Source organism: Bradyrhizobium sp. AUGA SZCCT0182 (assembly GCF_018130185.1).
In the GTDB taxonomy this organism is placed as follows: domain Bacteria; phylum Pseudomonadota; class Alphaproteobacteria; order Rhizobiales; family Xanthobacteraceae; genus Bradyrhizobium.
This window is the reverse complement of sequence record NZ_JAFCLY010000019.1, coordinates 1-57272: the sequence shown is the minus strand read 5'-3', so window position 1 is coordinate 57272 and position 57272 is coordinate 1. Positions and strand designations below refer to the sequence as shown.

53 protein-coding genes and 1 pseudogene (1 of these 54 running past the window's edge) are annotated in these 57272 nt (G+C 63.2%); 14 read left to right on the top strand and 40 right to left on the bottom strand.

The features are described from left to right. Positions 1-204, bottom strand: partial view of a 2-polyprenylphenol 6-hydroxylase gene (gene ubiB / locus JQ611_RS20640; RefSeq protein ID WP_212386435.1) — the 5' end (the start) only. Its footprint begins 1371 nt before the window's first position; the window shows 204 of its 1575 coding nt (coding positions 1-204); it begins with the start codon at positions 202-204; the stop codon falls past the left edge of the window. After that, on the bottom strand, positions 201-962 hold the full coding sequence (ubiE, locus tag JQ611_RS20635; protein ID WP_212466429.1) for a bifunctional demethylmenaquinone methyltransferase/2-methoxy-6-polyprenyl-1,4-benzoquinol methylase UbiE: 762 nt from the start codon (positions 960-962) through the stop codon (positions 201-203). The genes ubiB and ubiE overlap by 4 nt, the downstream gene beginning before the upstream one ends. Positions 963-1041: 79 nt before the next feature. Between ubiE and mutM the strand changes: the two genes are divergently transcribed. After that, positions 1042-1950, top strand: a complete 909-nt coding sequence (gene mutM, locus JQ611_RS20630; RefSeq protein ID WP_212386309.1) for a bifunctional DNA-formamidopyrimidine glycosylase/DNA-(apurinic or apyrimidinic site) lyase — start codon at positions 1042-1044, stop codon at positions 1948-1950. Here mutM and JQ611_RS42510 read toward each other — a convergent pair whose 3' ends face one another. Continuing rightward, positions 1951-2079, bottom strand: coding sequence for a hypothetical protein (locus tag JQ611_RS42510; RefSeq protein WP_283816770.1), 129 nt, complete (start codon positions 2077-2079; stop codon positions 1951-1953). Here JQ611_RS42510 and JQ611_RS20625 point away from each other — a divergent pair. The 3 genes and pseudogenes from JQ611_RS20625 to JQ611_RS20615 all read left to right on the top strand — a co-directional run bounded on the left by JQ611_RS20625 (position 2018) and on the right by JQ611_RS20615 (position 6656). Further along, positions 2018-2566, top strand: coding sequence for a GNAT family N-acetyltransferase (locus tag JQ611_RS20625; RefSeq protein ID WP_249133326.1), 549 nt, complete (start codon positions 2018-2020; stop codon positions 2564-2566). The two genes, JQ611_RS42510 and JQ611_RS20625, sit on opposite strands and share 62 nt — an antisense overlap. A 108-nt stretch (positions 2567-2674) precedes the next feature. Then, positions 2675-4350 (top strand): annotated as a pseudogene (gene ggt / locus JQ611_RS20620) (gamma-glutamyltransferase). Between the two features lie 203 nt (positions 4351-4553). Then, positions 4554-6656, top strand: coding sequence for a methyl-accepting chemotaxis protein (locus JQ611_RS20615; protein ID WP_212264054.1), 2103 nt, complete (start codon positions 4554-4556; stop codon positions 6654-6656). A 20-nt stretch (positions 6657-6676) separates the two neighbouring features. On the opposite strand, the gene JQ611_RS20610 is transcribed toward JQ611_RS20615, so the two are convergent. Then, complete coding sequence (locus JQ611_RS20610; RefSeq protein WP_212466427.1) at positions 6677-8050, bottom strand: serine protease; 1374 nt, start codon at positions 8048-8050, stop codon at positions 6677-6679. A 136-nt stretch (positions 8051-8186) separates the two neighbouring features. Here JQ611_RS20610 and JQ611_RS20605 point away from each other — a divergent pair, with 136 nt between their 5' ends. Further along, positions 8187-8987, top strand: coding sequence for a molybdopterin-synthase adenylyltransferase MoeB (locus JQ611_RS20605; RefSeq protein WP_212466426.1), 801 nt, complete (start codon positions 8187-8189; stop codon positions 8985-8987). 20 nt (positions 8988-9007) lie between these two features. On the opposite strand, the gene JQ611_RS20600 is transcribed toward JQ611_RS20605, so the two are convergent. The 3 genes from JQ611_RS20600 to JQ611_RS20590 form a co-directional block, all read right to left on the bottom strand. Beyond that, positions 9008-9442, bottom strand: coding sequence for a hypothetical protein (locus JQ611_RS20600; protein WP_192736253.1), 435 nt, complete (start codon positions 9440-9442; stop codon positions 9008-9010). A 117-nt stretch (positions 9443-9559) separates the two neighbouring features. Beyond that, complete coding sequence (locus tag JQ611_RS20595; RefSeq protein WP_212264051.1) at positions 9560-9772, bottom strand: hypothetical protein; 213 nt, start codon at positions 9770-9772, stop codon at positions 9560-9562. 147 nt (positions 9773-9919) lie between these two features. After that, positions 9920-10921, bottom strand: coding sequence for an aldo/keto reductase (locus tag JQ611_RS20590; RefSeq protein ID WP_212466425.1), 1002 nt, complete (start codon positions 10919-10921; stop codon positions 9920-9922). A 121-nt stretch (positions 10922-11042) separates the two neighbouring features. On the opposite strand from JQ611_RS20590, the gene JQ611_RS20585 reads away from it, so the two are divergent. After that, on the top strand, positions 11043-11972 hold the full coding sequence (locus JQ611_RS20585; protein ID WP_212466424.1) for a LysR family transcriptional regulator: 930 nt from the start codon (positions 11043-11045) through the stop codon (positions 11970-11972). Here the strand turns inward: JQ611_RS20585 and JQ611_RS20580 are convergent. Together JQ611_RS20580 and JQ611_RS20575 are read right to left on the bottom strand one after the other, a co-directional pair. After that, positions 11961-12638: a uridine kinase gene (locus JQ611_RS20580; RefSeq protein ID WP_312012074.1), complete on the bottom strand. Its 678-nt coding sequence runs from the start codon at positions 12636-12638 to the stop codon at positions 11961-11963. The two genes, JQ611_RS20585 and JQ611_RS20580, sit on opposite strands and share 12 nt — an antisense overlap. Positions 12639-12657: 19 nt before the next feature. Further along, entirely contained in the window at positions 12658-13659 is a 1002-nt protein-coding gene (locus JQ611_RS20575; protein WP_212264048.1) for a D-glycerate dehydrogenase, read from the bottom strand. A 415-nt stretch (positions 13660-14074) separates the two neighbouring features. Here JQ611_RS20575 and JQ611_RS20570 point away from each other — a divergent pair, with 415 nt between their 5' ends. Then, on the top strand, positions 14075-14602 hold the full coding sequence (locus JQ611_RS20570; protein WP_192736259.1) for an SH3 domain-containing protein: 528 nt from the start codon (positions 14075-14077) through the stop codon (positions 14600-14602). Positions 14603-14762: 160 nt separating this feature from the next. Here JQ611_RS20570 and irrA read toward each other — a convergent pair whose 3' ends face one another. After that, on the bottom strand, positions 14763-15218 hold the full coding sequence (gene irrA, locus JQ611_RS20565) for an iron response transcriptional regulator IrrA (protein WP_283813409.1): 456 nt from the start codon (positions 15216-15218) through the stop codon (positions 14763-14765). A gap of 395 nt (positions 15219-15613) precedes the next feature. On the opposite strand from irrA, the gene fabA reads away from it, so the two are divergent. After that, positions 15614-16141 carry a 3-hydroxyacyl-[acyl-carrier-protein] dehydratase FabA gene (gene fabA / locus JQ611_RS20560; RefSeq protein WP_192736260.1) on the top strand — a complete coding sequence of 176 codons (528 nt, stop codon included), beginning with the start codon at positions 15614-15616 and terminating at the stop codon, positions 16139-16141. A gap of 78 nt (positions 16142-16219) precedes the next feature. Continuing rightward, a complete protein-coding gene (gene fabB, locus JQ611_RS20555) occupies positions 16220-17443 on the top strand; it encodes a beta-ketoacyl-ACP synthase I (protein WP_212264046.1) in 1224 nt (407 codons plus the stop codon). 116 nt (positions 17444-17559) lie between these two features. On the opposite strand, the gene JQ611_RS20550 is transcribed toward fabB, so the two are convergent. The 3 genes from JQ611_RS20550 to JQ611_RS20540 all read right to left on the bottom strand — a co-directional run bounded on the left by JQ611_RS20550 (position 17560) and on the right by JQ611_RS20540 (position 20398). Further along, a complete protein-coding gene (locus JQ611_RS20550) occupies positions 17560-18156 on the bottom strand; it encodes a glutathione S-transferase family protein (RefSeq protein ID WP_212264045.1) in 597 nt (198 codons plus the stop codon). 311 nt (positions 18157-18467) lie between these two features. Continuing rightward, the gene (locus JQ611_RS20545; RefSeq protein ID WP_212466423.1) at positions 18468-19292 is read right to left on the bottom strand and encodes a hypothetical protein; all 825 of its coding nucleotides are present in this window, start codon (positions 19290-19292) and stop codon (positions 18468-18470) included. A gap of 170 nt (positions 19293-19462) precedes the next feature. Further along, positions 19463-20398: a LysR substrate-binding domain-containing protein gene (locus tag JQ611_RS20540; RefSeq protein WP_212466422.1), complete on the bottom strand. Its 936-nt coding sequence runs from the start codon at positions 20396-20398 to the stop codon at positions 19463-19465. A 103-nt stretch (positions 20399-20501) separates the two neighbouring features. Here JQ611_RS20540 and katG point away from each other — a divergent pair, with 103 nt between their 5' ends. After that, a complete protein-coding gene (gene katG / locus JQ611_RS20535; RefSeq protein WP_212466421.1) occupies positions 20502-22640 on the top strand; it encodes a catalase/peroxidase HPI in 2139 nt (712 codons plus the stop codon). An 85-nt stretch (positions 22641-22725) separates the two neighbouring features. Here the strand turns inward: katG and JQ611_RS20530 are convergent, their stop codons facing one another. The 9 genes from JQ611_RS20530 to rimP form a co-directional block, all read right to left on the bottom strand. Beyond that, positions 22726-23472, bottom strand: a complete 747-nt coding sequence (locus tag JQ611_RS20530; protein WP_212386320.1) for a superoxide dismutase — start codon at positions 23470-23472, stop codon at positions 22726-22728. Between the two features lie 199 nt (positions 23473-23671). Then, positions 23672-25831: a polyribonucleotide nucleotidyltransferase gene (gene pnp, locus JQ611_RS20525; protein ID WP_212466420.1), complete on the bottom strand. Its 2160-nt coding sequence runs from the start codon at positions 25829-25831 to the stop codon at positions 23672-23674. Between the two features lie 315 nt (positions 25832-26146). After that, the gene (gene rpsO / locus JQ611_RS20520; RefSeq protein ID WP_212264039.1) at positions 26147-26416 is read right to left on the bottom strand and encodes a 30S ribosomal protein S15; all 270 of its coding nucleotides are present in this window, start codon (positions 26414-26416) and stop codon (positions 26147-26149) included. A gap of 2 nt (positions 26417-26418) precedes the next feature. After that, entirely contained in the window at positions 26419-27561 is a 1143-nt protein-coding gene (gene truB / locus JQ611_RS20515) for a tRNA pseudouridine(55) synthase TruB (protein ID WP_212386437.1), read from the bottom strand. Continuing rightward, positions 27561-27974, bottom strand: a complete 414-nt coding sequence (gene rbfA, locus JQ611_RS20510) for a 30S ribosome-binding factor RbfA (RefSeq protein WP_212386321.1) — start codon at positions 27972-27974, stop codon at positions 27561-27563. Before rbfA ends, truB begins: the two co-directional genes overlap by 1 nt. Before the next feature lie 184 nt (positions 27975-28158). After that, the gene (gene infB, locus JQ611_RS20505; protein WP_212466419.1) at positions 28159-30810 is read right to left on the bottom strand and encodes a translation initiation factor IF-2; all 2652 of its coding nucleotides are present in this window, start codon (positions 30808-30810) and stop codon (positions 28159-28161) included. A 63-nt stretch (positions 30811-30873) separates the two neighbouring features. After that, positions 30874-31566, bottom strand: coding sequence for an RNA-binding protein (locus tag JQ611_RS20500; protein WP_212466418.1), 693 nt, complete (start codon positions 31564-31566; stop codon positions 30874-30876). A gap of 15 nt (positions 31567-31581) precedes the next feature. After that, the gene (gene nusA / locus JQ611_RS20495) at positions 31582-33195 is read right to left on the bottom strand and encodes a transcription termination factor NusA (protein WP_212466417.1); all 1614 of its coding nucleotides are present in this window, start codon (positions 33193-33195) and stop codon (positions 31582-31584) included. A gap of 3 nt (positions 33196-33198) precedes the next feature. Beyond that, positions 33199-33975 carry a ribosome maturation factor RimP gene (gene rimP / locus JQ611_RS20490; RefSeq protein ID WP_212264034.1) on the bottom strand — a complete coding sequence of 259 codons (777 nt, stop codon included), beginning with the start codon at positions 33973-33975 and terminating at the stop codon, positions 33199-33201. Positions 33976-34311: 336 nt separating this feature from the next. Between rimP and JQ611_RS20485 the strand changes: the two genes are divergently transcribed. Further along, entirely contained in the window at positions 34312-35394 is a 1083-nt protein-coding gene (locus JQ611_RS20485; RefSeq protein WP_212466416.1) for a DUF2336 domain-containing protein, read from the top strand. Positions 35395-35405: 11 nt separating this feature from the next. Here the strand turns inward: JQ611_RS20485 and JQ611_RS20480 are convergent, their stop codons facing one another. The 18 genes from JQ611_RS20480 to JQ611_RS20395 form a co-directional block, all read right to left on the bottom strand. Then, on the bottom strand, positions 35406-36149 hold the full coding sequence (locus JQ611_RS20480) for a tRNA (guanine(46)-N(7))-methyltransferase TrmB (protein ID WP_212386325.1): 744 nt from the start codon (positions 36147-36149) through the stop codon (positions 35406-35408). Next, positions 36146-37279 carry a M20 family metallopeptidase gene (locus tag JQ611_RS20475; RefSeq protein ID WP_212264031.1) on the bottom strand — a complete coding sequence of 378 codons (1134 nt, stop codon included), beginning with the start codon at positions 37277-37279 and terminating at the stop codon, positions 36146-36148. The genes JQ611_RS20480 and JQ611_RS20475 overlap by 4 nt, the downstream gene beginning before the upstream one ends. A gap of 228 nt (positions 37280-37507) precedes the next feature. After that, on the bottom strand, positions 37508-37924 hold the full coding sequence (locus JQ611_RS20470) for a helix-turn-helix domain-containing protein (protein WP_212386327.1): 417 nt from the start codon (positions 37922-37924) through the stop codon (positions 37508-37510). Between the two features lie 248 nt (positions 37925-38172). Further along, complete coding sequence (lnt, locus tag JQ611_RS20465) at positions 38173-39783, bottom strand: apolipoprotein N-acyltransferase (protein WP_212466415.1); 1611 nt, start codon at positions 39781-39783, stop codon at positions 38173-38175. Continuing rightward, positions 39780-40898, bottom strand: coding sequence for a hemolysin family protein (locus tag JQ611_RS20460; RefSeq protein ID WP_249133319.1), 1119 nt, complete (start codon positions 40896-40898; stop codon positions 39780-39782). The genes lnt and JQ611_RS20460 overlap by 4 nt, the downstream gene beginning before the upstream one ends. A 1-nt stretch (position 40899) precedes the next feature. Further along, entirely contained in the window at positions 40900-41424 is a 525-nt protein-coding gene (ybeY, locus tag JQ611_RS20455; RefSeq protein ID WP_249133323.1) for an rRNA maturation RNase YbeY, read from the bottom strand. 83 nt (positions 41425-41507) lie between these two features. Continuing rightward, complete coding sequence (locus JQ611_RS20450; RefSeq protein WP_212264026.1) at positions 41508-42563, bottom strand: PhoH family protein; 1056 nt, start codon at positions 42561-42563, stop codon at positions 41508-41510. A 4-nt stretch (positions 42564-42567) separates the two neighbouring features. Continuing rightward, a complete protein-coding gene (miaB, locus tag JQ611_RS20445; protein ID WP_212466413.1) occupies positions 42568-43986 on the bottom strand; it encodes a tRNA (N6-isopentenyl adenosine(37)-C2)-methylthiotransferase MiaB in 1419 nt (472 codons plus the stop codon). A 149-nt stretch (positions 43987-44135) separates the two neighbouring features. Beyond that, the gene (locus JQ611_RS20440; protein WP_312012069.1) at positions 44136-44819 is read right to left on the bottom strand and encodes an HAD family hydrolase; all 684 of its coding nucleotides are present in this window, start codon (positions 44817-44819) and stop codon (positions 44136-44138) included. 65 nt (positions 44820-44884) lie between these two features. Beyond that, the gene (locus tag JQ611_RS20435; RefSeq protein ID WP_212466412.1) at positions 44885-45559 is read right to left on the bottom strand and encodes an HAD family phosphatase; all 675 of its coding nucleotides are present in this window, start codon (positions 45557-45559) and stop codon (positions 44885-44887) included. Between the two features lie 4 nt (positions 45560-45563). Next, positions 45564-46013, bottom strand: a complete 450-nt coding sequence (locus tag JQ611_RS20430; protein WP_212466411.1) for a Fur family transcriptional regulator — start codon at positions 46011-46013, stop codon at positions 45564-45566. A 49-nt stretch (positions 46014-46062) separates the two neighbouring features. Continuing rightward, positions 46063-46554, bottom strand: a complete 492-nt coding sequence (rimI, locus tag JQ611_RS20425) for a ribosomal protein S18-alanine N-acetyltransferase (protein WP_212466410.1) — start codon at positions 46552-46554, stop codon at positions 46063-46065. Positions 46555-46565: 11 nt separating this feature from the next. After that, the gene (gene tsaB / locus JQ611_RS20420; protein WP_212466409.1) at positions 46566-47261 is read right to left on the bottom strand and encodes a tRNA (adenosine(37)-N6)-threonylcarbamoyltransferase complex dimerization subunit type 1 TsaB; all 696 of its coding nucleotides are present in this window, start codon (positions 47259-47261) and stop codon (positions 46566-46568) included. Positions 47262-47535: 274 nt separating this feature from the next. Then, positions 47536-48105: a NifU family protein gene (locus tag JQ611_RS20415; protein WP_212264020.1), complete on the bottom strand. Its 570-nt coding sequence runs from the start codon at positions 48103-48105 to the stop codon at positions 47536-47538. Between the two features lie 125 nt (positions 48106-48230). Next, positions 48231-48725, bottom strand: coding sequence for a universal stress protein (locus tag JQ611_RS20410; protein ID WP_212264019.1), 495 nt, complete (start codon positions 48723-48725; stop codon positions 48231-48233). 93 nt (positions 48726-48818) lie between these two features. Continuing rightward, positions 48819-49871, bottom strand: a complete 1053-nt coding sequence (gene trpS, locus JQ611_RS20405) for a tryptophan--tRNA ligase (protein ID WP_212264018.1) — start codon at positions 49869-49871, stop codon at positions 48819-48821. A 53-nt stretch (positions 49872-49924) separates the two neighbouring features. Then, on the bottom strand, positions 49925-51484 hold the full coding sequence (murJ, locus tag JQ611_RS20400) for a murein biosynthesis integral membrane protein MurJ (RefSeq protein ID WP_212264017.1): 1560 nt from the start codon (positions 51482-51484) through the stop codon (positions 49925-49927). A gap of 78 nt (positions 51485-51562) precedes the next feature. Beyond that, the gene (locus JQ611_RS20395; RefSeq protein WP_212466408.1) at positions 51563-53371 is read right to left on the bottom strand and encodes a cation:proton antiporter; all 1809 of its coding nucleotides are present in this window, start codon (positions 53369-53371) and stop codon (positions 51563-51565) included. A gap of 356 nt (positions 53372-53727) precedes the next feature. On the opposite strand from JQ611_RS20395, the gene JQ611_RS20390 reads away from it, so the two are divergent. From JQ611_RS20390 to JQ611_RS20380, 3 genes are all read left to right on the top strand, one after another. Then, complete coding sequence (locus JQ611_RS20390) at positions 53728-54516, top strand: alpha/beta fold hydrolase (RefSeq protein WP_212264015.1); 789 nt, start codon at positions 53728-53730, stop codon at positions 54514-54516. Positions 54517-54557: 41 nt separating this feature from the next. After that, positions 54558-55628 carry a HAMP domain-containing sensor histidine kinase gene (locus tag JQ611_RS20385; RefSeq protein ID WP_212264214.1) on the top strand — a complete coding sequence of 357 codons (1071 nt, stop codon included), beginning with the start codon at positions 54558-54560 and terminating at the stop codon, positions 55626-55628. 175 nt (positions 55629-55803) lie between these two features. Next, entirely contained in the window at positions 55804-56805 is a 1002-nt protein-coding gene (locus JQ611_RS20380) for an adenosine kinase (RefSeq protein ID WP_212466407.1), read from the top strand. Positions 56806-57272 lie beyond the last annotated feature (467 nt).

The following is a 57272-nucleotide window of genomic DNA, read 5'->3' as shown; positions in this document are numbered from 1 at the left end:
ATAGGCGGGGCCGAGCCGGGTCAGCGCCCGCGACAGCCGCGGGCCGGATTTGGCGCCGGGCCGCTCGATGATCCGCGCCAGCTTGAGCGCGAGTTGCCCGGGCGGCGGCACCAGGCTCGGATCGACAACGCCGAACACGCCCTCGCGTGCGAACACAAAGCCGGCGCGGACAAGCCGCGCGATGTGGGTCGCCGCAGAAATCACAAACGCCAGCCCGAATGCAGCGCCACGATACCGCCGGAGAGGCTTTCCCATTTCACCCGCGAGAAGCCGGCGGCGCTGATCATCTCGGCAAAGGCGTTGGGCCTCGGAAATTTCCGGATTGATTCAACGAGGTATTGGTAGGAGTCGGCGTCGCCGGTCACGGCGCGGCCGAGCGGCGGGATCACCTTGAACGAGAAAAAGTCATAGAGCCGGTCGAGCCCGGGCACATCGACGGCGGAGAATTCCAGGCACAGGAATCTGCTGCCGGGTCTCAGCACGCGGTAGGCTTCCTTCAGCGCGGCATCGATCCGCGGCACGTTGCGGATGCCGAACGCGATCGTATAGGCGTCAAACGCGCGATCCGGAAATTCCAGCGCCTCGGCGTTGCCCTCGACGAACGAAACCTGCTGGTCGAGATGCCGCGCAATCGCGCGGTTGCGGCCGACGTCGAGCATGTCGGTATTGATGTCGCAGACCGTGGCGCGGAAGCCGGTGCCTGCCGCCTTGGCGGCGCGAAACGCGATATCGCCGGTGCCGCCGGCAACATCCAGCAGCGCGAACGGCGCATCGCCCTTCGGCGGATTGAGCTTATTGATCATGATGTCTTTCCAGACCCGGTGCAGGCCCGCCGACATCAGATCGTTCATCAAATCATAGCGCGACGCCACGCTGTGAAACACGTCGTTCACCAGCGTCTGCTTGTCCCCAAAGGGGACGTCCCTGAAGCCAAAATGCGTCGTTTGGTCCGGCCGATCCATCAACTTATCTCCATGGCCTGACCATAGCGCGCCCGCCGCAATGGCGCTATCACGTCACCTTCATAAGGTGAATAGCTGCATGCCTGAATTACCCGAAGTTGAGACCGTCCGCCGCGGCCTGCAACCCGCCATGGAGGGGTCAAAAATCGTCAAGGCGGAAGCCCGGCGGAAAGATCTGCGGTTTCCCTTTCAAAAAGACTTTATCGCGCGGCTGGAGGGCCAGACCGTGACCGGCCTTGGCCGCCGCGCCAAATATCTGATGGCGGACCTGACCTCGGGCGACGTGCTGCTGATGCATCTAGGCATGTCGGGCTCGTTTCGCGTGCTGGAAAACGGCGCCAACAGCACAAGCAAGAATACACCTGGCCAAAATACACCTGGCCAATTCCATCTCCCGCGCAGCGAAGACCGCGCCCATGATCACGTCGTGTTCCACATGTCGTCGGGCGCCTCTGTCGTGTTCAACGATCCGCGCCGCTTCGGTTACATGAAGATTATCGCCCGCAACGCGCTGGAGGAGGAGCCGCTGCTGAAAGGGCTCGGTCCCGAACCGCTCGGCAATGAATTTGATGCAAGGATGCTGGCGCAATCCTGCCACAACAAGAAAACCAGCCTGAAGGCCGCCTTGCTCGACCAGCGCGTGGTGGCGGGACTTGGCAACATCTATGTCTGCGAAGCGCTTTATCGCGCCCATCTGTCGCCGCGCCGGCTGGCTGCGACCCTGGCGACGAAGAAAGCCGAGCCGACCGACCACGCCAAGCGCCTGGTCGGCTCGATCCACGATGTCTTGAACCAGGCGATCAAGGCCGGCGGCTCCTCGATCAGCGACCATCGCCAGACCTCGGGCGAACTCGGCTATTTCCAGCACTCGTTCCAGGTCTATGACCGCGAGGGCGAGAAATGCCAGACCGCGCGCTGCGGCGGCGTCGTGCGGCGCTTCGTCCAGAACGGCCGCTCGACCTTCTGGTGCCCGAAATGCCAGAAGTAGTCACGCACGTCCGCGCCGCAGCATCGACATCATGAACACGCCGACGATCCAGACCTCGCGCCTGATCCTGCGACCGCTCGCGCTATCCGACGCGCCGGCGATCCAGCGCCATTTCAACAACTGGAACATTATCCGGAATCTCGCATCCGTCGTGCCCTGGCCCTATCCGGACGACGGCGCGGAAAGCTTCATCAGGATTCAGTTGGAAAAAATCACCGCGGGCGAAGAACTCTATCACTGGGTCTTGGTATTGCGAGCGGGCGACGGCGAGGCCATCGGCAACATCCATTTTCGACCCTCGGCGGACAGCCCGAAAGGCAACCGGGGATTCTGGCTCGCCGAGCCCTATTGGAGTCGCGGACTGATGACCGAGGCCATCTCGGCCGTAAACGATTTTGCCTTCAACACGCTCGCTATCGAGCAGTTCTACGTTTGCAACGTGGCTTCCAATGAAGCGTCCCGCCGCGTCAAGCAAAAGACCGGAGCCGAGTTCGTTGGCTACATCGAACTCGCGCATCACAACGGCCAGTCGAAATCGGAAAAGTGGCGCGTGACGCGCGAAAACTGGCTGCGCCTGGCTCCATCTCGTTCCGAAACGGACGTAAACAGGCAGTAAGCGCAACAATGCAACCGCCCAATTATAACATTGTGGCTAATCCGCATGATTACTGGCGCGGTTTGGCTGAAATGCCAGCCGCAGAACAACAAAGAAACGGGAAACAACATGACCAGCAACTGGCGGGATCGCGCGGCCACTACTTTTCAATGTCAGAAGCAGCCGGCGACTTCCAGCCGCGGCATGGTGGTGAGCAATCATCCGCTGGCCTCGAGCGCGGGCGCCGAGATGTTGGCGGCCGGCGGCAACGCCATCGATGCGGCGATCGCGACGCTGTTCACGCTGACGGTGGTCGAGCCGATGATGGTCGGCATCATCGGCGGCGGCATGGCACATATTCGCCTCGCCGACGGCAGCCATCGCTTCATCGACGGCCAAAGCACCGTTCCGCTGTCCGTCCCGACACCTACAAATCAAAACCGGGTTCGGCGCATGACGTGTTCGACACGGTTGGCAACGAAAATCTAAACGGTCCGAAAGCGGTGGCGACACCGGGCTCGCTGAAAGCCTGGTGCGAAACGCTGCAAAGGTTCGGCACCATGAGCCTTGCCGACGTGATGCAGCCCGCGATCAAGCACGCCTCGCGCGGCTATGCCGCGACGCCCTATCTGCACGAATGCATCAGCGACAGCGCGGCTGACATGCTGAAGGACAAGGCGATCTCGGCGGTCTTTCTGCCCAAGGGGGTGCCGCTGAAGGCCGGTGAGCGCGTGGTGCAGTCGGAATATGCGGAGACGCTGACTCACATTTCGCAGCACGGCGCAGCGGCGCTGTACCAGGGACCGCTCGGCGATATCCTGGTCGACTACATGAAAGCGCATGGCGGCTTCATCAGCCGTGAAGACCTCACCACCTACAGGACCGTCGAGCGCCAGCCGATCCGCGCTGATTATCGCGGTTGGGAAATTCAGGGGCCGCCACCGCCCGCGGCCTCCGGCGTGCACATCGCGCAGATGCTCAACATTCTGGAAGGCTACGATATCGCACGCCTCGGCTTCGGTTCGGCGGAGACGATTCACTATCTCGCCGAAGTGCTGAAGATTGCCTTTGCCGATCGCGCGGCCGCCAGCGGTGATCCTGACTTCATCAACGTGCCGGTGGAGCGGCTGACGTCGAAGGCCTATGCTGACGAACGTCGCCGCGCGATCGATCCCGGCCGCGCGCAGCAATGGGGCGCCGGCGTCGCGCAACTCGAAGGCGCGCACACCACGCATATGACGGCGGCGGATGCGTTTGGGAACGTGGTCGCGACCACGCAGACCATCAACAATCTGTTCGGCGCCAAGATCATGATCCCCGGTCTCGGCACCGTGCCGAACAACTACATGAACCTCTATGATCCCCGGCCCGGCCATGCGCTGTCACTGGCGCCGGGCAAGCGCGTCACCACCTCGATGTCGCCAATGATGGCGCTGCGCGACGGCAAGCTGGTCTATGCGCTCGGCCTGCCCGGTGGAAAGCGGATCTTTCCGAGCGCGATGCAGGCGCTGATCAATCTGATCGACCATGGCATGAGTCTGCAGGAAGCCGTCGAGGCGCCGCGGGTCTGGACCGAGGGCAATGCGCTGGAAGTGGAATCGGCGGTGTTGGAAAGCGTTCGCGCCAAACTCACGGCCATGGGCCACAGAGTGCAGGCGGTGCCGACGGTCGCCGGCGGCATGAATGCCATTCAATTCCACGACGACGGCCAGATGTCGGGCGCAGCCTGCTGGCGCGCCGACGGCACACCGATCGGCATCGCAGGCGGGCTTGCGCGCGCCGGCGTGAGGTTCGGGCTGGCCTAGCAAATAGGTGGACGCAATTTCTCGGATTCGAAGATTGTCGCACTTTCGTTGTGGTTGAAAATAGCGCAAATATTTTCGTGCGATTCCGTCGATGCGGCAGGAATTGCGTACTAGTACGGGCCGCCTGTTTCTCCATTCTTCATGGTTAATGCCCACCCTGATGCGCTGCCGGTAGCTATCGGTCTGCACAAAGGGGCTTCGCCATGGCAATTCTGAAACTGAGTATTCGTGGGCGTTTGATCCTGGGCTTCAGCGTGCTTTGCGCATTGCTTGCATGCGTGGTCGTCATCACCATCGTCAAAGTTCGCAACGTCAACGATTCCACCGAGCGGACCGTCAATCTTCGCGTGCCGACCGCGATGGCCGCGAATGACGTGGTGGCCGGGGTGTACGCCTCGCTCGCATCGCTGCGCGGCTGGCTGATCACCGGCAACGATGCGTTCAAGGCCGAGCGCGTGATGCTCTGGAAAGACATTCAACGCCATGGCTCCGCGATGGACAACCTCTCGAGCCATTGGACCAACGAGCAGAACAAAACGGACTGGAAGCAAGCCAAGCCACTGCTCGACGAACTGCGCAGCGCGCAGGACAAGGCCGAAGCAATTGCCCACACCATCGACGAGCAGCCCGCAGCAAAGATTCTCGCCACCGAAGCCGCGCCGTTGGCGAAACTCATGCTGCAAAAAGCGACGTCGATCATCGACGAGGAGGGCGGCATTGCCTCGACGGATTCGCGCAAGAGCCTGTTGATCGGTTTTGCAGACATGCGCGGCAGTATGGCGATGGCCATCGGCGCGATCCGCGCCTATCTGCTGACCGCGGACATGGCCTTCAAGAAGGAGTTTGAGGATCTCTGGGCGCTCAACCAGACAAAGTTCGAGGCGCTCTCGAAGCGACGCGCGGAAATGACAGGCGAGCAGCAGAAGGCGTTTGACGCGCTGGTCGATGCCCGCGCCAAGTTCGCGCCGATGCCGCAGAAGATGTTCGAGATCCGGGCCTCGGACCGCTGGAACATGGCGCAGTGGTTCCTGACCAACGAGGCGGCTCCCCGCGCCAACAAACTGCTCGATATCTTCGCGGGAACAAAGGACGCCACCGGATCACGTTCCGGCGGGATGGTTGCGCGCCAGCAAGACAGTCTGAAACGCGACGGTGCGGCGGTTCTCGCTGAAACCAGTTTCCTGATGACGCTGCTCTGGGTGCTGCTCGGTGTCGGCATCGGCGTTGCGGCGACTGTCGTGTATCTGACCAACCGTTCGATCGTGCCGCCGATTCTGAAGATGGTCGGCGCCATGGGCCAGCTTGCCGGCGGCGATCATTCGGTCGCGATCCCGGCGACCGACAAGAAGGACGAAATCGGCCTGATGGCGCGGGCGGTCCTGATCTTCAAGGAGAACATGATCAAGGCCAAGGAGCTCGCCGAAAAGGAGGCCGAAGCCATCAGCGCGCGCGTGGCGCGGGCGGCGCGGGTCAATGAACTGACCCAGACGTTCGATGCCGACATATCGACCGTGCTGAGGTCGGTGGCGTCGGCCTCGACCGAACTGCAGGCGACCGCGTCGTCAATGACGGCGACGGCGGAAGAGACCAGCAACCAGGCGACCGCGGTGGCGGCTGCGACCGAGGAGGCTTCGACGAACGTGCAAACCGTCGCGGCTGCGTCGGAGGAGCTGGCCAGTTCCGTTACCGAGATCAGCCGTCAGGTGGCGCAGTCGGCCTCGATCGCGCAGAAGGCCGTGGGTGAGGCCGATCGCACCAATGCGACGGTGCAGGGGCTGTTCAAGGACGCGGCCGGCATCGGCGACGTCGTCAAGCTGATCAGCGAGATCGCCAGCCAGACCAATCTGCTGGCGCTCAATGCGACGATCGAGGCAGCGCGTGCCGGTGAGGCCGGCCGTGGTTTTGCCGTGGTGGCATCCGAGGTCAAGAGTCTGGCTGAACAAACTGCCAAAGCGACCGACCAGATCGGCGCTCAGGTTTCGTCGATCCAGGCTTCGTCGAGCGAAGCCGTCGCCGCCATCAAGGGGATCTCGGCGACCATCAACGAAATGAGCGAGATCGCCTCCGCGATTGCGGGTGCCGTGGAAGAACAGGGTTCGGCGACCCAGGAGATCGCCCGCAACGTGCAGCAGGCTGCGCTCGGCACCGGCGAAATCTCGTCGAACGTGAGTGGCGTTCAGCAGGCCGCCGGCGACACCGGTGCCGCCGCGCATCAGGTACTGCAGGCCTCCAGCGAGTTGTCGCGGCAGTCCGAGACAATGCGAAGCCACGTCGAAACCTTCCTCAGCAACATCAAGGCTGCCTGAGGCGGACTGACGTCGTCAGTTTACTTCCGCACGCAGATCACACGCACCACGGATGCTTTTGCGTCCGGTGATCCGCTGGCGCCAGTGACGCCATTGGCCTTGAGAAAATCGCGCACGGCATCCGATGTCACCAGCACCGCCTGTGCGGCGCCGTTCGCTGGACCTGCAACGACCACCGGCTTCAGCAGCGCGATGCCGGCGAATTTGCCGTCGCCGTCGAGCGCGGCCGCGCCGGAAAAACCGAGCGCGGGCGGCGGCGACAACGCGACGTCGTTGCTGCCGCCAAGCTGTGCGACCGAAGCCTTGACGCTGCTGGCGGCGTTCCCACCGCCCTGGTTCTGCGGATCGGCAATGCCGGTCAGGTCGAGCGCCGTCTTCGAGGCCGGGCTTGCGAGGTTGAGCGGCTTCAGTCCGCGCGCGCCATAGATGCGCAGCAAAGCGAGATCGTGCTCCTTGTCCTCGGCCACACGGTCGGCATTGCCGAAGCCGGCGATCGCGACGGCGACGCAGCCGTCGGTGATCTGGCGGTCGGCGATGATCGCGCCGTCGTCGCTGACCACGACGCCGGTGCCATATTCCACGGTCTTGCGCGGCGGGGGGCCCGCGACCTGCGGGCCGGTTGGAAAAGCGTTGAATGCGCTCGACATTGCGATCACCACCGGCTCCACGGTATTTTCCGTGGCCTGATCATAGAGGATGGTGAGGATGCGGACTTCATCGCCCTTGAAGGTGCCGCGCAAATAGAACTTCTTCAGGCCTTGCAGGCCGGACAGCACGAAGAAGTCCGGCTTCACCACCGTGTAATCGATCTTGCGCTGGGCTTCCTTCTTTTCCAGCTCGGCGAGTTTTGCCGTGGTCGGATTGGCTTCCTTGCGCCGCGCCAGTTGGATCTGGATGGTTCCGGTCGGCGACGTCCATTTGGTGCCGTTGGCGTCGCTGGCCTGCTGCGGCACCAGCTTTGTGGGAATGCCGAGCCGTACGCCGGTGCCGGGATCGGTGGCGATCTTCCAGCCGACATTTTCCTGCCGCTTCCTGGCGGTGTCGGCGAGGATGCCGCGCTCCTGCGGATTGAGCACGCCAGTCTCCTTGGCCCCGCGGCTCTTCTGGAATTCCTTGATCGCCTTGACCATGCGCTCGCTGACGTCGCCGGTGATCGCGCCATTGTACTGGCCAACCCAGGCGAGGTCGGATTGCAGCGCCAGCCGTTCGGCCTGCGACATCGCGTTGGCGGTTTCCTCGGGCTTTTGCAGCGCGGGCCGGATCGGCACCGTCGCGACCGGCTTCGGCTTGGCGCCGGCCGTGGAGGGCGGCGTCAACTGGGCCTGAGCTGACGATCCCAGGCTCGCGAAAATGGCGGCCGAGACCATCATTGTTGCTGAAAACACCGATCTCATGACAAATCCCAGGGAATATTCGGAATCGGGAGGGAATATTGGAGCGATCATTGACCTCGGGTCAATTAAGCACATCTGCTTGGTCAGCAACAACAGCGCCCCGGTTCACGGAACGGCGCATGGGAATAGATCGACGATGCTGACCGCCGACGAACTCGAACGCTATGCCCGCCACATCGTGCTGCGCGAGGTCGGCGGCCCCGGCCAGACCGCCCTGAAGGAGGCGTCCGTGCTGGTGATCGGCGCCGGCGGTCTCGGCGCCCCGGTGCTGATGTATCTCGCCGCCGCCGGCATCGGCACGCTCGGCGTGGTCGACGACGATATTGTCTCGCTGTCCAATTTGCAGCGCCAGATCATCCACACCACGCCCGATATCGGCAAGCGCAAGGTCGATAGCGCCGCGCAGCAGATCGACGCGCTCAACCCGCACGTCAACTTCGAGGCGCATGCGGTGCGTCTCGATGCCGGCAACGCGATGTCGCTGATCGGCGGTTATGATCTGGTGCTCGATGGGTCAGATAATTTCGAAACCCGCTATCTGGTTTCCGACGCCTGCTTCCTCGCGGCCAAGCCGCTGATCACGGCGGCGCTCGGTCAGTTCGACGGATCGCTGACCACGATCCGCGCCCATGAGCGGGACGCCGGCGGCGAGTTCAATCCGACCTATCGCTGTCTGTTTCCAGAGGCGCCGCCGCCGGGCACGGTGCCGGCCTGCGCCGAGGCCGGCGTGGTGGGTGCTCTCGCGGGCATGCTGGGATCGATGATGGCGCTGGAAGCGATTCGCGAAATCGTCGGCTTCGGCGACAGCCTGGTCGGACGGCTGGTGATGGTGGACGCCCGCGCGATGCGGTTCGAAACCCTGCGCTACCGGCGCGATCCCGCGAACCCGCTCAATGGTGATACGCCCACGATCACTGATCTAAGTGCGCACCGGTGAGGACTGGCGGGCATCCGCCGTCAGTCGATGTCGGCAATCTGCTTCTCGTAGTCAGACGCGTTTGATTTATCCGTCATGACCTGCGGGCAACGGAAGCAGGCCTCTTTGCCTTCCTGACGGAACCAGCGGCAGGTGGGGCGAATCTCGCAGGCGGGAAGCGCGTTGACGACAGCCGGAACGCCTTCAACGATCCTTTTGGCCAGACTGCAGGTGTTACCCTTGAAATGCTTGCAGCCGCCGCTGGCGCCCGCGCAGGGTGCCGCGATGCGGAACAGTTCCGTGGGCTTGGCATCTCCCGCAAGGGCAAGGACCTGTTCGGAGATTGGCACGGTCTCGGTGAGATATCCGACCCGGTGCTGCTCCGGCGTACCGGTGATTACGCCAAAGATTCGGGCGCCCTCGTCGGTCGCCTGCGAACTCGGGCAGTCGATCTGCTTCTTTAAATCCTTGGACATGAATCCCTCTATCTCGCTGCGCGTGCCGGGTGAGCTGCGTCTATCCTGAAATGAAAAGGCGTCCGGGATGGCGTCCGACGCACGACGCGCCGAACGCCATCTCGTCTCTTGATCGATTCAGAATAGAACCGTCTTTGTGGGCACCGGCATCGTCGGCGTCGGAAATCTGCCGAAGATGGTGATATCCTTGATGATATCGCCCAGCGATCCGCGGTTGATCGCAGCCCTGAAACCGGCTGCGACGATTTCAAGCTGTTCCGGGGTGAGCTGAACCGGCGCTTCGAGCTCGGACTTCGCAGGCTCGACTGCGTTGATGTCGGACTTCTTCATCTGTCTTCTCCTTGTCGCGAGACGAAGGGGCCATCCGCTTCGGCTGCTACAGGAGGCTAGGGACAGATTGGATGAGTTACCGTGATTTTGCTCACGGAACCCTCGCGCCCCGGCGAATGGGGGCGCGAGGAACTCGTGCGGTTGCATTCAGGCCCGCTTCTTCTCGCTGTCCAGATGCGCCATTTGCTCCGTCGCATAACGCGTGCCGGCGGCTGCATCCGGCGGGAATGCCTTCGCGAGCTTGTCCAGATGCGCCGCCGAGAGCTTCACATCGAGCGCGCCAAGCGCTTCGGTCAGCCGGTCGCGGCGGCGGGCGCCGACCAGCGGCACGATGTCATTGCCCTGCGCCGCCACCCAGGCAATCGCGACCTGCGCCACCGATACGCCGAGATCGGCGGCGACCTCGCGCAGCGGCTCGACCAGCGCCAGATTGGCGTCGAGATTGGCGCCCTGGAAACGCGGGGTCATCTGCCGGAAGTCCTGTCCGCCGGACTTGTCTTTCGACCAGTGTCCGCTGATCAGGCCGCGCGACAGCACGCCATAAGCGGTGACGCCGATACCGAGTTCGCGGCAGGTCGGCAGGATATCGTCCTCGATGCCGCGCGAGATCAGCGAATATTCGATCTGCAGATCGGCGATCGGATGCACGGCATGGGCGCGACGGATGGTGTCGGAGCCGACTTCGGACAGGCCGATATGCCTGACATAGCCGGCCTTGATCATGTCGGCGATGGCGCCGACCGTGTCTTCGATCGGCACCGCCGGATCGAGCCGGGCCGGCCGGTAGATGTCGATGTGATCGACGCCGAGCCGCTGCAGCGAATAGGCGATGAAATTCTTCACCGCCGCCGGGCGGCAGTCCATGCCGATGAAACCGCGCGCGGGATCGCGCAACACACCGAACTTGACGCTGATCTGCACATCGTCGCGGCCGCGGCCGGCGAGCGCCTCGCGGATCAGCAATTCGTTGTGGCCCATGCCGTAGAAGTCACCGGTGTCGAGCAGGGTGATCCCGGCGTCGAGCGCGGCATGAATGGTGGCGATGCTCTCGCCGCGGTCGGCCGGACCATAAAAGTCCGACATGCCCATGCAGCCGAGACCGATGGCGGCGACGTCGGGGCCGGTCTTGCCGAGTTTGCGGTGTTCCATGGTGGTGCTCCTCGTATTGGCGGCGGGGATTCCCGCGCCGGGTTGACGAGGCTGGTATGGCCGATCGCGATTAGAGCGATAAGCTGGACAATGCTAAATAGCTTGTTCAGTATACCGAACAATGCAGGATTTTGACCTCCGCGATCTCGATGCCTTCGTCGCCGTGGCGCGCACCCGGAATTTCCGGCGCGCCGCGATCGAGCAGCGCGTCTCCGTTTCGAGTCTCAGCCAGCGGCTGCGCGACATGGAGGAGCGGCTTGGCGTCCGCCTGATGAACCGCACCACCCGCAGCGTTGCATTGACCGAAGCCGGCGAACTGCTGCTGGCCCGGGTCGGGCCGGCGATGTCGGATGTCGGCGACGCGCTCGATCAGGTGCGCGGCCTGCGCGGCGTGCCGTCCGGCCGCTTGCGGATCAATGCGCCACCGCCCGCGATCGACCTCGTGCTCGCGCCGATGGTTGCGCCGTTTCTTGCAAAGTATCCGCAGATCGAACTGGAAATCGTCGGCGAGAGTGCATTCGTCGATATCGTCGCCGGCGGTTTCGACGCCGGCGTGCGCTACGGCGAGCATCTGGCACAGGACATGATTGCGGTTTCGCTCGGGGCGCCGCAGCGCTACGCGGTGGTGGCATCGAAGGAATATGTGGCGCGACACGGCAAGCCGATGCAGCCGAAGGATCTGCTCGATCACGCCTGCATCCGCACCCGGTTCGGCAGCGGCGCCATGCTGGATTGGGAATTCGAGAAGGCGGGACGTGTCGTGGTGGTTTCGCCGCCGGCAAAACTGGTCGCAACCTATCTCGGCCTTGCGCTGCGCGCCGTCCATGATGGGATCGGCTTCTGGTTGACGTTTGAAGGTTATGTACGCTTTGGCATCAAATCGGGTGCGCTGGTCAGCGTGCTCGACGACTGGTGCGCGCCGTTTCCCGGACCGTTTCTGTACTATCCGAGCCGCCGCCAGCCGCCGCCGGCGCTGGGCGCGTTCGTCGCGTTTGTCGGGGAATGGCGCAAGCAGGAGAGACGGAAGGGCCGGGGCGGCTCAACTGGGTGAAGCACGCCACTTCAGTATTCTTGGCTCCCGCAGATCATTGTAGCCGATGACAATATCGGCATGCTCTTCCGGGGCGCACTCACGCAGATATCGCTGCTGGCCCCCGACATAACGCTGGTTCGGCGGCGCAGCAGGATCTGGCGTGCCAAAATCCGGGCCGCGCCGCGCGCCGCGCGGCACGGAGACATTGAAGTCGACCTTCAGAAAGATCGAGAGGTCCCAACAGGCCCGAAGCTCGGGGCGGTGCAGGAAGATGCCGTCAACGATCAGCGCGGCGGTTGGCGGCGCCTGCTGCGTGACCGGTCCGAACGGCCGGTCGTTGTCGAGATCAAAACGTCTTGCGACGTATCGACCGGAGCTACCGGGACTCAAGGGATCGAGCAACAGTGTCCGAAATGAATCGTAGTCGTACGAGTCGAGGAAAAAGCCATCAGGTGAATACCGGCCACGCGCGTATCGTACCGAGCGTGGATGATGGAAATCATCGACGGAAGCTCGGATCGTCGGGCGGCCTTGTGCTGCCACGAGCGGCGCCAGCGCATCCGCCAGCGTGGTCTTTCCCGCGCCATCGACGCCATCGATCGCGACGCGGATGATCCGCGTGGGATGTAGTGCGACGACGGTGGCGGCGAGACGGTTCAGCAGCGATGCGTGGGCTTCGCTCACATCATCCTCGGTGGCCGCCTCACAGCATGCTGGGCAGCACGCGGTCCGGCGGCTTGTGGTTGTCGAGGAAGGTCCTGATGTTGATGATCACCTTCTCGCCCATCTCGACACGGCCTTCGATCGTGGCCGAGCCCATGTGCGGCAGCAGCGTGACCTTGCCGGCCTTGGCCAGCCGAACCAGTTTTGGATTGACGGCGGGCTCATGCTCGTAGACGTCGAGCCCGGCGCCGCCGATCTCGCCACCTTCGATCAGCTTGATCAGCGTGTCCTCGTCGATCACCTCGCCGCGCGCGGTGTTGACGATATAGGCCTCTTTCCGGATCAGTTTTAAGCGCCGCGCCGACAGCAGGTGGAACGTCGCTGGGGTGTGCGGACAGTTCACCGAGATGATGTCCATCCGCGCCAGCATCTGGTCGAGGCTTTCCCAATAGGTCGCGCCCAATTCGTCGGCGATCACGGGCGCGACGGGACGGCGGTTGTGATAGTGGATCTGCAGGCCGAAGGCGCGGGCCCGGCGCGCCACCGCCTGGCCGATGCGGCCCATGCCGATAATGCCGAGGCGTTTGCCGCCGATGCGATGACCGAGCATCCAGGTCGGCGACCAGCCCGGCCAGTGCTTGCCATCGGTGAGAATCGAGGCGCCCTCGATCAGCCGCCGCGGCACCGCGAGAATCAGCGCCATGGTCATGTCGGCGGTGTCTTCGGTCAAGACTTTCGGCGTGTTGGTCACGGTGATGCCGCGCGCATGCGCCGCCGTGACGTCGATATTGTCGACGCCATTGCCGAAATTGGCGATCATCCGCAGCTTGCAGTCGGGCTGCTTGAGAATTTCCTCGTTGACCAGGTCGGTCACGGTCGGCACCAGCACGTCGGCGGTACGGACCGCCTCGGCGATCTGTTCCGGCGTCATCGGCGTGTCGTCGAGATTTAACCGCGCATCGAACAGTTCGCGCATCCGGGTCTCGATCGAGTCCGGGAGTTTGCGGGTGACGACGACGAGAGGCTTTTTCTTAACCGACATGTCCTGCTCTCATGAGGCAATGGCTCGTCCAACCTTTGACGAGTCAGAAGCTTCGCCGTTGAGGCCTCATTAACCTGGTTGTTCGACACTGCATTCGCTGCGCGGTTCGAACGGCTACCTGGTCGTTTCCTTAGGTTTCCTTAGCGCTTCCTCGGGTTCCCCGATCCTTACCTCGGGGTTGCCAAGGGAAGGGTCAAGGTAATCAGGGAAATTCGGGCGTTCTGGTTCTCAAGCGTTCCGTCCTCTCTAGCAGAAGGCCGGGCCAAGACAAGAACCCCTCGGGAACGACAATCCGAGTTGCGACCAGGGCGGGCACAGGGGGACTCAAGTTTAAGGGTCTTGGGTTTCAGGCGTTGAGTGGATTGTTTCAACTCGAAGAATTCGAGTTGAGAGGTTCTCGGCAGGAGACGAGTTGATGGCGTTGGGGCGTTTCTGTTCGATGGCGGTGCTGGCAGGGTGCATGCTGGGTGCGTCGGTCAGCACAGGTTTTTCAGCCAAGGAAGCAGGCTCCACCACCAGCGGCCTCCCGGTGCCGCGTTATGTCAGCCTCAAATCCGATCATGTGAATGTCAGGGCCGGTCCGACAAAGGACAATGACGTCGCCTGGGTTTACACCCGCTCCGGCCTGCCGGTCGAAATCACCGCTGAATTCGAGAACTGGCGCCGGGTGCGCGATTCCGAAGGCGCCGAGGGCTGGGTCTATCATTCCCTGCTGTCGGGCCGCCGCACCGCCGTCGTCACCATGAAGACCAAGGACGAACTCGCGCCGCTCTACGATCGCGCCGATCCGTCCAGCGCGGTCGCCGCGCGCCTGCAGGCCGGCGTCGTTGCCCAGGTCAAGAAATGCGCGGCCGGCTGGTGCCGCGTGATCGGCAACGGATTTGACGGCTGGATCGAACAGCAGCGGCTGTGGGGCGTCTACGCCGACGAGAAGGTGGATTGAGGCAGGTTCGCGGTGAGCAACAACTCTTGCGTCGTCCCGGCGAAGGCCGGGACCCATACCGCGTGATTCCTCGATCAGGCGGTGGTAGACGCCGTCATCCAACAACAAGCATTTGTGGTTATGGGTCCCGGCCTTCGCCGGGACGACGAGCTGAAAAAGCTCAGCGCTTCTTGCGCAGCCGCACGACCATGTCGACGCGGGCGATTTCGTAACCTTCCGGCACGTCGGGCATCCGCGACAGCACCAGATGCGGATCTGGAATGTCGACCAGCTCGTGGTTGTTCTCGAGATAGAAGTGGTGATGCGCCGTCACGTTGGTGTCGAAATAGGTCTTGGTGCCGTCAACGCTGACCTGGCGCAGCAGGCCGGCATCGGTGAGCTGGTTGAGCGTGTTGTAGACGGTGGCGAGCGAGACCGGCACCTTGGCCAGCGTCGCTTCCTCGTACAGCATTTCAGCGGTCAGATGCCGCGCGCCCTTGCCGAACAGCAGCCAGCCGAGCGCCATGCGCTGGCGGGTCGGCCGCAGGCCGGCAGCTTGCAGCATTTCGTTGACGTCATGCCAGGGACAGCCGGTCAACGCCGGTTGATGTCCGGCGGCATGGGCGGCCGGATCCATCGCGGCTAAGTCAGCGGCGTCGTCGTTCACAGTCGAGACCTGGTCGTTCATTTCCACTTCGGTACCACGCTGACAAACTTGGGCAATATTCTTGCCCAATATAAAAGGAAATCCTTTAGATGCAAGTTTTTCGCAACTAGAACGATCCCAAGGTAAAGGCGGAACCCGCGATGGGACAGGGTGCTTTTAGGCCCTATCCAGTGCTTTGCCGCCCGCCAAGGCCTATGTTACAGAGCGCGCGGACCACATATGCATATTCGGCAGGGACATTTGCCGGTGGCACCCAAGTAGCGCCAATTTGCGGGAAACAGGCATTCTTCCGCGGGAAACCGGTCCGGTTCGCTCGAAAGCGCGACCAGGATACTTTTGCGGGACATCTTAGAGAGGCTGAAACGATGCTGGATCGCCGCGGCGGTTACGAATACGAGGATTTGCTGGCGTGCGGCCGTGGCGAGCTATTCGGCCCGGGAAATGCGCAATTACCGCTGCCGCCGATGCTGATGTTCGATCGCATCACCGAAATTTCCGAAACCGGTGGGGAATACGGCAAGGGCATCGTTCGCGCCGAACTCGACGTGAACCCGGATCTCTGGTTCTTCGGCTGCCATTTCAAAGGCGATCCGGTGATGCCGGGCTGTCTCGGCCTCGACGCGCTGTGGCAGATGGTCGGCTTTTATCTCGGCTGGACCGGCGGCGAGGGCCGCGGCCGGGCGTTGGGCCTCGGCGAACTGAAGTTCTCCGGTCAAGTGATGCCGAATGTCCGCAAGATTGTGTACAACGTCGATATCAAGCGCGTGATGCGTCTAAAGCTCTGGCTGGGTATCGCCGACGGCTGGCTTTCGGCCGACGGCGAGATTATCTATCGCGCGAAGGATCTGAGGGTGGGGCTGTTAAAGCAGGGTGCCGCATTGCCGGGAGCGTAAGTTACCCGCTCTCCAATAGGCGGAATTCGGTTTGACGGCGGCCATCACACAAAACGCAAACGACAGGACGAGGCGATCATGAGGCGGGTTGTCATCACGGGGATGGGCATCGTCTCATCCATCGGAAATAACACCCAGGAAGTGCTTGCGAGCCTTCATGAGGCGAAATCGGGGATCACGCGCGCGGAAAAATACGCCGAACTCGGCTTCCGCTCGCAGGTGCAGGGCGCTCCGTCCCTCAATCCCGCCGATGTCATCGACCGGCGCGCGATGCGCTTTCTCGGCGAGGGCGCGGCGTGGAATCACATCGCGATGGAGCAGGCGATCCAGGATTCCGGTCTCAGCCCGACCGAAGTTTCCGACGTCCGTACCGGCATCATCATGGGCTCCGGCGGACCGTCCGCGCGCACCATCGTCGAAGCGGCCGATATCACCAGGACCAAGGGTCCCAAACGCGTGGGGCCGTTCGCGGTGCCAAAGGCGATGTCGTCGACCGCCTCAGCCACGCTGGCGACCTGGTTCAAGATCAAAGGCGTGAACTATTCGATCTCGTCGGCCTGCGCGACCTCCAACCATTGCATCGGCAACGCCTATGAGACGATCCAGATCGGCAAGCAGGATGTGATCTTCGCCGGCGGCTGCGAGGAACTCGACTGGTCGCTGTCGGTGCTGTTCGACGCCATGGGCGCGATGTCCTCGAAATACAACGCCACGCCCGCCACCGCGTCGCGTCCCTATGACGTCAGCCGCGACGGCTTCGTCATTGCGGGCGGCGCCGGCGTGGTGGTGCTGGAAGAGCTCGAACACGCCAAGGCGCGCGGCGCGCGCATCTACGCCGAAGTGGTCGGCTATGGCGCGACGTCTGACGGCTACGACATGGTGGCCCCCTCGGGCGAAGGCGCCGAGCGCTGCATGCGGATGGCGATGGAGACCGTGAAGACGCCGATCGACTACATCAATCCGCACGCCACCTCGACGCCCGCCGGCGATCCGCCGGAAATCGAGGCGATCCGCAAGGTGTTCGGCACCGGCGAAAAATGCCCGCCGATCTCGGCGACCAAGGCGCTGACCGGACATTCGCTCGGTGCCACCGGCGTTCAGGAAGCGATCTATTCGCTGCTGATGATGAACAACGGTTTTGTGTGCGAGAGCGCTAACATCACCGAGCTCGACCCGGTGTTCGCCGACATGCCGATCGTGCGCAAGCGCATCGACAATGCCAAGCTCGGCACCGTGCTGTCGAATTCGTTCGGTTTCGGCGGCACCAACGCCACGCTGGTGTTCAAGCGCATGGATGCGTGATTTGTCATGCCCCGCGAAAGCGGGGCATCCAGTACGCCGCGGCTTCTCGATTCAATTACTGATATCTCGGGAATACTGGGTCACCCGCTTTCGCCGGTGATGACAGTCGTGAACGCCTATCCCGCCGCGATCTTCTCTGCGCGCTGGAACGCCGGCCGCGCCGCGCATCGGTCAATATAGGCGTCGAACGACGGCCGCGACGGCACCATCTTGAACAGCCGCACGGCGAAATTCAGCCCGGAGCCAATGATGATGTCGGCTGCGGAAAAATTCTCGCCGAGAATCCACGGACCTTTCTCCAGCGCGTTGTCGAGCACGTCGATCACGCGTTGCGAATCGCCCCAGCCGGCCGCGACCGGATTCATTTCGATCTTGGTCGCGAGCTGCACAATCGCAGGCTCGATACAACCGGGGCTGAAGAACAGCCAGTAGAGATACTTTGCGCGCAGCGGATCTCCGAGCGGCGGCGCCAGCTTCGCTTCCGGATAGCGCTCGGCGACATAGGCCGCGATCGCGGCGGCTTCGGCAAGCGTGGCCTCGCCATCCCGGAGCGCCGGCACCTTGCCCATCGGATTGATCGCCAGATATTCGAGCTTGCGCTGTGCGCCGGTCGAGATGTCCGTCAGCACGCGTTCATAGGGTTGTCCGGTCTCTTCGAACAGCCACAGCGAGGAAAACGAACGCGAGCGGGGCGACCAATAAAGCTGCATCATGGCGGAACCTTTCATCGGCGGGGGCAGACAATGCCATCTTCATTGCGCGTCTGACGCGAATTGGCAACGCACTACGCCTAGGACGAACGGTTCAACGTCGAGCGATATGTTGGTCAACTTTATTTCGTGCGGTCGACTGGCCGGCGATTTCGGGCGAATCGCGGAGAGCCACGCTCAATTGTCTTTGAGGTAGTTGGGCAGCAGGAGGCATGGCTAGCAAAAAAATTAAGCGCGGCTGTGAGGCCTTCGCTCATCACGCCCGCGATTTCGCGGCGAGGGTTTCGGCTTGCGCTTTTCGCGCATCCTTTGCGTTATTGTCCAAGCGCGGCCGACAGCGCCTTGTCGAGATGCGTAGCAAGCAATGCCCGGGTACCGTCGCGCAATGTCGCGCTCGTCGCCGCCGCTGCTGCGGGCTCTGGAAACGCAGAGTTTTCGAGTTTGGTAAGCGGATCCTCGACTCCAAACCCCCTGGCAAGTGCCAAGCCAAGATTGAGGTTAAAAGGCTTTTTGCTTACCGCGTAGGTCTGTCCGTCAAACACCGTGACCTGGATGCTGGAGTACAAGCGGGTATGGCCGACGAGGCTGCCGATGCCGCGGTGATAAACGCCGATGCCGCGCAGGGTTTGGTTGGTTCCGTCCAACTTGCTGTCAAGTTTTGTAACCGCCACATAGCGCGCGCAACCAGCGTTCGCGGTGATCTGCCGCACAATGGTGGTCAGATCGCTCTCGGGATTGCGAAACAGCGCCGGGGCAGGACGGTCGTAAGGCGCGAACGCCTGCTTCGAGTAGGCTATTCGCCGGACACCGGCGCCGGAACCCGTCACGGCGCGAACGCGCGCGACCACGAGATCGTCGAGACCCCAGCTCTCGATCGGTACATCCGCATAATCGTTGTTGAATACGGTGAGGCCGATTTTCTGAACCGCGAACTGGTCGCCGACCGCTGGAATAACGCCGATCTGACAAGGACCGCTTTCCGTCGGCGCGGCTTGCCTCGCGCTGGTCTTGGTCTTTGCCGCCGCCTTCTTGGCGGGCTTCGGCGCGGATGGCGCGGCTATAGGCGCGGGCTGGGCTTGCGCCCATGCGGGTGTGACGGAGCACGACAGGATAAGTGCAACGGCCAGGACGCGGATCATGAAAACTCGGGAACGGGATTGGTGCGCAGGGATGCGTCTAACTAGAGCGCACCGCGGGCATCCGCAAGTTGTTTTGCGCCTCTTCGTCTATCGTGCGGAGCTCTCCCCTCTTCCATCGATAATACTTCATCACATATCCCGTCATCGGCGGGACCTTGTCGCGTTGCTGATCACCCCCGCGATTTTCGCAACGAGGGTTTCACCTTGCGCTGTTCGCGCAAGGCATCGGCGGCAAGGCAGACCACTTCCGAGATTTGCTGCAGCTGTGCGGCCAGCGGGCTGGTCTTGCGCCAGACCATGCCGATGGTCCGCGACGGTTGCGGGTTGCTGAACCGCGCGACCGAGACCTGTGCCGAACGGGTTTCCACCGTGACCGCCATTTCCGGAATCAGGGTGACGCCGATGCCGGCGCCGACCATCTGAACGAGCGTGGACAGCGAGCTTGCGTCCAGCACCTCGCGCGGCGGCGACTGCATGTTGCAGAACGACAGCGCCTGGTCGCGGAAACAATGCCCCTCTTCGAGCAGCAGCAACCGCATCTCGCGCAGCGTCTCGTGGCTTGGCACCGGTGTGCCCTCGTCCGCGCCCGGCCGCACCAGCAGGAAGGTCTCGGAAAAGCACGCGACCTCGGTCAGCGATGGCTCCGATACCGGCAATGCCACGATCGCCGTATCGAGCCGGCCTTCGGTCACTTCCTTGATCAGCTTCGGCGTCAGCGTCTCGCGCACGTGGATGTCGAGTTCCGGATGCATGCGCGCGAGGTTCTCGATCACTTTCGGCAGCAGATAGGGCGCGATCGTCGGGATCATGCCGATGCGCAGCCGGCCGGCAAGCCGGTCCTGTGCCGCGCGCGCGAAATCGCCGAGTTCATCGACCGAGCGCAGGATGTCGCGGACGCGCTGCACGATCTCTTCGCCGAATTCCGTCAGCGTGATCTGTCGCGCGCTTCGTTCCAGCAGCGCGCCGCCGAGCGCTTGCTCCATTTCCTTGATTTGCATCGACAGGGCCGGCTGCGAGATCGAGCAGGCTTCCGCCGCGCGCCCGAAATGGCCGTGACGGGCCAGCGCATCAAAATAGCGAAGCTGTCTGAGCGTCATCTGTATCATCAGAATATCTTATCGGTTCGATCATTAAAATCAACTTCCCCTGATGGAAAGCGGCTCTTAGAGTGCTTCCAATCTGACTGGAAGCGGCCCTTAGGAGGCAATCATGGACGACAAAACAAAATGCCCGTTCTCGGGCGGAAAAGGCGGACACTCGAACCGCGATTGGTGGCCGGACGCGCTGGACGTTTCGCTGCTCCACCGCAATTCCACTCTGTCCGATCCGATGGGCGAGGCGTTCGATTACGCCAAGGAGTTCAAGACCCTCGACCTCAATGCCGTGGTCAAGGACCTGACCGCGTTGATGACGGAATCGCAGGAGTGGTGGCCGGCCGATTTCGGTCACTATGGCGGTCTCATGATCCGCATGGCGTGGCACAGCGCCGGCACCTACCGCATCACGGACGGCCGCGGCGGCGCCGGGGCTGGTCAGCAGCGCTTCGCGCCGCTGAACAGCTGGCCTGACAACGCCAATCTCGACAAGGCGCGCCGGCTGCTATGGCCGATCAAGCAGAAATACGGCCGCAAGATCTCGTGGGCCGACCTGATGATTCTCGCTGGCAACGTCGCGCTGGAATCGATGGGCTTCAAGACGTTCGGCTTCGCCGGCGGCCGCACCGACGTCTGGGAGCCCGAGGAGCTATTCTGGGGCCCCGAAGGCACCTGGCTGGGCGACGAACGCTACAGTGGCGAACGCGAACTCTCCGAGCCGCTCGGCGCCGTGCAGATGGGTCTCATCTACGTCAATCCGGAAGGCCCGAACGGCAACCCGGATCCGCTCGCAGCGGCGAAAGACATCCGCGAAACGTTCTTCCGCATGGCGATGAATGACGAAGAGACCGTTGCGCTGATTGCCGGCGGCCACACCTTCGGCAAGGCCCATGGTGCCGGCGATCCGTCGCTGGTGGGGTCAGACCCGGAAAGCGGCGCTCTCGAGGATCAGGGCCTCGGCTGGAAGAGCAAGCACGGTACCGGCATCGGCGCCGATACCATTACCGGCGGTCCGGAAGTCACCTGGACGCAGCAGCCGACGCAGTGGAGCAATCTGTTCTTCAAGAACCTGTTCGAGAACGAATGGGAGCTGACCAAGAGCCCGGCCGGTGCCAAGCAGTGGAAGGCGAAGGGCGCGGAAGCGACGATCCCGGACGCCTTCGACAAGTCGAAGAAGCATGTGCCGATGATGCTGACGACCGACCTGTCGCTGCGCTTCGATCCGGCTTACGAGAAGATTTCGCGGCGCTTCTACGAAAACCCGGACCAGTTCGCGGACGCGTTTGCGCGTGCCTGGTTCAAGCTCACGCACCGTGACATGGGTCCGGTCGCGCGTTATCTCGGCCCGCTGGTGCCGAAGGAAACGCTGATCTGGCAGGACCCGATTCCGGCGGCGGATCATCCGCTGATCGGCGACGCGGATATCGCCGCGCTGAAGACCAAGATTCTCAGCTCGGGTCTGTCGGTGTCGCAGCTCGTTTCGACCGCATGGGCGTCGGCGTCGACGTTCCGCGGCTCCGACAAGCGCGGCGGCGCCAATGGCGCGCGTATTCGTCTCAGCCCCCAGAAGGAGTGGGAGGTCAACCAGCCCGCCGAGCTGAACACGGTGCTGCAGAAGCTGGAGGCGATCCAGAAGGAGTTCGGCAAGAAGGTTTCGCTTGCCGACCTGATCGTTCTCGGCGGCTCCGCGGCGGTCGAAAAAGCCGCAAAGGACGCCGGCGTCGACGTCAAGGTGCCGTTCACGCCGGGGCGCATGGATGCGTCGCAGGATCAAACCGACGTCGCTTCCTTTGCTCCGCTCGAACCGCGTGCCGATGGCTTCCGCAATTATGTCAACGGCAAGAAGCATCAGTTCCTGGGGCCGGTGGAAGCGCTGATTGACCGCGCGCAATTGCTGCGGTTGACGGGACCCGAACTGACGGCGCTGGTCGGCGGCCTGCGCGTCCTCGGCGCGAATGCCGGCGGATCAAAGCACGGCGTCTTCACCAGCAAGGTGGGGACATTGACGAACGATTTCTTCGTCAATCTGCTGAGCATGAGCACGGAGTGGCAGCCGTCGGGCGATGCCTACGAGGGCCGAGATCGGAAGACAAAGGCGGTCAAGTGGACCGCCACCGGCGTCGACCTGATCTTCGGTTCGCATGCGCAGCTTCGCGCCTTCGCTGAGGTCTATGCCTGCGCGGACTCCAAGGAGAAGTTCGCCAAGGACTTCGCCGCCGCCTGGACCAAGGTGATGAACCTCGATCGGTTCTGATCAGCTGAGCGCTGGACGAACGCTACACTGACAAAAAAGGGCGGCTCAAGAGCCGCCCTTTCGCTTTTCAAGATGGAGCGCGCGATCAAACGCCGAGCGTACCGGCCTTCGCCGCCGCAAAACGCTCGGCGACCTTGGTCCAGTTCACCGTGTTCCACCACGCCTTGAGATAATCGGCGCGGCGGTTCTGGTAGTTGAGATAATAGGCGTGCTCCCAGACGTCGTTGCCAAGCAGCGCGCGCTTGCCGTCCATGATCGGATTGTCCTGGTTCGGACGAGTCTCGATCGCGAGCTTGCCGTCCTTGGCAACGGTCACGAACACCCAGCCGGAGCCGAACTGACGTCCGCCCGCGGCATTAAAGTCGTTCTGGAACTTCTCCAGGCCGCCGAGGTCCTTGTCGATCGCGGCCAGCACCTCGCCTTCCGGCTTGCCGCCGCCCGGGGCCATGATTTCCCAGAACATGGTGTGGTTGGCATGGCCGCCGAGATTGTTGCGCACACCGAATTTGATGTCGTCGTTCAGGGCGTTCAAATTGCCGAGGATGTCCGTCACCTTGCTGGTGCCGAGCTGCGCATTGGTCTTGGCGAGGGTGTTCAGATTGTTGACGTAGGCAGCATGATGCCGACCATGGTGGATTTCCATGGTCTTGGCATCGATATGCGGCTCAAGCGCGTTGAAGGCGTAAGGGAGCGGCGGCAGCGTGAACGGGCCTGCCGCGGCCGGGGCAGGCGCCGGTGCGGCGGCCTGGGCAAAGACGACACGCGGTGCCGCCGCGACGGCTACGAGGCCGGCGGCGGCGCTGAAAAAATGACGGCGCGAAAGTGCGGACATAAGTCTCTCCCTGCGTGACGAGCCTGCTGCTCGGTTCGGACGATCGTAACGGGTCCAGCTTCCAGCTGCGAAGTCAGCCCCATTCCGGTTTCATTTTAAATGGGTTAGGCGCTGCGGCGTAAGAGCGCACGATCACATCTGCGGCAAATAAAAAGGGCGGCTTTGCAGCCGCCCCTTCTGATTTTCGATGTCGAGGCGCTTACTCGCCGGCCGCTTCGCGGGGCGCCGAGGCCTCCGCCGCCTTCTGCTTGGCTTCGAGGTCCTCGCCGGTCGCCTGATCGACCACCTTCATCGACAGCCGCGTCTTGCCGCGATCGTCGAAGCCGAGCAGCTTGACCTTGACCTTGTCGCCTTCCTTGACGACGTCGGAGGTCTTCTGCACCCGGGCCCCGGCGAGCTGGCTGATGTGGACGAGGCCGTCCTTGGCGCCGAAGAAGTTCACGAACGCGCCGAACTCCATCACCTTGACCACGGTGCCTTCGTAGATCTGGCCGATCTCCGGATCGGAGGCGATCGATTTGATCCACTTGATCGCGGCCTTCATCGCCTCGCCGTCGTTGGAGGCGACCTTCACGGTGCCGTCGTCCTCGATGTTGACCTTGGCGCCGGTCTTCTCGACGATCTCGCGGATCACCTTGCCGCCGGTGCCGATCACTTCACGGATCTTGTCGGTCGGGATCTTGAAGGTCTCGATGCGCGGCGCGTACTCGCCGAGCTCGGCGCGGGCGTTGGTCAGCGCCTTCGACATTTCGCCGAGGATGTGGATACGCCCATCCTTGGCCTGGCCGAGTGCCACCTTCATGATCTCTTCGGTGATGCCCTCGATCTTGATGTCCATCTGCAGCGAGGTGATGCCCTGGTCGGTGCCGGCCACCTTGAAGTCCATGTCGCCGAGATGATCCTCGTCACCGAGAATGTCGGACAGGACCGCAAAGCGCGAACCTTCCAGGATCAGGCCCATCGCGATGCCCGCGGTCGGCCGCTTCAGGGGAACGCCCGCATCCATCAGCGCCAGCGAAGCGCCGCAGACCGACGCCATCGACGATGATCCGTTGGATTCGGTGATCTCGGACACCACGCGCACCGTGTAGGGAAATTCGTGGTGCGGCGGCAGGACCGGATGGATCGCGCGCCAGGCGAGCTTGCCGTGGCCGATTTCGCGGCGCTTGGTGCCGCCGAGGCGTCCGGTTTCACCGACCGAGTAGGGAGGGAAGTTGTAGTGCAGCAGGAACTGCTCCTTGTAGGTCCCTGACAGCGAGTCGATGTACTGCTCGTCCTCGCCGGTGCCGAGCGTGGTCACGACCATCGCCTGGGTTTCACCGCGGGTGAACAGCGCCGAACCGTGGGCGCGGGGCAGCACGCCGACTTCGGCGATGATGCTGCGCACGGTCTTGGAATCGCGGCCGTCGATGCGCTTGCCGGTGTCGAGGATGTTCCAGCGGACGATCTTGGATTCGAGTTCCTTGAACACGCCGGCGATGCGCAGCTTGTCGTATTGCGGCTCCTGCCCTTCCGGGAAGTAGTGAGCCATCACCTTTTCCTTGGCCTTGCCGACCGCCGCGTAGCGGTCCTGCTTGATCGGGATAGCGTAGGCCGAGCGCAGCTCCTGCTCGATCAGGCCGAGCATTTCCTTCTCGAGCGCGTTCTCGTCGACGACCTTGACTTCGCGCGGCTCTTTCGCGGCCTTCTCGGCCAGCTCGATGATCGCCTTGATCACCGGCTGGAAGTGCCGGTGTCCGAACATCACAGCACCGAGCATGATGTCTTCGTTGAGTTCCTTGGCTTCCGATTCCACCATCAGCACGGCGTCGGCGGTGCCGGCGACGACCAGATCAAGCTGGGTCTCGAGCATTTCGTCGAGCGTCGGGTTGAGCACATATTCGTCGTTGGCGAAGCCGACGCGGGCCGCCCCGATCGGGCCCTTGAACGGCGCGCCCGAGATCGTCAGCGCCGCGGAGGCCGCGACCAGCGCCAGAATGTCGGGATCGTTCTCCATGTCATGCGACAGCACGGTGACGATGACCTGGGTTTCATTGCGCCAGCCGTCGACGAACAGCGGACGGATCGGACGGTCGATCAGGCGGGAGACCAGCGTCTCCTTTTCGGTCGGCCGGCCCTCGCGCTTGAAATAACCGCCGGGAATGCGGCCCGCGGCATAGGTCTTTTCCTGGTAGTCGACGGTCAGCGGCAGGAAGTCGACGCCTTCGCGCGGGTTCTTGGCGGCGACGACCGTGGCGAGCACGATGGTCTCGCCATAGGTCGCGAGCACGGCGCCGTCGGCCTGACGGGCGATCTTTCCGGTTTCAAGCTTGAGGGGACGTCCACCCCAGTCGATCTCGACTGAATGAGCATTAAACATTTCGATTTCTTTCATGGTTTAGCGAAAGCAGGGACGCCTGAAACACAAAGACCATGCGCAAGATTGCGAGACACTGATCGCAACACGAGATCAGCGTCCGGCGATCCTGCCATGGTCTTTATATTTCGGATGGCGTCCATCCTCTCGGTAGTCCGGGCACCTTGCCCTGCCCAGCGGCCGGATTGCTGCTGGACGTCTATCGAGCATGAGTTTCTTCATGCCCTTGCGCATGATCGTCTCCGAAAATCCGGAGTCCGGGTTTCTTCCGGAAGACCATACGAAAACGCGCGCAACAGGCGCGCGCGTACTCTGGGATCAACGACGAATGTTGTGCTTTTCGAGCAGCGCCTTGTAGCGCGCCTCGTCCTTCCGCTTGATGTAATCGAGCAGGGAACGGCGCGTGGCGACCATCTTCAAAAGACCCCGGCGCGAATGATTGTCCTTCACGTGGGATTTGAAGTGCCCGGTGAGGTTGTTGATGCGTTCCGAAAGGATCGCAACCTGAACCTCGGGCGAGCCGGTGTCGCCGGTCTTGTTGGCATTCGTCTTGATGACTTCCGCTTTGCGTTCGGCGGTAATCGACATCGTCAAACTTTCTCGTTGTTACGACCGGAACTGGCAGTCAGTCCGGTCAGGTTGAACACACGCTTGGGGATGAGTTCGCCATTGCCAATTTCGGCGAGGGCCAGAAGCCGGCCTGCCACCGTGACATAGACTGTGCCGCTACAATTGGGCGCATCCCGTCCGCGCAACAAAACGGCCTGGCCCCGGTGGAGCCTTGCCGCATCAGCCCGTGTGACGGCCAGTGCCGGGATGTCGTCCAGCGCGGTCTCAACGGGCAAAAGCGCGTCGGCGAGGCTGCCCTCGCCCGACGCGGCTCTATTACACAAAGCCTCCAACTGTTCCAGCGGAATCATGTCCGTTTCGCGGAATGGACCGACCAGGGTCCGCCGCAAGGCGCTGATATGGCCGAAACAGCCCAGAATCCGGCCGATATCGCGGGCCAGCGCCCGGACATAGGTTCCCTTGCCGCACTCGGCCTCGAACACGGATTGGCCGCTATCTGTATGTTCTACAAGGGTTAATTCGTGAATCTCGACCGGTCGCGGCTTCAATTCGACGGTTTCGCCGTCTCTGGCCAGATCATAGGCCCGTTCGCCCTGGACCTTGATCGCGGAATATTGCGGCGGGATCTGCTCGATCAGGCCGGTGAATTGCGGCAGCAGCGCCCGGATCGCCTCGGCGGAGGGCCTGAGATCGCTGGTCCTGGTCGCCCGGCCCTCGGTGTCGTCGGTATCGCGTTCCTCGCCCCAACTCACGGTGAAGCGGTAGCGCTTGCGGCCGTCCATCACGAACGGGACCGTCTTGGTGGCTTCGCCCAGCGCGATCGGCAAACCGCCGGAGGCAAGCGGGTCGAGGGTACCGGCATGGCCGGCGCGCTTGGCCTGGAACAGGCGCTTGAGCACCGCGACCGCGTGCGTCGAGGTCATGCCGATCGGCTTGTCGAGAATCACCCAGCCATGGACGTCGCGCTTGTCGCGGCGCGGCTGATTATTCTGCCGTTGCTGTTTGCCTTGATGCTTGTTCTGGCGCGGATCGTTATTGCCGCGCCGCGTATCGTCGCCGCGCCGGGAATCTTCGTTGCGCGTTTCGGTGAAAATATTTTTTTCGGCGTCATGCGATTCGGCATTTTGCGAATCGATGACGCTGTTTGCAGTGTTCACAACCATCACTTGTCGTCCGAATCGGGTGCGAGGTCTCTTTGCACCGCAGGTGTTCTCAGTAATTTCTCGATCCGTTCCGCTTCATCGAATCGTTCGTCGACGCGGAAGCGAAGATCAGGCGCAAACTTTAGGTTAACGCGGTGCGCGATCTCGCCGCGCAGGAATTTCTTGTGGCGCGCGAGCGCTGCGATCACGACATCGGTGTCGCGTCCGCCGAGCGGCATCACATAGACGGTTGCAAGCTTCAGGTCCGGTGACATGCGCACCTCCGGAACCGTGATGATGTGACCCTCGAGATCGGGGTCATGCACGCTACCTTGCGACAGAATATCGGCGACCGCATGGCGCACGGTTTCGCCGACGCGCAATTGGCGTTGTGAGCCGCCGGGGGCGGAACTCTTGCTGTGGTGGCGGGGCATGGCCGTCTCTCAAAAACAAATCCGTCATGGCCGGGCTAATCCCGGCCATCTACGTCTTTCTTGCTGCTGAATTCTCTGGGACGTGGATGCCCGGAACACTAATGCGAAGACGCGCTTCGCGCTTTTGTCCGGGCATGACGTCGAACTATTACAATGTCTTCCGACGAAGCCGTAAGGTTCAGACTTACAGGCTCCGCTGGATCGTCTCCACGCGATAACACTCGATAACGTCGCCGGCGCGCATGTCGCCGTAATTCTCGAACGCCATGCCGCATTCCTGGCCGGACTGCACTTCCTTCACTTCGTCCTTGAAGCGCTTCAGTGTCGAGAGCTTGCCTTCATGCACAACCACGTTGTCGCGAATGAGGCGTACATTGGCGCCGCGTTCCACGGTGCCGTCGGTGACGCGGCAGCCGGCGACCTTGCCGACCTTGGAAATGTTGAACACTTCCAGGATCTGCGCATTGCCCAGCATGGTTTCGCGCAGCGTCGGCGCGAGCAGGCCGGACATCGCCTTTTTGATGTCGTCGACCAGATCGTAGATGATGTTGTAATAGCGGATCTCGATGCCGTTGCGCTTGGCGGCGGCCGCCGCTTCCTTGTTGGCACGAACCGAGAAGCCGATGATGGCGGCGTTGAAACCTTCCGCCAGCGTCACGTCCGATTCGGAGATGCCGCCGACGCCCGCATGCAGGATGCGCGCGGCAACTTCGTCGGTGCCGAGCTTTTCCAGCGATCCCAAGATGGCTTCGAGCGAACCTTGCACGTCGGCCTTGATGATCAGCGGGAATTCCTTGCGGCCCGACGTCTTGAGCTGCGACATCATCTGTTCGAGCGAACCGCGCATGCCGGAAATCGAGGCAGCCGCGTTTTCGCGCTTCTGGTGGGCGCGATAGCTCGTGACCTGGCGGGCGCGGGCTTCGTTCTCGACCACCGCTAGGCGGTCGCCGGCTTCCGGCGGACCGTTGAAGCCGAGCACCTCGACCGGCACCGAAGGTCCGGCCTCGTCGATGTTCACGCCCTGATCGTTGATAAGGGCGCGGACGCGGCCCATTTCGGCGCCGGCCACGATGATGTCGCCGATGCGCAGGGTTCCGCGCTGCACCAGCACGGTCGCAACCGGACCCCGGCCGCGATCGAGCCTGGCTTCGATCACGGTACCTTCGGCGGGACGTTCCGCGTTGGTCTTGAGGTCGAGCAGTTCGGCCTGCAGCGCGATCATTTCCAGCAGCTTGTCGAGATTGGTCTTGTTCTTGGCTGATACCTCGACGTCGACGACGTCGCCGCCGAACGACTCGACCTGAACCTCGTGCTGCAACAGCTCGGTGCGCACGCGCTCCGGCTTGGCGTCGGGCTTGTCGATCTTGTTGATCGCGATGATCATTGGAACCTTCGCCGCCTTGGCGTGGTTGATCGCCTCGATGGTCTGCGGCATGACGCCGTCATCGGCCGCCACCACCAGGATCACGATATCGGTGACCTTGGCGCCGCGCGCACGCATCGCGGTGAACGCGGCGTGGCCGGGCGTATCGATGAAGGTGATCTTCTTGCCGCTTTCCGGTGAAGTCACCTGATAGGCGCCGATATGCTGGGTGATGCCGCCGGCTTCGCCCGAAACCACGTTGGCATGGCGGAGCGCGTCGAGCAGCGAGGTCTTGCCGTGATCGACATGGCCCATCACGGTCACGACCGGCGACCGCGGTTCGGTGTCGGTGGAATCGTCGACGATGTCGAACAGACCCTCTTCGACGTCGGACGCGGCCACGCGCTTGACGGTATGGCCCAGTTCCTCGGCGATCAGCTGCGCGGTGTCGGCGTCGATCACGTCGGTGATCTTGTGCATCGCGCCCTGCTTCATCAGCAGGCGGATGACGTCGACCGCGCGTTCCGACATGCGGTTGGCGAGTTCCTGGATGTTGATCGCTTCCGGGATCACCACTTCGCGGATGATCTTTTCCTTCGGCTCGTTCGAGGCGTGTCCCTTCAGGCGCTGGGTGCGGCGGCGGAACGAGGCGATCGAACGCTCGCGCACATTGTCGGCGTCCAGGGCGGTGACCAGCGTCAGGCGGCCGCGTTCCTTTTGCGGTCCGGGCTTGTGGGTCGTCTTCGGCGGCACGGCGGGGCGCATGGCGCCGCCGGGGCCACGGCGGATCTGGCGTGGACCTTCATCCTCATCGGAGGCGTCGGCGGCAACGCCCGGCGCGCGCGCGGGCGGCACTGCCGAGGCCGTCGGCCGGGCCGCGGGGCGCGCGGTGGTGGTAGTGGTGGTGCCGGGTGCGGCGGTTGTTGCGGCCTTGGCTTCGGCCTCGCCAAAACGCTTCTTGGCTTCGAGTTCGGCCTTGCGCTTGGCTTCTTCTTCCAGGCGGTGACGTTCTTCCTCGGCCTTGCGGCGCGCTTCGGCGGCTTCGCGTTCGGCCTGCTCGATGCCTTCCTTGCTGCTGCGGCGCTTGGCTTCTTCTTCCGCCAGCCGACGTTCCTCGATGTCACGGACCTTGGCATCGGCCAGCGCGCTGGCGCGCGCGGAACGTTCGTCCTCGGTCAGCGTGCGCAACACCACGCCGGAGCCGGCGCGGGGCGCGGCTGGCGCTGAGGGGCGGCTTGGCGCTTTGGCGACGACCGGCGCCGGCTTGGCGACCACAGGTTCGGGCGCATGGGTTTCGCCGGCGGGCGCGTCGCCACCGAGGCGGCGCTTGCCGCGCTTCTCGACCACGACCTGCTTGGTCCGGCCATGGCTGAAGCTCTGGCGTACGGTGCCCGTCTCGACGCGCGGCTTGAGCGTCAAGGTCTTGGTCGGGACACTCAAAGTCTTGTCGCCAGGCGTTTTGGTATCAACCATTCAGCAGTCCTAATCTTGTTGCGTAGTGCGCATTCGCACAGTCGTTAAAGCACATCTTGTTAGTCAGAATTTCTGGCCGCTTCCTTCGGTCTTGTCGTCATCGGCCATCCGGTATCGGACCAGGATCTGGCAGCGCGACAGGAACGTCTTGCTCGCCGGGCCCGCGAGCAGGGCAGCATGTATCACATTTGACCGCCCCAGTGCCAAATCCAATTCTCCCGACGTCAGAACATTGACGATCGGAAATCTGGTCGAAAATTCCTCCGATTCATCCGCATTTCCGCGCTTTTGCCGCACGATCGCGTCCAATTTGCGGATTCCGTCGGCCGCGCCGTCGGAAGCGTGGATCAGGGCCTGGGCCTCCCCGTCCCGGAGCGCGCCCTCGACCTTGCTGAAACCGGAGACGACCTGGCCGGCCTTGGCGACCATCGCCAGCGCCTCGGTCGCGCTGCGAACCAGCAAAGCCTCGGTGTCGGCGGGGAGGGTCGCGGCGGCCCGGATGTCGCGCTTGAAGCCCCTGCTAAATTGGTTACGCCGCACCGCTTCCGCAACGGTCCGGCGCGATGCCGAGACCCACAGGCCGCGGCCGGGGAGCTTGCGCTTCAGATCCGGAACGACCTCGCCCTGGGGCGAGACCACGAATCGGATCAGTTCGTCGATCGGGCGCACCTCACGGGTGACCGCGCACATCCGCATCGTCGCGGACCTGTCGGTCCGCGGTCCGTTGTCGAGATCGGGGTCAGCCATGGCGAGCATGCGCGGGGCATCTCCTTACGCCGTCTGGTCTTCGGTGGCTTCCGCCGCCTCGGACTGCTTGGCAAGGTCGGCCTCGGTGATCCAGCCGGCGATGACGCGGGCCTGCATGATCATGCGCTCGGCATCGTCGCGCGAGATTTCGTTGGCGTCGAGAATGCCGGGGAACTTGGTCGGCTCGGCGCCTTCCTTGCGCTCGGTCCAGCCAACCAGATCGTCGGTGGCGCAACCGGCCAGATCCTCGACCGACTTGATGTCATTCTCGCCGAACTTGACCAGCATCTTCGAGGTCACGCCGGGTACTGCCTTCAAAGCGTCATCCACACCGAGTTCCTTGCGTTTGTTTTCCAGCTCGGTCTCGAGCTGTTCCAGGTATTCTTTTGCACGGCTCTGCAGTTCGTTGGCGGTCTCCTCGTCGAAGCCCTCGATGCCGGCGAGTTCCTTGACGTCGACCAGCGCGAGTTCCTCGACCGAGGTGAAGCCTTCCGACGCCAGCAACTGGCCGACCACTTCGTCGACATTCAGTGCTTCCATGAACACCCGCGTCGAGTTCTCGAAATCGGCCTGGCGGCGCTCGGATTCTTCCTGCTCGGTGAGGATGTCGATGTCCCAGCCGGTGAGCTGCGAAGCGAGCCGCACATTCTGTCCGCGGCGACCGATCGCCAGCGACAGCTGGTTGTTGGTGTCGGGCACCACGACCTCGATACGCTCGCGGTCTTCGTCGATCACGACCTTGGCGACTTCGGCGGGCGCCAGCGCGTTGACGACGAAGGTCGCGATATCGGGCGACCACGGAATGATGTCGATCTTCTCGCCCTGCAGTTCGTTCACCACCGCCTGCACGCGCGAACCGCGCATACCGACGCAGGCGCCGACCGGATCGACCGAGGAATCCCGCGAAATAACGCCGATTTTGGCGCGCGAACCGGGATCGCGGGCGACCGCCTTGATCTCGACGATACCGTCATAGATTTCCGGCACTTCCTGCGCGAACAGTTTTGCCATGAACTGCGGATGGGTGCGGGACAGGAAGATCTGCGGCCCGCGGGTTTCGCGGCGGACGTCGAAGATATAGGCGCGGACGCGGTCGCCGTTGCGGAATACTTCGCGCGGCAGCATCTCGTCACGGCGCACGATGGCTTCACCGCGGCCGAGATCGACGATCACGCTGCCATATTCGACGCGCTTGACGATACCGTTGACGATGTCGCCGATGCGATCCTTGAATTCCTGATACTGCCGGTCGCGCTCGGCCTCGCGCACCTTCTGCACGATCACCTGCTTGGCGGATTGCGCGGCGATGCGGCCATATTCTAGCGGCGGCAAGGTGTCGGCGATGGTGTCGCCGACCTGGGCGCCCGGATTGGCGCGCTGCGCATCGGCCAGCGAAATCTGGTTCGACGAATTCTCCACCACGTCGACGACCAGCATGTGGCGCGACAGCCGGAGCTCGCCCTTCTTGGCGTCGATCTCCGCGTGAACGTCGGTCTCGCTGCCGTAGCGGGCGCGGGCCGCTTTCGCGATGGCGTCTTCCATCGCCGCGATCACGATGCCGCGGTCGATCGACTTTTCGCGGGCAACCGCATCTGCGATCTGCAGCAGTTCGAGTTTATTGGCGCTGACAGCTGCCATGGCTCAGTCTCCTTCGGTGGGATCGAATTCGCCGCCGGGCAAACCTTGCGCGGCGAGGCGATGTTTCTTGGTATTCTTCGGTAACGGCTTCTTCAGCGGCTTGTTCAGTGTCTTGGGCTTCGGCTTGTTGCTCTTGGCCGGATCGCTTTTTTTGGCGTGCGGCGGCGGTGGTGGCTCAAGCCCGAGATTCTGCCGCAGCTCGCGCTCGGCGGCCTTGCCGCGCCGCATCGATTCCGCGATCAGCTCGTCGGTGAGAACCAGACGGGCGTCGGCGATGTCTTCCATGACCAGCAGCACGTCGGCATCTTCGTCCGCGCGGATGTCATCGCGATGAAGCCGCACCGCGTCGCCCTCGACGCTCTGCAGCGTACCACGAAAGCGCTTGCGGCCCTGATAGGCGAGCGCCATCTCGATCTTCACGAGATGACCGACATAGCGTTCGAAGTCCGAACGGCGCACCAGCGGACGATCGATGCCGGGCGATGAGATCTCCAGCCGGTAGGCGCGCTCGATCGGATCGGCGACGTCGAGCACCGGCGACAATGCCCGCGAAATCGCCTCGCAATCCTCGATCTGCATGGTGCCGTCGGGCCGTTCGGCCATGATCTGGACCGTGCAGCCGGCCTCGCCGGAAATCTTGATCCGCACCAGCCGGTAGCCCATGCCCTGCAATACCGGCCCTGCCACGGCGGAAACCCGCGCGGCGACGCCCGGCTCGACCACGAGCCGTGGCTCGGCGAGCAGGTCAAGATCCTCTGAAACAGCAGTTGGCTCGGTCATGTCCAGGGTCAAAAGCGTCTTTACTTACATGAGGTTAGGCCGGGTCTAACCCGGATCCGGCCGGTTCCCTGAACCGTGCCGTGAGGCCCTTCTGGGCTGGGCTCGTTCAGGTAATAAAAAAGAGCGGGTCCCGAAGGGCCCACTCTCAATACGCGATCGTATGAGAACCATAAGTTGCGGCGGATATAGCGGTTTTCCCGCAATCCGGCAAGGCCTTGCACGCCTCGTTAAGGGAGATTTTGAGTCCTGTCCGAGCGGGCCAAAGCCTAACCCTTCATTCACGAACGGTACCTAGATTGCCGAAAACCAGCCAATTCGGCCGGTTTGGATAGGTTTATGACGCCAGCGACAACGCTGATCCCAGGACTGGACGACATCGTCAGGGGCGGCGATCCCAAGCGCCGCGCCGATGCGGCGCGCCGGATCAGTGAATTATTCCTGCAGGGGGCTGCCAATTTCGGCGCCGATCACGTCGATCTGTTCGACGGCGTATTGAGCAGCCTGGTCCCCCATGCCGACATTGCCGCGCGAGCCGAGCTCGCCGAGCGGCTGTCGCTGCTTGTCAACGCGCCGCGTGGGCTGGTCGGGCAGCTCGCCCATGAGGACGAAATTGCCATCGCCGGTCCGCTGCTGCGGCGTTCGCCGGTGATCGACGAACAGATCCTGATCGAAATCGCTGGCGTGAAGGGGCAGGGCCATCTGCTGGCGATGTCGGATCGGCCGACGCTCTCTCCCGACCTCACCGATGTCATCGTGCGCCGCGGCGACCGCGATGTCGTCAGGCGCACGGCGGGCAATGCCGGTGCAGCGTTCTCGTCGGACGGCTATTCGACCTTGATCAAGCGCGCCGGCCAGGACGGCGTGCTGACGCTCAAGATCGGCCAGCGCGACGATCTTTCTACCGAACAACTGAAAGACCTTCTGGCCGGAACGATCGATGTGGTCCGCCGCCGCCTGTTCACAGTCGTCAAGCCGGCGCGGCAGGTGGCGATCAAGCGGGCGATCAACGAAATCTCCGGCGCCGTCGAACGAACAGACAGCGGCCGCAACTTCGAGGCGGCGCAGCGCACCGTCCTCGCGCTGCACCGCGACGGTCAGCTGGTTGAAAGCGCGCTGCTCAATTTCGCCAAGGCAAACAAATACGAGGAATCCGTCGCCGCGCTGGCGGCGATGACCGGCGTGAAGATCGCGACCCTCGACCGGCTGATTGCCGGCGACCGCTACGATCCGATCCTGATCGCCGGCAAGGCGATCGGCCTCGAATGGGCCATCGTGCGCGCACTGATCCTGCTGCGGCTGGGCCCGAACCGGACGGCGTCGCCGGCCGATATCGAAAGCGCGCGCGTGAATTTCGCGCGCCTGATGCCCACGACTGCCGAGCGCGTCGTCGGCTTCTGGAAGACCCGCCCGACGGTTTGAGTTCTCAGGCCTTAGCCCACCCGCCGAAACCGCAGATACGCCGCGACACGTCCCTCGCGCTCGGCCTTCCGCCCATAGCGCGTCATCGTGTAACCGGCCCACGGCTCGCGCCAGTCGATGGCGCGTTCCGCCATCCAGGAAAAATCCGGCGAACGCAGCAGATGCGCCAGCGTCCACGCGCAATAATCGTCGATGTCGCTGACGAAACGAAATTCAGCCCCGGGCTTGAGGATGCGGGCCATCGCGGCCACGGTGGCATCCTGCACGAAGCGCCGCTTCCAGTGCCGGCGCTTCGGCCAGGGATCGGGATGGATCAGATCGATCCGCGCCAGAGATCGCGGCGGCGCCCATGCCAGCAATTCGGCGGCGTCGCCGGCGTAGAGCCTGATATTGCCGATGTTGTGGGCTTCAATCTGCGTCAGGATTTTCGCCATGCCGTTGACATAGGGCTCGCAGCCGATGAATCCGATATCGGGAAAGGCCTGCGCTTCGGCGATCAGATGTTCGCCGCCGCCAAATCCGATTTCCAGCCTGACAGCATCAGGCTTCGACTCGAAGATGTCGGTGAGATCCTCAGGCGCGGGCATGCTGATATCGAGCGCCAGATGCGGCAGCAGATTGTCGATCAGGTCGGCCTGATGGATGCGCAGCTTGTGGCCCTTGCGGCGGCCGAAGAACGAGCCGTGCGCATGCGCGGCGGCGCCGTCATCCGGCGGCGCGTCGTGATCGCCGATGTCGCGGGGTGAGACCGTCATCGCAGCGTCTGGTACAGCCGGTGCAGCAACCGCGCCCTCGGCTCGATCGAGGAGATGTACATCTGCTCGTAATGGGTATGCGCGCCCTTGCCGTCGACCCCGAGGCCGTCGAGCGTCGCCGTGTGGGGCGCGGTGAAATTGCCGTCGCTGCCGCCGCCGGTGAAGGTGTCGACGAGATCGAAACCGATTTCGGCCGCCAGCGTTTTGGCGTGCTCATAAAGCGCCGCACCGGCGTTGCTCTTTTCGTAAGGCGGGCGATTCAGTTCGCCGGTGACGGTGATGCTGACGCCCTCGGTGCGTGATTTCAGGCCGAGGATCTTCGGCACCAACTCGTCGGATTCGGCAATACCGGGCACGCGCATGTCGACCTCGGCATAGGCCTCCTCCGCGATCACGTTCGGCTTGGTGCCGCCCCTGACGACGCCGACATTGACGGACACGCCACGCTTGAGGTCGTTCATCGCCTCCAGCGTCTGAATGACGTTGCCGAGTTCGCGGATGGCGCTGCGGCCGTCCTCGGGCCGCGTGCCGGCATGCGACGGCACGCCCTTGATGAAGACTTCGAAGCGCGCGACGCCCTTGCGTCCGGTGACGATTTTGCCGCCGTCGCGGGCGGGCTCGGTCACCAGCACATACTTGGCCTTGCGCCCCTCGACCTCGATCAGTGCGCGCGACGTCGGGCTGCCGATTTCTTCATCGGAGACGAACATCTGGGTGATGCCGAGCGGCGGTCGCGCGCTGTCGGCACAAATCTGGCGAAAGGCATGGTAGGCGAGATAGGCGCCGCCCTTCATGTCATAAATGCCGGGACCGAAGGCGCTGTCGCCCTCGATCTTGAACGGCAGCCGCTCGATGAATCCCAGCGGATGCACGGTATCGAGATGGCTCAGCACCAGGATGCCCGGCGCGTCCTGCCCCCATGACGAACGCGCGACCAGATGATCGCCGCATCCGTCCTTTCCTGCGATCCGCTCAACGGTCACGGGCAGGTCGCGGTAGCCATCAGTAACAAGGTCGGCGAGCTTGTTGACCTGTGCGGGCACCTCGGTCGGCGTCTCGATTTCGACCCAGCGGCGGATGCCGTCGAGGATTGAACTGGGATCAAACGGATTGGCGGTGGTTCCGGTCATCAGCGCTTTGCCTTCATGGAATTCGGCTAGAGCTTCGGTTCTGATTGAATCAGAACCGAAACTCTAGATTCTTGCTTTGACGCGTTTTCTACCGCAGATAAGTCTACGCAATCTGCGTAAACTTGATTGCTTTGCGAACCGGTTCCCACTTCGCTCAAAAACGCTCCAATGTCATGCGCTCGCGCCGGCGGGCGCGTCAATCGGAACATCCGGTTATGGCAGCTGATATCAGCGCTGGTCGGGACCTTCGCGCGCGGCGATCTGTTCGACCAGTTCGACGATACTGCGGCGCATTTTGGCGTCGGTAATGCGCGTGAACGCTCGCGTCAGCGCCAGGCCTTCGGAGGTGGCGAGAAAGTCGGAAACGTAGGCGGGCGAACTGGATTCGCTGAAGCCGTCGGCATTGACAGCACCGCTCGGCCCGCCGTCGAACAAAAACGATACCGGCACCTGCAAGATTTCCGAGATCCGCTGCAGGCGGCTGGCGCCGACCCGGTTGGTGCCCTTTTCGTATTTCTGAACCTGCTGGAAGGTGAGGCCCAATGCCTCGCCGAGTTTTTCCTGGCTCATGCCCAGCATGATGCGTCGCATGCGAACGCGGCTGCCGACATATTTGTCAACAGGGTCTGGCGCTTTGGTGGACATCTCCAACACTCCTGGGATTACGCGCCGGGGAATGAGGCATAAGCGGACTATGCCTCAGGCGCCGGTACCGTCAAATCCTGCTCGGAGGATCGGGTTGAACTGCGGACAATTTGAGCAATGAACTGACTGGTTCTTGTTTTTGGTTGCGGAACCCAGAATGCGAATTGCGCGGTCGGTCTGTCAACTAGTTAGTGGATTCGCGCGGGCCGCTTTTTTCCGCGACAGCAACAACCAGCAACATGCAAGTCTCAGGACTTTCGCCTTGCAAAGCGGCGCCGGATGACCAGCAGCAACGCAACAGCCAGAATCATGCCCGTTGGAATGTCTCTAACACGGGCATAAATCGTCGGCGGCAAAGCCGATGGCAGGTTGGCATCCAGGACGCCTTCAATGCCAAGGCCGAGCCGTGCGACAATACGCCCCGAGGGATCGATCACGGCTGAAATGCCGGTGTTGGCTGCACGAACAACGGGCAAGCCTTCTTCGACGGCGCGCAGGCGCATCTGCTGCAGATGCTGATAGGGGCCGGTCGAAATTCCGAACCAGCCATCATTGGTGACGTTGATGATCCAGCCCGGGCGATCGTCGCGTGTCGTTATATCGCCGGGAAATATCGCCTCGTAGCAGATCAGGGGCAGCGCCCGCGGCGCGTTCGGGATGTCCATGGCGCGGCGGCGGGTGCCCGGAATGAAGCCGCCCTGGACTCTCGTTAGCTGCACGAAGCCGAGTTTTTCCATCCAATCCTGAAACGGCAGATATTCGCCGAAAGGCACCAGATGAAGCTTGTCATAAACCGACAACACGCTGCCGTCGTGGTCGATCGCATATATCGAGTTGTAGGCGCGCGTGATTCGCACGCCGGGCGGGAGGTCGGGCGCGCGCACCGAGCCGGTGATCAGCACGGTACCCCTCGGCAGCAGGTCGGCGATCTGCGCCATCGCATCGGCTTCGCGGGTCAAAAAGAACGGGAACGCCGATTCCGGCCAGATCAAAATCTGTGCATCGCTCACGCCGGTCGATTGCGGCCCCGAAGCCCGATCGGACAGTGTCAGATATTTCTGCATCACCTCCGCCTTGGCGGCGTAATTGAATTTGACGTCCTGCTGCAGATTGGGCTGCATGATGCGCAGCTTGACCTTTGCCAGCACGGTCGGCTGCATCGACAGCCTGACGGCGCCGAACACGGCCATGACCGCGAGCAAGCCGAGCGCCGCCACCGGCGCGAGCCAGGGTTTTCGGCCCCGCGAGGTGCCATCGATCAGGACCGCCGGGCTTGCGAAGATCGCCACCGTGAGGAACGTCATCCCCCACAGCCCGATCAGCGATGCAGTCTGGGCCAGCGCCAGCGGCTCCGACAGCGCGTAGCCGAACGAATTCCAGGGAAATCCCGACAGCAGGTGGCCGCGCAGCCACTCTGTTATCGTCAGGCTGATCGCGAGCGCGAGCAGGCGCGAAGCGTCGCGGGTCCAGAGCAGGCGCGCCAGCGCAAAGCCTGCCGCGGTGAACAGCGCGAGATAGGCCGGCAGGCCCAGCACGGCGAACGGCATCAGCCAGGCGAACGTTGGCGCATCGACCAGGAAGGCATACCCGATCCAGTAAAGTCCAACGACGAAATAGCCGAGCCCGAACCAGAAGCCCGACATCGCCGCCGCCGGCACGCCGCGCCATCGCCCCGCACCGGCGCCGTCGATCAGCCAGACCGCGACCGGAAAGGTCAGGAACAGCAGCGGCCATGCATTGAACGGCGCCATTGCCAGTGCCGACAATGCGCCGGCCACCAGCGCAAGAACGGCGCGCTTCCATCCCCAGGCCAGGATGATCGCAAGACCGGCGGTGCGCAGTTTGCTGGCGGGAATCACTGCGAGCCGGCTCCATCGCTGGACGATGGCGGCGCGTTGTCATTGGCCTGCGGCGCATTGGTGTCGGGCGCAGCTTCACGGCGGCGGCTTTCGCGCTGCGTGCGGGGGGCGGGCCGTTCCTTGCGAACCGCAATGCGCAGCCGCTTGACCCGCCGCGGATCGGCGTCGAGCACTTCGATCTCGTAAGTACCGGGCCCTGAAATGACTTCGCCGCGTACCGGCAGGCGGCCGACTTGCGACACCAGATAGCCGCCAAGGGTTGCGACCTCTTCGCCGGCCTCGCCGGTGATGAAGTCCTCGCCGATCACCGAACGGGCGTCCTCGAGGCTGGCGCGGGCATCGGCGATGAATGAATTATCCGCCTGCCGCACGATCGCCGGCGGCTCGTCGCTGTCATGCTCGTCGTCGATTTCGCCGACGATCTGCTCGACGATGTCCTCGATCGACACCAGCCCGTCGGTGCCGCCATATTCGTCGACCACCAGCGCCAGATGGATGCGCGAGGCCTGCATCTGCGCCAGAAGGTCGATCGCCCGCATCGACGGCGGCACGTAGAGCAGCTTGCGGATGATGTTGGCGTCCGCCAGCGGCTGCGCCAGGTCGACCGCGCGCAGATCGAGGCCCGCGGGGAAAGGTTTCTTGCGCTTCGCCTTGGTGGTGTCGCCGACCCGCGCCTTCGCGGTCATGAACGCCAGGAGGTCGCGGATGTGCACGATGCCCTCGGGGTCGTCGAGGGTCTCGTTGTAAACGACGAGGCGCGAATGCGCCGCGCTCTCGAACAGGCTCATCAATTCGCCGAGCGGGATGTCGCGCTTGACCGCGACGATGTCGGCGCGATGCACCATCACGTCGGCGATGCGCCGTTCGTGCAGCCCGAGGATATTGCGCAACATGGTGCGCTCGATGGCGGAAAAGCCCACCTCGTCCGGCGTCGAGGCATCGAGCACGACCTGCAGATCGGCGCGGACCGATCCCGGCTTCCAGCCGAACAGCGTGCGGATCGCGCGGGTCAGCCAGTTCTCCGCTGTCGGGCGCAGCACCTCGCCTTCCTGCACCACGGCCGGAAGGTTGGACGTGTTGCGCGGATTGTCGTGGGTAGGGTCGGAGTCCGGCATGTCAGTCCATCCGCTCCCGGTCCGCATGGGGATCGCGATCCGCATATGGATCCGGAATGCCGAGCTGCGCGAGGATCTCCTGCTCGAGACCCTCCATGGCTTCGGCGTCGTCGTCTTTTTCGTGATCGTAGCCGATCAGATGCAGGAACCCGTGCACCGCAAGATGGCTAAGATGGTGATCGAACGGTTTTTGTTCGTCGTCGGCCTCTTTGCGCGTCGTCTCATAGGCGATGGCGATATCGCCGAGCATGCGCGGTGCATCGTCGGGCGTTCCCGCACCGGTCGGCTGCAACGCCGGAAACGATAGCACATTGGTCGGCTTGTCGATGCCGCGCCAATTGCTGTTCAGGGTTCGAATCCCGGAATCGTCGGTCAGCATGACTGCCAGTTCCGCTTCGCCGACATCGGCATCGGCGATTTCGGCGGCCGCGTTGATGGCGCGATGGATCACCGCCTCGGCGTCGGGCTCGGTCTGCCAGCAATCGGCGACCACGAGGACTTCGGTTACGGGGTGGACGGAAGACAATTTCGTTCCAGGGTTTTGCAGTCCAGCATTCGGGTTGCGGCCCGGGCCCGCCTGCTGCGCGCCCAAAGCCAAAGGTCTGGCCATCAGGATCTGCCGGTCGCCGGTTTTTGCGGCAAGCCCTCATAGGCGGCGACGATCCGCGCCACCAGTTCATGGCGGATGACGTCCTCGGCGGTGAACTTCACCTGCGCGATCCCCTCGACGCCGTCGAGCAGCTTGACGGCCTCGGCAAGTCCCGAGGTCTGGCCATTCGGCAGGTCGACCTGCGAGGGATCGCCGGTGATGATCATGCGGCTGTTCTCGCCAAGTCGGGTCAAAAACATCTTCATCTGCATCGAGGTGGTGTTCTGCGCCTCGTCCAGGATGATGACGGCGTTGGTCAGCGTGCGGCCGCGCATGAAGGCGAGCGGCGCGATCTCGATTTCGCCGCCCTGCAGCGCGCGTTCCACCACCCGCGCGTCCATCAGGTCGTATAACGCGTCGTAGATCGGCCGCAGATAGGGATCGACTTTTTCGCGGAGGTCGCCGGGCAGGAAGCCGAGCCGTTCGCCGGCTTCGACCGCGGGTCGCGTCAGGATGATGCGATCGACTTCCTTGCGCTCGAACAATTGCGCGGCATGCGCCACCGCAAGCCAGGTCTTGCCGGTGCCGGCCGGGCCGACGCCGAACACCATCTCGCTGCGTTTCAGTGCGCGGATGTAGGAATCCTGCGCGGCGGTGCGCGCCCGCACCGGGCGCTTGCGCAGATTGATGGTCTCGAACGCGGTCTTGGCGGCCTTGGGATCGAATTCGAACAGCGATCCCTGCGCGATCACGGCGCGGATGGCGCCTTCGACGTCGCCCTGTGCCAGATCCTGTCCCTGCACCGCCTGGGCGTAGAGCGTCTCGAGGACGCGCCGCGCCGCGTCGCAGCCGTCGCGCGAGCCGGCGATGGTGATGTGATTGCCGCGTGAATCCACGACGACGCCGAGCCGGCGTTCGATCAGCGCGAGATTCTGCCCGTAAGGGCCGACCAGCGCGGAAGCGGCGCGGTTGTCGTCGAAGTCGATGACGACCTGGGTTTCGGGCGGAATTTGCATGTCGCGATCAAATTTGCGGCTGGGAGCAAGCGAAGGTGAATCCGATGCGCTTTTGGGCAAGGGTTCAGGCTCCCGTTGTTATTCGAGAAGAATCGGTCATGGGTGAAAGCGTCGATAAAGCGGGTCGCGCGGAGGGCGCTGCGAGTTCGCCGAGCAGGCTGTAGCGCTCCAGGCTGTCGATGGAGACCGGCAGCACTTTTCCGATGATATCCGGTGATGCCATTACATGCGCGGGCTGCAGATAGGCGGTGCGGCCGACGATCTGGCCGGGGTTGCGGGCCGCGCGTTCGAACAGCACATCGACAGTCTTGCCAATCATGGCCTTGTTGAAGGCCGATTGCTGGCTGTCGATCAATTCCTGAAGCCGCCCCAATCGCTCGTCCATTTCTGCCGCTGACACCGTCTCCCGCATGTCCGCCGCCGGCGTGCCGGGCCGCGGCGAATATTTGAACGAATAAGCCCCAGCGTATCCGATTTGCGTGACAAGCGCGAGGGTGGCGGCAAATTCTCCCTCGGTTTCGCCGGGGAAGCCGACGATAAAATCCGATGAAAATGCAATATCTTGGCGGCTCTCGCGAAATCGGTCGATGACGCGGCGGTAATCATCCGCGGTATGCTTCCGGTTCATGGCAGCCAGAATGCGGTCGGAGCCGGATTGTACCGGCAGATGCACGAACGGCATCAGTTCGGGCAGGTCGCGATGCGCTTCCAGCAGCGAATCATCGACGTCGCGGGGATGGCTGGTCGAATAGCGCAGGCGCACGATGCCGGGGATTTCGGCGAGGCGAGTGAGCAGCGCGCCAAGCGGCCAGGTCCGTCCGTCCGGACCTTCGCCGTGATAGGCGTTGACGTTCTGCCCGATCAGCGTGATCTCGCGCACGCCATTGTCGGCAAGCCGCATCACGTCGTCGATGATTTTTGCAACTGGCCGGGAGACTTCCGCACCACGCGTGTAAGGCACCACGCAGAAGGTGCAGAACTTATCGCAGCCTTCCTGCACGGTGACGAACGACGAGATGCCCCGCGCGCGGATCGCCGCGGGCTTCGGCGGCGGCAGAAAGCCGAACTTGTCCTCGACCGGGAATTCGGTCTCCAGCGCGCGGCCATGGCTTTTGGCGCGGGCCAGCAGCTGCGGCAGATGATGATAGCTCTGTGGGCCGACCACGACGTCGACGGTCGGCGCGCGGCGGATGATCTCTTCGCCCTCGGCCTGCGCGACGCAGCCGGCGACCGCGATGCGCATCTCGCGTCCCTGGCGCGCGGCTTCATCCTTGGCGACGCGCAAGCGCCCGAGTTCGGAGTAGACCTTTTCGGAAGCCTTCTCGCGGATATGGCAGGTGTTGAGGATGACGAGATCCGCATCCTCGGCGCTGTCGGTCTCGACAAAGCCTTCGCCCGCCAGCGTGTCCACCATGCGCTGCGCATCGTAGACGTTCATCTGGCAGCCATATGACTTGATATGCAGCTTGCGCGGCGGCTTCATGGAACCTGAATGCGGAGTTGGCGCGGGTGCCCATGCGGCGCCCGTCTACCGGGTCAATTATAGCCTAAGTGGCCGAAAATCCAGCTTATTAGCCCCGTCATTCCGGGTGTGGTGCTAGCGCACCATCCCGGAATGGCGGTGTTAAACGCCTAATCGGCCCCAATCCGCGCAATTAGATCGGGCAATTGCCGCATATCGTCGAAAGTGACCGCGGCGCCCGCCGCGCGCAGGGTATCCGCGGTGTCCGGACGGCAATGGCTGCCGCCGTGAAAGCCGAGCACGGTCATCCCGGCGGCCCGGCCCCCGGTGACGCCGGCCACGCTGTCCTCGATCACGAGGCATCGCGCCGGCGGGACATTCATCTGCCCCGCCGCGAGCAGAAACAGATCCGGTGCCGGCTTGCCGTTGCGCACCTGCGATCCCGAAAAAATATGAGGGGCAAAGCGCTCGTACAGTTTCACCCGTGACAGGCTCGTGAAAATCTTTTCGTGCACGGCACTGGAGGCGACGCATTTGCGCAGGTCGATGGCGTCGAGCGTCTCGTGAAGATGCGGAATTGGTTCAACAGCCTCCGCGAGCGCTGCAAACAAGGTCGTTTTCCGTTCATGCTCGTACGTTTCGGCCAACGGCCGCCCGAGTTCCCGCTCGACTTCGGTGGTTGCATCGAGCGATGTGCGCCCGAGAAATCGCTGACGCACCTGCTCGGCGGTGATCGGATAGCCGTGACGCGTCAGCACCTCGGCATGAACGCGGCACGAGATCACCTCGCTGTCGACCAGCACGCCGTCGCAATCGAAAATGATGAGATCGAGATTGGCGTTCAAGGTTTGCACGCGGCTTCATCCTTGGCGATTGATGGAACGTGAATGCGGTTCGTGCTTCGCACGTCCCGGAATGACTATGCCTGATCGGGACCAATCCGCCCGATTAGATCGGGCAATTGCCGCATATCGTCGAATGTCACGGCCGCGCCCGCGGTGCGCAGCAATTCAGCGTGACCTGCGCCGCAATGGCTGCCGCCGTGAAAGCCAAGCACGGTCATCCCGGCGGCAAGCGCGCCAGTGACGCCGGCAACGCTGTCCTCGATGACAAGGCATTGCGCCGGCCGGATATGCATCTGTTCGGCAGCATACAGAAACAGATCCGGGGCAGGCTTGCCGCGCGTGACCTGCGTGGCGGAAAAGATGTTGGCCGCAAGGACATCGTAGAGCCCGGCGCAGGTGAGGCCATGGCGAATCTTCTCCGGCGTACCGCTCGATGCCACGCATTTCGGAAGATCGATTGCGGCAATCGCTTCGCCGATATGGGGGATTGCTCCCAGCTCGTCAGCATATCGTTGCAGCGCGGCCTGTTTCATCTGCGCTTCGAAATCGTCCGGGAGACTGCAACCCAGTTCGGCCTCGACGGTCAGGCGGGCCTCACGATCGGAGACGCCGAGGAACCGCTGCAGCACCTGGTCCGCCGTGATCGGATAGCCGTGGCGCGTCAGCGTCTCCGCATGCGCGCGGCATGAAATGACCTCGCTGTCGACCAGCACGCCGTCGCAATCGAAAATGATGAGTTGTGGGCTCAAATGACTACGACTTATCTTCGTCCAGCGGCACGCAATACAGTTCGAGCCGGTGATCGACCAGTTTGTAGCCGAGCTTGCGGGCGATTTCGGCCTGCAGCTTCTCGATCTCTTCGGAGGTGAATTCGATCACCTTGCCGTCGCGCAGGTTGATCAGGTGATCGTGGTGGCTGTCGGGCATCTGCTCGTAGCGCGCCCGGCCCTCGCGGAAATCATGCCGTTCGATGATGCCGGCGTCCTCGAACAGCTTTACGGTGCGGTACACGGTCGAGATCGAGATCTTGTCGTCGACCTCGACGCAGCGCCGGTAAAGTTCCTCGACGTCGGGATGGTCCACCGAATCCGCCAGCACCCGCGCGATGACGCGGCGCTGCTCGGTCATGCGCATGCCGGTGGCGGCGCAGCGTGCCTCGATACCGGTATTCTTGTGCGCGGGCGGGGATTTCAGAATAGACATGATCTCGGGCCTTGGAGACAGGGCAGGGTGTTTTGCCACCCCGCGCAGTTTACGACAAGTCGCGCCGCATCAGAAGTGCGTTCAATTGCTCCCCGCCGGGCTGCTGATAATAGCGCTCGCGGCGCCCAATGACGCCGAATCCGGCCCATTCATACAGCCGCCGCGCCGGCTGATTGTTTTCTTCCACTTCCAGGAAGATGGAACGCACGCCGCGGCCGGCGAGATGGCCAAGATGGGTCAGCAGCAAATTGCGCGACAGGCCGCGGCCGCGCTCGCCGGCATCGATCGCGATCGACAATATTTCGGCTTCGTCGGCGGCCATGCGCGAGACGGCAAAGCCGATCACCTTGCGCCCTTGCCGGAGGCGATGCACCAGCGTGTTGCGTTCGGACAGCATCGCCTCGAACTCGCCTTCACCCCAGCCGCGGTGAAACGAGGCGCCATGCAGCTGCGCCAGCCGCGCCGCGTCGCGCTGGCTGGCCGGCTCAATCACCGGCGTGCCGCCGCGCCACCATTCGGAAATCAGGGATCCCAAAGCCATTTTCACGGCCATTATGATGTTGGCTGTGAGGCTTGCGGCAGCGGGTCCTTTGGCGGCTTGGCATCGGGCGCGCGCAGATAATACGGACTGGCCGGCGACATCTCCGGGCTGACGGCGGCGCCCAGCCACGCTACCCAGGTGATGTCGGGCGCCGGCTGTGCGTCGACCCGGAACGGCGGCGGCGCATTGGCCGGCCAGCGATCGGCGAGGATTTTGGCGGCGTTGCCGACCAGGTGCGGCGCGCCGAAGCGGGAGGCGTCGAGTGCTTCCGATATCGGCGCCACTTTCGGCTTGACCAGCGAGCCACCGTCGCCGCTGACAACCTGGAAATACACATGATCGTGGCGCGCATCGATCGCGGAAATGATCGGATGCTCGCTGTTCTCGCCGACGAAAGGCGCCGCGTAGGCGGTCAGCGTCGTCAATCCCACCACCGGCTTGCCGGCCGCCAGCGCAATGCCGCGGGCGGCCGAGAGGCCGACACGCAATCCGGTAAAGCTGCCGGGCCCCTTGGTCACGGCGACACGGTCGAGCGACGTGAACGCGATGCCGGATGCTTTCATCACCCGCGCGATCAGCGGCATCAGGGCTTCGGCGTGGCCGCGCTTCATCGGCTGCGATTCCTGCGCGATGATCTTCGTCGTGTCGGTATCGAGCACGGCCGCAGCGCAGGCATCAAGCGCGGTATCGATGGCTAGGATTAACATGGACGATTGGTAACATTTTTCACGATGAAAGGCGCGGTGTTCTTGCTGTCATGGCCGGGCATAGCCGTCCAGAAGGACGGCGTCGCTTCCACTCGCCATAGCCGTCCGGAAGGACGGCGTCGCTTCCGCTCGCCATAGCCGTCCGGAAGGACGGCGTCGCTTCCGCTCGCCTATGTCCCGGCCATCCACGGCTTTGTCGCAGCTCATAAAATGTGAATGCCCGGGAGGGCCCGGGCATCACGTAGAGACAAATCGCGTATTTTCGACGCCCGGCTTACATCGGCCGGACTTCGACCACGTCCGGCACGAAGTGCTTGAGCAGGTTCTGAATGCCGTGCTGCAGGGTTGCCGTCGAGGACGGGCAGCCGGCGCAGGAGCCCTTCATGTTGAGATAGACGACGCCGTCCTTGAAGCCGCGGAAGGTGATGTCGCCGCCGTCATTGGCGACCGCGGGGCGCACCCGCGTCTCGATCAAATCCTTGATGGTCGCCACCGTGTCGGCGTCGGCCTCGTTGAAGAACTCGTCTTCCTCGTCGAGCGCCTCGTCATTGCCGGCCGTGCCGTCGGCCAGCAGCGGCGCGCCGGACATATAATGTTCCATGATGGCGCCGAGGATTGCCGGCTTGAGATGCTGCCAGTCGCTGTCGTCCTTGGTCACGGTGACGAAATCGGCACCGTAAAACACGCTTTTCACGCCCTGCACGTCGAACAGCCGTTCGGCCAGCGGCGAGCGGGAGGCGGCTTCGCGGTTGGAGAATTCCATCGTGCCGGTGTCGAGCACGGTACGGCCCGGAATGAATTTCAGGGTGGCGGGGTTAGGGGTCGCTTCGGTCTGGATAAACATCTGATTTCTCCGGCGTCGCCGGTTCAAGGCCGGCGCGTGGGTTTCCCTTTAGCAGATGGCGACGGCCAACGCACGATCAAGGGGCGCAGGGCAGCCCTTCCAAGCCCCTATTCCCTTAATTCCGCTCAGGAAAGTGCGTCGATTTCGGCGTCCTTGAGGTCGCCGGAAACGATGGTGACCGGGATCGGGAACGAGCCGGCGGCCTGTGCGATCAGGGCGATCAGCGGGCCGGGGCCTTCGGCGCCCGGATTGGCCGCCAGCACCAGCATCGAGATATCGACGTCCTTGTCGATCACGTCGAGGATCTGTTCGGTCGGATTGCCCTCGCGAATCACCCGTTCCGGCGTGATCGCGGCAATGCCGTTGGCGCGGCCGGAGGCGCGGTCGAGCGCCTCATTGGCAGCGTCCTCGGCTTCGGCGCGCATGATGTCGGCGACCCCCAGCCATTGCTGGTTCTGGTCCTCGATTTCGATGATGCGCAGCATCACCACGCCGCCGCCGACCCGGATCGCCCAGCGGCTGGCATAGTAAACCGCGCGGTCCCACTCCGCGGTGTCGTCAACGATGACAAGACATTTTGGCTTGTGACCCGTCTCGTAGCTTCGTCGCTGGGTGGTCATGCATGTCCCGGTGCTGCGCCAAACCGACGCATGCTGCCACGGCGCAGCCGTGTCAGACAAGCGCCGTCGCAAATCCTGTGATCACGCCGGATACTACCGCTTGCGGATGAAGCCGACGATGTCCTTGGCGGCCTTCATGGTTTCGGCGGCGATCGCCTCGGCGCGCTCGGCGCCGTCGATCAGGATCGAATCGACGTGGCCGGGGTCGGCGACCAGCCGTTTCATTTCCGAGGCGATCGGCGCGAGTTTGGTGACGCAAAGTTCCACCAGCGCGTTTTTGAAGTTGGAGAACTGTCCGCCGCCGAACTCGGCCAGCACCTCGGCTTTGCTGCGGCCCGACAGCCCCGCATAGATGCCGACGAGATTGTCGGCCTCCGGGCGGCCTTCCAGCCCCTTTTCTTCCGACGGCAACGGTTCCGGATCGGTCTTGGCCTTGCGGATCTTCGCCGCGATGGTCTCGGCATCGTCGGTGAGGTTGATCCGCGAATTGTCAGACGAATCCGACTTCGACATTTTCTTGGTGCCGTCGCGCAGGCTCATCACCCGCGTCGCGGGCCCGGTGATCACGGGCTCCGGCAGCGGAAAGAACAATCCGTCGTTGAAGCCATGGCCGCGGATCGAGTCGCCGAAGTCGTTGTTGAACTTCTGCGCGATGTCGCGGGAGAGTTCGAGATGCTGCTTCTGGTCCTCGCCGACAGGCACGTGGGTGGCGCGATACACCAGAATGTCGGCGGCCATCAGCACCGGATAATCGTACAGCCCGACCGAGGCCGCCTCGCGATCCTTGCCGGCCTTGTCCTTGAACTGCGTCATGCGGTTGAGCCAGCCCATCCGCGCCACGCAATTGAAGATCCAGGCGAGCTCGGCATGACCGGTGACCTGGCTCTGGTTGAATACGATATGCTTTTTCGGATCGATGCCGCTGGCGATAAAGGCCGCGGTCACCTCGCGGGTGCAGCGCGTCAGTTCGGCCGGACCGCCCCAGACGTCGACCCCTTGCGTGATCGCGTGCATGTCGACGACGCAATAGATGCAGTTGTGCGTTTCCTGCAGCTTCACGAAGTTGACGAACGCGCCGAGGTAATTGCCGAGATGCAGATTGCCCGTCGGCTGGACGCCTGAAAAAACCCGTTCAACCATGGCCATGGTAATGCTTCCTGCGAATTGTCGGTTTGGCGCGCTCGTTTGCCACGCAAGCCTTAGTCGCGCAAGTCGCGGGGCTGGTTCTGCCGGATCGCCTTAACCGCTTGGCGCCAGTCCGTGATGCCGAAAAGCCGCAGAAACAGGCCGTAAATCGCAATACCCGCGATAATCAGGAGGAGCAGGATGATCGCCTGCACCAGGCCGTGGGCATCAGGCGCGAGGGCCGGCGTGAACCGCGTCGCCAGCCACAAGGCCGCGCCCATCGCCAGTGCAGCCGCGAGAATGCCGGGCAGCCGCCGCCGTGCGGCGGCGTCGATCGAAAATCCGAACGTTCCGCCGCCCCTTACGATCAAGCTGAAGGCCGTGCTCCAGGCCCCGATCGCGAGACTGGCGGCGATGCCGCCGGCGCCGAACCAACGGCCGAGCAGGACGGAAAGGACGATGGCAAGGACGACGCCCCAAAGCGTCGCGAGTAGCGGCGTCAGCGTGTCCTCGCGCGCAAAGAACGCCGGCGACAGCGCTTTCACCAGCACATTGGCGGGCAGCCCCAGCGCCAGCCACATCAGCGCACGAGATGTCGCGGTGGTGTCTACTGCGGTGAAGGCGCCGTGTTCGAACAGCATGCGCACGACAGGCTCGCTCAGCACGATCAGCCCCAGCATCGCCGGCAGGGCCAGCCCGACCGCGAGTTCGAGGCCGCGCGATTCCGCATGCGCGACCGCGGCCGGATCGCCGCCGCGCAACGCGCGCGTCATTTCCGGAATCAGGACCGTGCCCATGGCGACGCCGACAATGCCGAGCGGCAGCTCGACCAGGCGGTTGGCGAAATAGAGCCACGACACCGCCGAGGGCGACGACGATGCGACGATCGCACCCGCGACCATCAATAATTGCGGCGTGCTGCTCGCGATCATGCCGGGGATAGCCTTGCCGAGAAAGTCGCGGATTTCCGCATCGAACGAGACCCGAAGCGGCGTTGCGATGTTGCCGCCACGCCGCAGCACCAGAACGGAAAGCTGCAGCAGGCCGGCGACGCCGACGGTGGCGGCGAGGATCTGTGCGGCGAGCACCGCACCCGGCCGCGATGCCAGCAGCACGGCCATGACCGCGATCAACGCGATATTGAACAGCAGCGGCGAGAACGCGGTAAGTGCAAAGCGGCCTTGCGCGTTCAATAGCGCCATCATCACGGTCACCGGCCCGGCAAAGGCGAGGTACGGCAGCATCAGGCGGGCATTGTCGACGGCGAGCTGCAGCGTCTGATGGCCTGAAAACCCCGGCGCCAGCGCCATGATCACCAGCGGCATCAGCAATCCGAGCAGCAGCGTGGCGACGAACAAGGCGGCCGTGACGGTGCCGAGCACGCGGCCCGCATATGCGGCCGCCGCCACAGCACCGCCGGTCTCGCGCACGCGCAGCCATGCCGGCACCAGCGCCGCGTTCAGCCCGCCTTCGGAAAGCAGGCGCCTGATCACGTTGACCAGTTGAAAGGCCGCCAGGAACGCATCCGCGACAGCGCCGGCGCCGAGCAGCGCGGCGACCAGTGAATCGCGCACGAATCCGAGCAGGCGCGAGGCCAGCGTTCCCGTCGATACCGTGAGAAAGGAGCGGATCATGACTGCTCTATAGCAGCGGTTTGCGGTGCTGGCGCTAGCCCCGGCGAACGAAACAAAGCGGACCTGGCGATGCTGTCGCTAAAGTCCTGCCCTGGGCGATCGAAAGCTTTTCGGGCGGATCGCACGCGTGGTTTCGGCGGGGCTCTTTGCAGCCGCCTGCTGCAGCTCGCGTCGAAATTCATCGCGCTTCTCGTGAATGGAGGCAATCACCGGTCCGATCGCCTGCTCCAGTCCGATCAGCGCCGCCTCCGACAGTTGCAGGCTGGCTTCGATGGTCTCGGGCACGGCGTCGGTCACGCCGATCTCGTAAAGGTGGCGTGCATGGTCGGCATCGCGGGCGCGCGAGACGATAACGATATCCGCTCTCAGCGCGCGTACCTGCCGGACGATTTCGTCGATCGCAGCCTTGGCGGCTACCGTTACGATGACCGCCTTTGCGTCCATCACGCCGCAGCTCTTCAGAAATTCCGGGTCTGTCGCGTCACCGTAATAGACCTCGCGCCCGCTCCTGCGGTGGCCCGGGACTGCGTCGGCGTCGTTGTCGACGGCGAGGTAGGTACAGTTGTGCCGGCCCAGCAGAGAGCAGACGACTTCGCCAACCCGGCCGTGCCCGATCACGATGGCATGTCCGGCGCCTCCACTCGGCGCAATGCCCAGTTCCGGATCGAGCGCCTTGAGCTCGCGAAACTTCGGCGCCAGCCGCCGTGCGACCAGGGCCAGCACCGGAATCAGCGCCATCGTGATCGATGTCACCGCCAGGGTGAAGCTCGACACATTGGCGCTGATCAGGCCGAGCGAGGTGGCAAGGCCGATGCCGACGAAGGCGAACTCGCCGCCGGGGCCCAGCAGCAGACCGGTTTCGATCGCCGCATGCCAAGGCAGTCGAAAGGTCCGGGCGAGGCCGGCGAGCAGGATGGCTTTGATGCCGATCAGGCCGATGACGGAGGCAACGAGCCAGAATGGTTCGCGTGCGATTTCGCGCACATCGATATTCATGCCGACGGTAAAGAAAAAGAAGCCAAGCAGCAGTCCCTTGAAAGGGCCGATGGTTGTTTCGATGGCCTTGCGGAATTCCGTCTCGGCGAGCAGCAACCCCGCGATAAAGGCGCCCAGCGCCATGGAAAGGCCGGCCACGGCGGCGGCGACACCGGTCCCGATAATGACGAACAGGGTGGCCGCGACAAACAATTCACTGGCGCCGGTGGCGGCGACCAGCCGGAACAGCGGCCGCAGCAACAGACGTCCGAGGATGACCATCGCGACAACGGCGACGGTGGCATTGACCAGCGCGAGGGCGAGGCTGGCCATGACCGAACTGCTCGAGCCTTTGCCCAGGATGGAGATGAAGACCAGGACCGGAATCACCGCGAGGTCCTGCGCCAGCAGAATGGCGAAGCTGGTTCGGCCTGCCGTGGTGCCAAGCCGGCCTTGGTTGGAAAGGACCTCGATGACGATCGCGGTCGAGGATAACGCAAGGCAGGCGCCGAGGATGATCGATACGGCGGATGGGTTGCCGAAAAGGGCCGCGATGCCGGCGATTACGGCCGTCGTCAGGATGAACTGCAGGCTTCCGAGGCCGAACACCAGCCGGCGCATCGCCTTCAAACGTTCGTAGGTCAGCTCCAGGCCAATCAGAAAGAACAGGAAGACAACGCCGAGTTCGGCGATGCCGGCCACGTTCTTGGCATCGACGACGGTAAGCCAGTACAATAACGGGAGCGCGTGGATCAGCGAGCCCAGTCCGAGCGGGCCGAGCAGCGCGCCTGCGGCCAGAAAGCCGAGCACGGGGCTAAGCCCAAAGCGGCGCACCATGGGAACGACAATGCCGGCCGTCCCCAGCAGGACGAGCGCGTCGCTATAGGCATCGATGTTGAACTGCGCCGCCACTCATTGCTCCCTGCGCTGGTCCGATGCGCTCGCCGTACTGGATCAAATGGGGTGTGCATGTGCAAGCACCGGCGGGCGTGAAAGCCGGCGGCGATGGCGCTGGGGTCCGGCTTTGAGTCCGTTCGGTGCTTCCAAGCGGACGTCGGCCGGCCCATCTGAAGTTGTATCGTTCGCGACCGGGTGGCTGACCTGATGACGATCCGGACACCGGTGTCCAACAGCATCGATCGTCTTGGGTCTGCCGGTTCCATGCAATCCAGCGCTAACTCATTCGATGGCTGTTCGCCGGAGTGAGTGGTGCGCGCGGAAGCAATGGTGTTAGCCTCGCGGCTAAATGGCTCAGACCGGTGCAGGATATGAGCGTCGTTGCGCGAAATAACGTCCGCGTCCGCGGGACGGGTGAGAAGGCGATGGTGTTCGCCCACGGTTTTGGCTGCGACCAGAACATGTGGCGGTTCGTGGAGCCGACGTTCGCCGGGGACTTCAAGACCGTGCTGTTCGATCACGTCGGCGCGGGCGGCTCAGACCTCAAGGCTTACGACAGATCGAAATATGCCACGCTTGCCGGTTATGCCGACGACGTCGTCGAGATCGGTCGCGAACTCGGCCTGAAGGATGCCGTCTTTGTCGGGCATTCCGTGAGCAGCATGATCGGCGCGCTGGCGGTGCAGAAGGCGCCCGGCATGTTTGGCAAGCTTGTCATGGTCGGGCCTTCCGCCCGGTACATCGACGATGACCATTACGTCGGCGGATTCAGCGAACAGCAGATCGAGGAACTTCTGCAGTTTCTTGATTCCAACCACATGGGATGGTCGGCCCAGATGGCGCCGGCGATCATGGGCAATCCCGATCGCCCTGAACTTGGCGAAGAGCTGACCAACAGCTTTTGCCGAACCGATCCCGAAATCGCCAAGGCGTTCGCCCGCGTCACGTTCAAATCGGACAATCGCGCCGATCTGGCCAAAGTCGATATTCCAACGCTGGTCTTACAATGCAGCGAGGACGTCATCGCCTCAAAGGAGGTTGGAGAGTTTGTTCACCGCGGAATTCCGGGCAGCGAACTCATCATATTGGAGGCGACCGGGCATTGTCCCAATTTGAGCGCTCCTGATGAAGTGATCGCCGCCATGAAGACGTTCGTCTGAGCGGCGCGGTGGACAGTCCCCGCATCGATGATTTCCAGGACATGTTCGACAACGCCCCTTGCGGCTATGTCACGCTGCTGACCAACGGCCGTATCGCGCGGGTGAACCGGACGCTTCTTGGCTGGACCGGCCACACCTCAGATCAAATGATCGGCAAGCCGTTCTCTGGCTTCCTCAACATGGCGGGCCGCATCTACTACGAAACCCACATCGCGCCGCTGTTGCGGATGCAGGGTTTCTTCGACGGGTTCGCCATCGACATGGTGACCGCGGCCGGCGAGCATCTGCAGATGATTGCGAGCGCCACCGATGGCCGGGACGCCGGCGGAAAAACTCTGTTCACGCGGATTGCCCTGATCAAGGCCGTCGATCGAAGGCTATATGAGCGGGGACTTCTGGAAGCGCGCGACACGGCCGCTATGGGCCTTGCGCGCGAGCGCGAGAATTCGGAGTTGCGCGAGCAGTTCATCGCGGTGCTGGGGCATGACCTGCGCAACCCGCTGGCGTCGATCAGCGCCGGCGCGCGCATTCTGGGACGGGATGCAACAACGGAGAAACAGCACCAGATCCTGGCGATGCTGGAGACCACCGTGATGCGGATGGCCGGGCTGATCGACAACGTGCTGGATTTTGCGCGAGGCCGGCTCGGTGGGGGCATTATTCTGGACCGCAATGCCAACGCGCCCGTGGAACAGATGCTGCATCAGGTGATCGATGAACTGCGGCTGTCGTCGCCGGGACGCCAGATCGAAGCCAAGTATGCCATCGACGTTCCCGTGAATTGCGATCGAATCCGGATTGGACAGCTGGTTTCCAATCTGGTCGGAAACGCGCTCAGCCACGGCGCGACCAATGAACCGGTGCGCGTCCGCGCGGTGACGGAGGATGGGCTGTTCAAATTGTCGGTCGCCAATGGCGGGGAGCCAATACCCGAGGCCGCGATGGAGAAGCTGTTTGAGCCATTCTTTCGCGGCGAGGTTCGTGCCAGCCGGCAGGGGCTTGGCCTTGGGCTCCACATCGCGTCGCAGATCGCAAAGGCCCACGAGGGTTCGCTTAACGTGACGTCGACGGCTGAGGAAACCCGCTTCACCTTTGTCATGCCGCTGCGATAGCGCCCTTATGGTGGCAAAGCGGACCTGGCGTGGTGTCCGGCTTGTGTCGGTCCTGCGCGCGAGGCGGACGTCGGCCGGCAATCTGAATCTATCGATTCACGCCATTTATGGGTTCACGCCCTGCGCCGGCCGTGATAGCCCCAGCCCTTCATGATGGCTGCAACAGGACGGTGAGATGGCCGACGCAAAATATGACGTTCTCGGGATCGGCAATGCGATTTTCGACGTGCTGGTGCAGACCGACGATGCCTTTCTCGGCCGCCATGGCATGACCAAGGGCGGCATGGCGCTGATCGACGAGGCGCGCGCCACGGCGATCTACGCCGATATGGGCCCGGCCACCGAAATGTCCGGGGGCTCCGCTGCCAACACCATCGTCGGCATCGCCAATCTCGGCGCGCGTGCGGCCTATGTCGGCAAGGTTCGCGACGACCGGATCGGTGGCCTCTATACCCATGACATCCGCGCCGCCGGTGTCGCGTTCGAAACCAAAGCCGCAAGCGGCGGCCCCGCCACCGGCTGCTCCTACATCCTGGTGACGCCGGACGGCGAGCGCACCATGAACACCTATCTCGGCGCGGCGCAGGAACTCATGCCTGACGATATCGACGCGGCGCAGATCGAAGCGTCCGGCATCATCTATCTCGAAGGCTATCTCTGGGATCCGAAAAACGCCAAGGAAGCCTTCGTCAAGGCCGCGACCATCGCGCATGGCGCCGGCCGTCAGGTCGCACTGACTTTGTCGGATTCGTTCTGCGTCGGCCGCTACCGCGACGAGTTTCTCGACCTGATGCGCAAGGGCACGGTCGACCTCGTGTTCGCCAACGAGGCCGAACTGCAATCCCTGTACGAGACGGCGGATTTCGACGCCGCACTGAAGCAGCTGCGCGCCGACACCAAACTTGGCATCGTCACCCGCAGCGAGAAGGGCTGCGTCGTGGCGTCGAAAGACGGCGTCGTCGCGGTGCCGGCCTTCCCGATTCAAAAACTCGTCGACACCACAGGCGCCGGCGATCTGTTCGCCGCCGGTTTCCTGTTCGGCCTCGTCCGCAACGCCGGTCATGAAAATTCCGGCCGCCTCGGCGCGCTCGCGGCGGCCGAAGTGATCCAGCACATCGGTGCCCGGCCGCAGGTATCGCTGAAGGAACTGGCGAAGAAGAACGGGTTGCCGGTTTAGACTTTCTAGGAGGCCGTGATCTCTCAGCCCGTCATGCCCGGGCTAAAGCGCGAAGCGCGTCTTCGCGCTAGATGACCCGGGCATCCACGTCTTTACTTGCGGCAATGAAGCAACTCGTGGATGGCCGGGACAAGCCCGGCCATGACGAATGGTGAGAGATGCGCTGCCGCCGACATCGTGTTCCGATTTTCAGAATTTTATCTTGACGCCACCCCCGACTCACCGGTTACATCCTCCGCATCCCGTCCCACTCAGAGGGGCGTTGGCCATCGTCACAACGAGGGGCGGGTTGCGGTGGACGCTGATGTTGCGATTGACGGTCGCGGCAAAGGCGTACGGCGAAAGCGTGTGGTCCTGGCGCCCGTAACGGCGTCAAGTCTTTCGGGAGCCAACGCTTCCGAGGGGCGACGGTGGCAATAGAGGCCGTCTCACCGGGGAGAGCGCGTCATAAGTCGTAAAGCCACTGC

Excerpts from the sequence above, each read along its gene's own strand:
- rpsO (WP_212264039.1), bottom strand. The coding sequence starts at position 26,416 with ATGTCGATTACCGCCGAACGCAAAGCGGAAGTCATCAAGACGAATGCC.
- JQ611_RS20540 (WP_212466422.1), bottom strand. The coding sequence starts at position 20,398 with ATGATACAGATGACGCTCAGACAGCTTCGCTATTTTGATGCGCTGGCC.
- JQ611_RS20595 (WP_212264051.1), bottom strand. The coding sequence starts at position 9,772 with ATGAAGAAGTCCGACATCAACGCAGTCGAGCCTGCGAAGTCCGAGCTC.
- murJ (WP_212264017.1), bottom strand. The coding sequence starts at position 51,484 with ATGATCCGCTCCTTTCTCACGGTATCGACGGGAACGCTGGCCTCGCGC.
- JQ611_RS20605 (WP_212466426.1), top strand. The coding sequence starts at position 8,187 with ATGCTGACCGCCGACGAACTCGAACGCTATGCCCGCCACATCGTGCTG.
- miaB (WP_212466413.1), bottom strand. The coding sequence starts at position 43,986 with ATGAAGCCGCCGCGCAAGCTGCATATCAAGTCATATGGCTGCCAGATG.
- mutM (WP_212386309.1), top strand. The coding sequence starts at position 1,042 with ATGCCTGAATTACCCGAAGTTGAGACCGTCCGCCGCGGCCTGCAACCC.
- JQ611_RS20610 (WP_212466427.1), bottom strand. The coding sequence starts at position 8,050 with ATGAGATCGGTGTTTTCAGCAACAATGATGGTCTCGGCCGCCATTTTC.
- JQ611_RS20470 (WP_212386327.1), bottom strand. The coding sequence starts at position 37,924 with ATGTCCACCAAAGCGCCAGACCCTGTTGACAAATATGTCGGCAGCCGC.
- irrA (WP_283813409.1), bottom strand. The coding sequence starts at position 15,218 with ATGGATCCGGCCGCCCATGCCGCCGGACATCAACCGGCGTTGACCGGC.
- rimP (WP_212264034.1), bottom strand. The coding sequence starts at position 33,975 with ATGACCGAGCCAACTGCTGTTTCAGAGGATCTTGACCTGCTCGCCGAG.
- trpS (WP_212264018.1), bottom strand. The coding sequence starts at position 49,871 with ATGGCCATGGTTGAACGGGTTTTTTCAGGCGTCCAGCCGACGGGCAAT.
- JQ611_RS20615 (WP_212264054.1), top strand. The coding sequence starts at position 4,554 with ATGGCAATTCTGAAACTGAGTATTCGTGGGCGTTTGATCCTGGGCTTC.
- tsaB (WP_212466409.1), bottom strand. The coding sequence starts at position 47,261 with ATGTTAATCCTAGCCATCGATACCGCGCTTGATGCCTGCGCTGCGGCC.
- truB (WP_212386437.1), bottom strand. The coding sequence starts at position 27,561 with ATGGTTGTGAACACTGCAAACAGCGTCATCGATTCGCAAAATGCCGAA.
- infB (WP_212466419.1), bottom strand. The coding sequence starts at position 30,810 with ATGGTTGATACCAAAACGCCTGGCGACAAGACTTTGAGTGTCCCGACC.
- JQ611_RS20530 (WP_212386320.1), bottom strand. The coding sequence starts at position 23,472 with ATGTCCGCACTTTCGCGCCGTCATTTTTTCAGCGCCGCCGCCGGCCTC.
- JQ611_RS20475 (WP_212264031.1), bottom strand. The coding sequence starts at position 37,279 with ATGACCGGAACCACCGCCAATCCGTTTGATCCCAGTTCAATCCTCGAC.
- JQ611_RS20550 (WP_212264045.1), bottom strand. The coding sequence starts at position 18,156 with ATGATGCAGCTTTATTGGTCGCCCCGCTCGCGTTCGTTTTCCTCGCTG.
- rbfA (WP_212386321.1), bottom strand. The coding sequence starts at position 27,974 with ATGCCCCGCCACCACAGCAAGAGTTCCGCCCCCGGCGGCTCACAACGC.
- JQ611_RS20545 (WP_212466423.1), bottom strand. The coding sequence starts at position 19,292 with ATGATCCGCGTCCTGGCCGTTGCACTTATCCTGTCGTGCTCCGTCACA.
- fabB (WP_212264046.1), top strand. The coding sequence starts at position 16,220 with ATGAGGCGGGTTGTCATCACGGGGATGGGCATCGTCTCATCCATCGGA.
- JQ611_RS20570 (WP_192736259.1), top strand. The coding sequence starts at position 14,075 with ATGGCGTTGGGGCGTTTCTGTTCGATGGCGGTGCTGGCAGGGTGCATG.
- JQ611_RS20480 (WP_212386325.1), bottom strand. The coding sequence starts at position 36,149 with ATGACGGTCTCACCCCGCGACATCGGCGATCACGACGCGCCGCCGGAT.
- JQ611_RS20575 (WP_212264048.1), bottom strand. The coding sequence starts at position 13,659 with ATGTCGGTTAAGAAAAAGCCTCTCGTCGTCGTCACCCGCAAACTCCCG.
- JQ611_RS20385 (WP_212264214.1), top strand. The coding sequence starts at position 54,558 with ATGTTCGACAACGCCCCTTGCGGCTATGTCACGCTGCTGACCAACGGC.
- katG (WP_212466421.1), top strand. The coding sequence starts at position 20,502 with ATGGACGACAAAACAAAATGCCCGTTCTCGGGCGGAAAAGGCGGACAC.
- JQ611_RS20380 (WP_212466407.1), top strand. The coding sequence starts at position 55,804 with ATGGCCGACGCAAAATATGACGTTCTCGGGATCGGCAATGCGATTTTC.
- JQ611_RS20430 (WP_212466411.1), bottom strand. The coding sequence starts at position 46,013 with ATGTCTATTCTGAAATCCCCGCCCGCGCACAAGAATACCGGTATCGAG.
- JQ611_RS20390 (WP_212264015.1), top strand. The coding sequence starts at position 53,728 with ATGAGCGTCGTTGCGCGAAATAACGTCCGCGTCCGCGGGACGGGTGAG.
- JQ611_RS20590 (WP_212466425.1), bottom strand. The coding sequence starts at position 10,921 with ATGGAACACCGCAAACTCGGCAAGACCGGCCCCGACGTCGCCGCCATC.
- rimI (WP_212466410.1), bottom strand. The coding sequence starts at position 46,554 with ATGGCTTTGGGATCCCTGATTTCCGAATGGTGGCGCGGCGGCACGCCG.
- JQ611_RS20585 (WP_212466424.1), top strand. The coding sequence starts at position 11,043 with ATGCAGGATTTTGACCTCCGCGATCTCGATGCCTTCGTCGCCGTGGCG.
- JQ611_RS20410 (WP_212264019.1), bottom strand. The coding sequence starts at position 48,725 with ATGACCACCCAGCGACGAAGCTACGAGACGGGTCACAAGCCAAAATGT.
- JQ611_RS20600 (WP_192736253.1), bottom strand. The coding sequence starts at position 9,442 with ATGTCCAAGGATTTAAAGAAGCAGATCGACTGCCCGAGTTCGCAGGCG.
- fabA (WP_192736260.1), top strand. The coding sequence starts at position 15,614 with ATGCTGGATCGCCGCGGCGGTTACGAATACGAGGATTTGCTGGCGTGC.
- JQ611_RS42510 (WP_283816770.1), bottom strand. The coding sequence starts at position 2,079 with ATGTTCCAGTTGTTGAAATGGCGCTGGATCGCCGGCGCGTCGGATAGC.
- ubiE (WP_212466429.1), bottom strand. The coding sequence starts at position 962 with ATGGATCGGCCGGACCAAACGACGCATTTTGGCTTCAGGGACGTCCCC.
- JQ611_RS20500 (WP_212466418.1), bottom strand. The coding sequence starts at position 31,566 with ATGCTCGCCATGGCTGACCCCGATCTCGACAACGGACCGCGGACCGAC.
- JQ611_RS20415 (WP_212264020.1), bottom strand. The coding sequence starts at position 48,105 with ATGTTTATCCAGACCGAAGCGACCCCTAACCCCGCCACCCTGAAATTC.
- nusA (WP_212466417.1), bottom strand. The coding sequence starts at position 33,195 with ATGGCAGCTGTCAGCGCCAATAAACTCGAACTGCTGCAGATCGCAGAT.
- JQ611_RS20460 (WP_249133319.1), bottom strand. The coding sequence starts at position 40,898 with ATGCCGGACTCCGACCCTACCCACGACAATCCGCGCAACACGTCCAAC.
- pnp (WP_212466420.1), bottom strand. The coding sequence starts at position 25,831 with ATGTTTAATGCTCATTCAGTCGAGATCGACTGGGGTGGACGTCCCCTC.
- JQ611_RS20485 (WP_212466416.1), top strand. The coding sequence starts at position 34,312 with ATGACGCCAGCGACAACGCTGATCCCAGGACTGGACGACATCGTCAGG.